Source organism: Paenibacillus oryzisoli, assembly GCF_001653565.1.
GTDB lineage: Bacteria > Bacillota > Bacilli > Paenibacillales > NBRC-103111 > Paenibacillus_E > Paenibacillus_E oryzisoli.
In genome coordinates, this window is sequence record NZ_LYPB01000090.1 from 1 (window position 1) to 57,671 (window position 57,671).

45 protein-coding genes (1 of these 45 running past the window's edge) are annotated in these 57,671 nt (G+C 45.0%); 34 read left to right on the forward strand and 11 right to left on the reverse strand.

The annotated features are described in order from the left end of the window. Positions 1-133 precede the first annotated feature (133 nt). On the reverse strand, positions 134-1,042 hold the full coding sequence (locus tag A8708_RS29345; RefSeq protein ID WP_068669698.1) for an AraC family transcriptional regulator: 909 nt from the start codon (positions 1,040-1,042) through the stop codon (positions 134-136). Positions 1,043-1,191: 149 nt separating this feature from the next. Here A8708_RS29345 and A8708_RS29350 point away from each other — a divergent pair, with 149 nt between their 5' ends. The 3 genes from A8708_RS29350 to A8708_RS29360 all read left to right on the forward strand — a co-directional run bounded on the left by A8708_RS29350 (position 1,192) and on the right by A8708_RS29360 (position 4,606). Continuing rightward, on the forward strand, positions 1,192-2,034 hold the full coding sequence (locus A8708_RS29350) for a sugar phosphate isomerase/epimerase family protein (RefSeq protein WP_068669700.1): 843 nt from the start codon (positions 1,192-1,194) through the stop codon (positions 2,032-2,034). Between the two features lie 2 nt (positions 2,035-2,036). Further along, positions 2,037-3,056 (forward strand): Gfo/Idh/MocA family protein, encoded by a 1,020-nt coding sequence (locus tag A8708_RS29355; RefSeq protein WP_068669702.1) that lies wholly within the window; start codon positions 2,037-2,039, stop codon positions 3,054-3,056. Positions 3,057-3,223: 167 nt separating this feature from the next. Further along, positions 3,224-4,606, forward strand: a complete 1,383-nt coding sequence (locus A8708_RS29360) for an MATE family efflux transporter (protein WP_068669704.1) — start codon at positions 3,224-3,226, stop codon at positions 4,604-4,606. A 164-nt stretch (positions 4,607-4,770) separates the two neighbouring features. On the opposite strand, the gene A8708_RS29365 is transcribed toward A8708_RS29360, so the two are convergent. Both A8708_RS29365 and A8708_RS29370 read right to left on the reverse strand, forming a co-directional pair. Further along, positions 4,771-5,532 carry a MerR family transcriptional regulator gene (locus A8708_RS29365; RefSeq protein ID WP_068669706.1) on the reverse strand — a complete coding sequence of 254 codons (762 nt, stop codon included), beginning with the start codon at positions 5,530-5,532 and terminating at the stop codon, positions 4,771-4,773. A gap of 79 nt (positions 5,533-5,611) precedes the next feature. Then, the gene (locus tag A8708_RS29370; RefSeq protein WP_068669708.1) at positions 5,612-5,911 is read right to left on the reverse strand and encodes a Rieske (2Fe-2S) protein; all 300 of its coding nucleotides are present in this window, start codon (positions 5,909-5,911) and stop codon (positions 5,612-5,614) included. 108 nt (positions 5,912-6,019) lie between these two features. On the opposite strand from A8708_RS29370, the gene A8708_RS29375 reads away from it, so the two are divergent. Next, complete coding sequence (locus A8708_RS29375) at positions 6,020-7,105, forward strand: threonine aldolase family protein (RefSeq protein WP_068669710.1); 1,086 nt, start codon at positions 6,020-6,022, stop codon at positions 7,103-7,105. Positions 7,106-7,296: 191 nt separating this feature from the next. On the opposite strand, the gene A8708_RS29380 is transcribed toward A8708_RS29375, so the two are convergent. Beyond that, positions 7,297-8,280 carry a 2-hydroxyacid dehydrogenase gene (locus tag A8708_RS29380; protein WP_068669712.1) on the reverse strand — a complete coding sequence of 328 codons (984 nt, stop codon included), beginning with the start codon at positions 8,278-8,280 and terminating at the stop codon, positions 7,297-7,299. A 253-nt stretch (positions 8,281-8,533) separates the two neighbouring features. Between A8708_RS29380 and A8708_RS29385 the strand changes: the two genes are divergently transcribed. Next, positions 8,534-9,223: a metal-dependent hydrolase gene (locus A8708_RS29385; RefSeq protein WP_068669714.1), complete on the forward strand. Its 690-nt coding sequence runs from the start codon at positions 8,534-8,536 to the stop codon at positions 9,221-9,223. Between the two features lie 25 nt (positions 9,224-9,248). Here the strand turns inward: A8708_RS29385 and A8708_RS29390 are convergent, their stop codons facing one another. Continuing rightward, entirely contained in the window at positions 9,249-9,638 is a 390-nt protein-coding gene (locus A8708_RS29390) for a helix-turn-helix domain-containing protein (protein WP_068669716.1), read from the reverse strand. A gap of 213 nt (positions 9,639-9,851) precedes the next feature. Between A8708_RS29390 and A8708_RS29395 the strand changes: the two genes are divergently transcribed. Next, positions 9,852-10,070, forward strand: a complete 219-nt coding sequence (locus A8708_RS29395) for a helix-turn-helix domain-containing protein (RefSeq protein ID WP_239696892.1) — start codon at positions 9,852-9,854, stop codon at positions 10,068-10,070. 80 nt (positions 10,071-10,150) lie between these two features. Here the strand turns inward: A8708_RS29395 and A8708_RS29400 are convergent, their stop codons facing one another. Continuing rightward, a complete protein-coding gene (locus A8708_RS29400) occupies positions 10,151-10,381 on the reverse strand; it encodes a cold-shock protein (protein ID WP_068669718.1) in 231 nt (76 codons plus the stop codon). Between the two features lie 66 nt (positions 10,382-10,447). Beyond that, positions 10,448-10,648, reverse strand: a complete 201-nt coding sequence (locus tag A8708_RS29405) for a cold-shock protein (protein WP_068669720.1) — start codon at positions 10,646-10,648, stop codon at positions 10,448-10,450. A gap of 317 nt (positions 10,649-10,965) precedes the next feature. Here A8708_RS29405 and desA point away from each other — a divergent pair, with 317 nt between their 5' ends. The 3 genes from desA (at position 10,966) to A8708_RS29420 (ending at position 13,838) form a co-directional block, all read left to right on the forward strand. Beyond that, a complete protein-coding gene (desA, locus tag A8708_RS29410; RefSeq protein ID WP_068669722.1) occupies positions 10,966-12,036 on the forward strand; it encodes a Delta(5) desaturase DesA in 1,071 nt (356 codons plus the stop codon). Between the two features lie 69 nt (positions 12,037-12,105). Beyond that, positions 12,106-13,242 (forward strand): sensor histidine kinase, encoded by a 1,137-nt coding sequence (locus A8708_RS29415; RefSeq protein WP_068669725.1) that lies wholly within the window; start codon positions 12,106-12,108, stop codon positions 13,240-13,242. Continuing rightward, on the forward strand, positions 13,239-13,838 hold the full coding sequence (locus A8708_RS29420) for a response regulator transcription factor (RefSeq protein WP_068669727.1): 600 nt from the start codon (positions 13,239-13,241) through the stop codon (positions 13,836-13,838). Before A8708_RS29415 ends, A8708_RS29420 begins: the two co-directional genes overlap by 4 nt. A gap of 105 nt (positions 13,839-13,943) precedes the next feature. On the opposite strand, the gene A8708_RS29425 is transcribed toward A8708_RS29420, so the two are convergent. The 3 genes from A8708_RS29425 to A8708_RS29435 all read right to left on the reverse strand — a co-directional run bounded on the left by A8708_RS29425 (position 13,944) and on the right by A8708_RS29435 (position 17,106). After that, positions 13,944-15,335, reverse strand: a complete 1,392-nt coding sequence (locus tag A8708_RS29425; RefSeq protein ID WP_068669729.1) for an ABC transporter substrate-binding protein — start codon at positions 15,333-15,335, stop codon at positions 13,944-13,946. Positions 15,336-15,424: 89 nt separating this feature from the next. After that, complete coding sequence (locus A8708_RS29430; RefSeq protein WP_068669731.1) at positions 15,425-16,246, reverse strand: carbohydrate ABC transporter permease; 822 nt, start codon at positions 16,244-16,246, stop codon at positions 15,425-15,427. Further along, on the reverse strand, positions 16,243-17,106 hold the full coding sequence (locus A8708_RS29435) for a carbohydrate ABC transporter permease (protein WP_239696902.1): 864 nt from the start codon (positions 17,104-17,106) through the stop codon (positions 16,243-16,245). Before A8708_RS29435 ends, A8708_RS29430 begins: the two co-directional genes overlap by 4 nt. A gap of 364 nt (positions 17,107-17,470) precedes the next feature. Between A8708_RS29435 and A8708_RS29440 the strand changes: the two genes are divergently transcribed. From A8708_RS29440 to A8708_RS29485, 10 genes are all read left to right on the forward strand, one after another. Further along, positions 17,471-17,953 (forward strand): DUF2975 domain-containing protein, encoded by a 483-nt coding sequence (locus A8708_RS29440; protein WP_068669735.1) that lies wholly within the window; start codon positions 17,471-17,473, stop codon positions 17,951-17,953. 10 nt (positions 17,954-17,963) lie between these two features. Beyond that, positions 17,964-18,179, forward strand: coding sequence for a helix-turn-helix domain-containing protein (locus tag A8708_RS29445; protein WP_068669737.1), 216 nt, complete (start codon positions 17,964-17,966; stop codon positions 18,177-18,179). Between the two features lie 15 nt (positions 18,180-18,194). Then, on the forward strand, positions 18,195-19,442 hold the full coding sequence (locus A8708_RS29450; protein ID WP_068669739.1) for a DUF4153 domain-containing protein: 1,248 nt from the start codon (positions 18,195-18,197) through the stop codon (positions 19,440-19,442). Positions 19,443-19,476: 34 nt separating this feature from the next. Next, entirely contained in the window at positions 19,477-20,943 is a 1,467-nt protein-coding gene (locus A8708_RS29455; protein ID WP_068669741.1) for an alpha/beta hydrolase, read from the forward strand. Between the two features lie 177 nt (positions 20,944-21,120). Next, complete coding sequence (locus tag A8708_RS29460) at positions 21,121-26,373, forward strand: S-layer homology domain-containing protein (protein ID WP_068669743.1); 5,253 nt, start codon at positions 21,121-21,123, stop codon at positions 26,371-26,373. A gap of 315 nt (positions 26,374-26,688) precedes the next feature. Continuing rightward, complete coding sequence (locus tag A8708_RS29465; protein ID WP_068669745.1) at positions 26,689-29,796, forward strand: efflux RND transporter permease subunit; 3,108 nt, start codon at positions 26,689-26,691, stop codon at positions 29,794-29,796. Between the two features lie 32 nt (positions 29,797-29,828). Then, the gene (locus A8708_RS29470; protein ID WP_068669747.1) at positions 29,829-31,082 is read left to right on the forward strand and encodes an efflux RND transporter periplasmic adaptor subunit; all 1,254 of its coding nucleotides are present in this window, start codon (positions 29,829-29,831) and stop codon (positions 31,080-31,082) included. 30 nt (positions 31,083-31,112) lie between these two features. Then, complete coding sequence (locus tag A8708_RS29475; RefSeq protein ID WP_082927889.1) at positions 31,113-32,870, forward strand: hypothetical protein; 1,758 nt, start codon at positions 31,113-31,115, stop codon at positions 32,868-32,870. 166 nt (positions 32,871-33,036) lie between these two features. Then, entirely contained in the window at positions 33,037-34,806 is a 1,770-nt protein-coding gene (locus tag A8708_RS29480) for a cache domain-containing sensor histidine kinase (RefSeq protein ID WP_204787669.1), read from the forward strand. Further along, complete coding sequence (locus tag A8708_RS29485) at positions 34,803-36,350, forward strand: response regulator transcription factor (RefSeq protein WP_068669751.1); 1,548 nt, start codon at positions 34,803-34,805, stop codon at positions 36,348-36,350. The genes A8708_RS29480 and A8708_RS29485 overlap by 4 nt, the downstream gene beginning before the upstream one ends. A 494-nt stretch (positions 36,351-36,844) precedes the next feature. Here A8708_RS29485 and A8708_RS29490 read toward each other — a convergent pair whose 3' ends face one another. Continuing rightward, the gene (locus A8708_RS29490; RefSeq protein ID WP_068669753.1) at positions 36,845-39,151 is read right to left on the reverse strand and encodes an FAD-dependent oxidoreductase; all 2,307 of its coding nucleotides are present in this window, start codon (positions 39,149-39,151) and stop codon (positions 36,845-36,847) included. Between the two features lie 128 nt (positions 39,152-39,279). Here A8708_RS29490 and A8708_RS29495 point away from each other — a divergent pair, with 128 nt between their 5' ends. From A8708_RS29495 to A8708_RS29565, 15 genes are all read left to right on the forward strand, one after another. Beyond that, on the forward strand, positions 39,280-40,269 hold the full coding sequence (locus A8708_RS29495; protein WP_068669755.1) for a LacI family DNA-binding transcriptional regulator: 990 nt from the start codon (positions 39,280-39,282) through the stop codon (positions 40,267-40,269). 147 nt (positions 40,270-40,416) lie between these two features. Beyond that, positions 40,417-42,282 carry a 3D-(3,5/4)-trihydroxycyclohexane-1,2-dione acylhydrolase (decyclizing) gene (gene iolD, locus A8708_RS29500; RefSeq protein ID WP_068669757.1) on the forward strand — a complete coding sequence of 622 codons (1,866 nt, stop codon included), beginning with the start codon at positions 40,417-40,419 and terminating at the stop codon, positions 42,280-42,282. A gap of 21 nt (positions 42,283-42,303) precedes the next feature. Next, positions 42,304-43,212, forward strand: a complete 909-nt coding sequence (gene iolE / locus A8708_RS29505; protein ID WP_068669759.1) for a myo-inosose-2 dehydratase — start codon at positions 42,304-42,306, stop codon at positions 43,210-43,212. Positions 43,213-43,219: 7 nt separating this feature from the next. Beyond that, complete coding sequence (iolC, locus tag A8708_RS29510; protein WP_068669761.1) at positions 43,220-44,230, forward strand: 5-dehydro-2-deoxygluconokinase; 1,011 nt, start codon at positions 43,220-43,222, stop codon at positions 44,228-44,230. A gap of 32 nt (positions 44,231-44,262) precedes the next feature. Next, on the forward strand, positions 44,263-45,708 hold the full coding sequence (locus A8708_RS29515; RefSeq protein WP_068669763.1) for a CoA-acylating methylmalonate-semialdehyde dehydrogenase: 1,446 nt from the start codon (positions 44,263-44,265) through the stop codon (positions 45,706-45,708). A gap of 32 nt (positions 45,709-45,740) precedes the next feature. Further along, positions 45,741-46,613 (forward strand): class II fructose-1,6-bisphosphate aldolase, encoded by an 873-nt coding sequence (gene fba, locus A8708_RS29520; RefSeq protein WP_068669764.1) that lies wholly within the window; start codon positions 45,741-45,743, stop codon positions 46,611-46,613. Between the two features lies 1 nt (position 46,614). After that, the gene (gene iolG / locus A8708_RS29525) at positions 46,615-47,655 is read left to right on the forward strand and encodes an inositol 2-dehydrogenase (RefSeq protein WP_068669766.1); all 1,041 of its coding nucleotides are present in this window, start codon (positions 46,615-46,617) and stop codon (positions 47,653-47,655) included. 19 nt (positions 47,656-47,674) lie between these two features. Further along, a complete protein-coding gene (iolB, locus tag A8708_RS29530; protein WP_068669768.1) occupies positions 47,675-48,493 on the forward strand; it encodes a 5-deoxy-glucuronate isomerase in 819 nt (272 codons plus the stop codon). Positions 48,494-48,568: 75 nt separating this feature from the next. Next, on the forward strand, positions 48,569-49,582 hold the full coding sequence (locus A8708_RS29535; protein WP_068669770.1) for a LacI family DNA-binding transcriptional regulator: 1,014 nt from the start codon (positions 48,569-48,571) through the stop codon (positions 49,580-49,582). 390 nt (positions 49,583-49,972) lie between these two features. Further along, positions 49,973-52,372, forward strand: coding sequence for a glycoside hydrolase family 95 protein (locus A8708_RS29540; RefSeq protein WP_068669772.1), 2,400 nt, complete (start codon positions 49,973-49,975; stop codon positions 52,370-52,372). A gap of 283 nt (positions 52,373-52,655) precedes the next feature. Then, on the forward strand, positions 52,656-53,585 hold the full coding sequence (locus A8708_RS29545) for an ABC transporter permease (protein ID WP_068670013.1): 930 nt from the start codon (positions 52,656-52,658) through the stop codon (positions 53,583-53,585). A gap of 45 nt (positions 53,586-53,630) precedes the next feature. Further along, positions 53,631-54,503 carry a carbohydrate ABC transporter permease gene (locus A8708_RS29550; protein ID WP_068669774.1) on the forward strand — a complete coding sequence of 291 codons (873 nt, stop codon included), beginning with the start codon at positions 53,631-53,633 and terminating at the stop codon, positions 54,501-54,503. A 62-nt stretch (positions 54,504-54,565) separates the two neighbouring features. Next, positions 54,566-56,242: a type 2 periplasmic-binding domain-containing protein gene (locus A8708_RS29555; RefSeq protein ID WP_068669776.1), complete on the forward strand. Its 1,677-nt coding sequence runs from the start codon at positions 54,566-54,568 to the stop codon at positions 56,240-56,242. 120 nt (positions 56,243-56,362) lie between these two features. Beyond that, complete coding sequence (locus tag A8708_RS29560; protein WP_068669778.1) at positions 56,363-57,442, forward strand: Gfo/Idh/MocA family protein; 1,080 nt, start codon at positions 56,363-56,365, stop codon at positions 57,440-57,442. A 27-nt stretch (positions 57,443-57,469) separates the two neighbouring features. After that, positions 57,470-57,671 carry the start of a Gfo/Idh/MocA family protein gene (locus A8708_RS29565; RefSeq protein ID WP_068669780.1) on the forward strand. It continues 818 nt past the right edge of the window, so only the first 202 of its 1,020 coding nucleotides appear in the window; the start codon lies at positions 57,470-57,472; the stop codon falls past the right edge of the window.

The window sequence follows — 57,671 nt, forward strand, 5'->3', positions numbered from 1 at the left end:
CTCATCTCCTTAAGATACAGAGATTCGACATTGGACATCTATTTTCATGCCTCGTTTAAAAATTGTTAGACAGTCTGACGTACGGTTTGATGAGGAGGGGCTGAAATATTTCAGCCCTTTACTCTAGAAATTGCTATTTGTGCACCCTTGCTTTCACGGATTTCGCATAATCCGATGGTGACATGCCGACGGTTTTCTTAAAATCCCTCGAAAAATAATGAATACTTGTATAGCCTAGTAAATTTGCAATTTCTGTTATGTTATAAGGGCCTTCGCGCATGTAGGTTTTGGCTTGTTCGATTTTGAGGTACTTGAAGGTCTCCATAATGCCCATTCCCTTCTGGGATTGAAAGAGCTCCTTCATTCGACTTTTGCCCAGGTGAAAGGTTTGGCAGAGGTCATCCAGGGTAAATGAATCGGCAAGATGATCACTCAGATACGTCATAATTTGAGCGACTAGCCCGACTGCAGCTTTTTCCTTTTGCAACGAGGATTGTTTCAACTTCTGAGCTTCCTGAACGGTTCCCCGAGCATCTAGTTTGCGTATAAGGGTGATCAGGAGGATTTCCAAATACGCTTTGATGAGCTGCTCGCTAGCAAATGAGGCATCTTCGTTTCTTTCTAACAAATGTACGGAAGGTGAGTCGAAAGGCGGGAGGAACGCGTGAAACCCTTCTTGTGTGATTATCGAGAGTATATTGCGTTCGCGATCGCCTAACGATATGACTTTATTAGCTAACTGAGACATAGCCTCAGAATGGCAAGCGAAGGCAATGACAATGAGATTGGGCGGCTTATGATCATGTCTGACATGAACCGTATGGAATTCCTCAGGCTTGTGGAAGATCATATTCCCCTGCTGAAGGGTATGAATGACATCATCGGCGCGAACTTCGACTTCGCCCTTGTCCACGTAGAGAATTTCCCAGAAGTCGTGCTGTTCACCGTCGAATACAAAGCCTTTGGCATATTCAAAATAGTGAAAGGAAATGAGTGCTTCGATCGAAAGTGATTCCTGTAAATAAATCCTTGGGAAATCCATGATGTCCGTCCTCTCTAGGGGATTTTCTTCCCGAATATAGTCATTTTACCACAACCGATTTCGCTTAAGTGCAAATAATTCGGCTTTATAGATAAATCCAATGCGACACGACTCTTTTATAATAGAGGAAAGAAGCGGAGGAGATAACGATGAAAAAAGGGATTAATATTTGGTCATTTCCAGGCTCCATGAGCGTGAAAGATTGCATTACGACTGCCAAAAAGGCCGGATTCGACGGCATTGAGTTAGCTTTGAACGAAACAGGAGAACTTAGTCTGGAAAGCACGGAAAGCGAAGTGCGTGCGTACCGCCAGCATGCTGACGAAACAGGGATTGAAGTAAGCAGTTTAGCAACAGGCTTATTCTGGTCCTATTCCTTGACAAGCAGTTCCCCGCTAACGCGTCAGAAAGCGAAAGACATTGTGAAGAAGCAGCTAGAGCATGCCGCGGTACTGGGTGTTGATACGATTTTGGTCGTACCTGGTGCGGTAGGTGTCGATTTCATCCCTGATTCTGAAGTGGTGCCGTATGACCAAGCCTATGACTACTCCCTTGAAGCGATTCAAGAGCTATCTAAAGTTGCCGAGTCGTTGAAGGTTTCGATTGGGATTGAAAATGTGTGGAACAAATTTTTGTTATCACCGCTGGAAATGCGGGATTTCATTGATAAAGTTAACTCCCCATATGTAGGTGCGTATTTCGATGTAGGAAACGTGATCTTCTCCGGGTACCCGGAGCACTGGATTTCTATTCTTAGCCATCGTATCAAAAAAGTGCATTTCAAAGACTATCGCCGCGCAGCTGGCGGATTACATGGTTTCGTTGACCTGCTTGCAGGCGATGTGAATTATCCAGAAGTGGTGAAAGCTCTGCAAACCATCGGGTATGAAGACTATGTGATCGCTGAAATGATCCCTGGCTATACGCATCACGGTGAGCAAATTGTTTACAACACATCTGGTGCGATGGATGCTATTCTGGGGAGGAAATAATGATGTTAAGAATTGGACTCGTTGGGTTAGGTTTCATGGGAAGAACACATCTCGAGAATTATGTACGACTGGAAGCAGAAGGTGTTGCGATTAAAGTTGTCGCGTTATGTGATATTGATCCAGTCAAACTGGAAGGCAATGCCGTTGCTGGTAATATTGATACAGGTGATTCAGCCATCGATTTCAATCTCTATGCGAAGTATGCAAGCGTGTCCGAGATGATTGAGAAGGAACAGTTGGATTACGTGGATCTCGCTCTTCCGACATACCTTCACCGTGATATTACGATAGAATGTTTAAATAAAGGTCTGCATGTCCTGTGTGAGAAGCCAATGGCTTCAAATCCACAAGAGTGTGCAGAGATGATTGAGGCTGCTGAAGCGAATGGTAAGCAGTTGATGATTGGACAGTGTTTGCGCTTTTGGCCGGCATATGTGTACTTGAAAGAAGCTGTTGAGAAGGGGACTTACGGGAACGTAACTAGCGGCTATTTTTACCGCGGCGGCGCTACGCCAACTTGGGGACCGTGGCTTATCGATAAAGAGAAGAGCGGCGGCGCTTTACTCGATATGCATGTGCATGATATTGATATGGTGAATTGGCTGTTCGGTAAACCAGGATCCGTTTCGTGCTTAGCACGAAATGTCGTTCCAGGCAGCGGTTATGATGTCGTGTCTACGAATTATTTGTACGGGGATGGCAAAGTGATTAACGCACAGGCCGACTGGACGCTGGAAGGTGACTATGGCTTTGATATGCAGTTCAGGGTTAATTTCGAGAAGGCGAACATTATTTTTGGTGCGAGCGGCTTGAAAGTTAACCTGAATGATGCGCCTGGATTCAGTCCAGAGCTATCGCCAGAGATGGGCTATTATCTGGAGTTGAAATATTTCATTGAGACGCTTCTCGCAGGAGAATCGGTTACAACTGCAAGTCCAGCCAGTACGCGGGAAACCATTGAAATTGCTGTTGCTGAGATCGCATCTGCAGACCAACACGGTGCTTGGGTAGAAGTGAAATAAAAGATTAGTAGACAAACCTTGGAAATCGTTCCTGATTTCCGAGGTTTTTTGGCGTAGCCCAACAGAACGATTCCGGTGCAAGTACGAGTGTTAATTATTTGCATTTGACTGCAATCGCTTTCGTATTCTATGCTAGTTGCATTTGCAATAACAAGAGGTGAAGACGAATGAGAGACACAGATTCAAAGGCATCGTGGCAAAAACTCCGTCTATTCGCAGTCACTTGGCCGATTTTTATTGACTCAGTATTACGTATGATGTTAGGTACTGCGGATGTCTTCATGTTGAGCCGCATCTCGGATGAAGTAACGGGAGCGGTGGGTTTAGCGAATGAAATCATCGTGTTCTGTATTCTGATGTTTGGTTTCGTAGGTATCGGGACGAGTGTGGCAGTCGCCCAGCATCTAGGAGCAGGCAAGGTGAAGGAAGCGAGTCGAATTTCAGCATTAGCCATTACGATTAATCTGATTTTCGGTATTCTAGTAAGTATCGCGTTAGTTGCATTTGGTGAGCCGTTAATGCATGTAATGCACTTAGATCCTCAACAAATCGCGATTGCGAAGAAATATTTAACGATTATCTCTGCTTTTATTTGGATTGAAGCGTTGTCTTATGCGATTTCTTCGGTCCTGCGCTCCAATGGACAGACCCGAGACGTCATGTTCGTTACGTTGGGGGTTAATGTGATTCACATTGTGGGCAACAGTCTCCTGATTTTCGGAACTCTGGGCTTCCCTGAATGGGGCGTTACTGGTGCGGCTGTTTCAACGGTTGTAAGTCGACTTCTAGGGCTTATTGTTCTTGTGATTATCCTATACCGTCGATTACAAGTTCCTATTCTTCTCAAGCATTACGTGACCTTCAAGTCGAAAATTGTGAAGCAGATCCTTAGTATTGGATTGCCTTCCGCAGGAGAACATATTTCATGGCAGTCTCAATATTTAATGATTTTCAGTTTTATTAATATTATCGGAGCAACCGCACTAAGTGCCCATGTGTACGTGATGAATGTGACCAATTACTTCATGGCTCTAGGTATGGCCATTGGGATGGGAACGGAAATTATTATTGGCCACATGGTAGGTGCAGGGGCTTTCCAGGCGGCATATCATAAATTGATTCGGAGTTTGAAGATTACTTTTGTTCTGACATTCGTTATCGTAGGGATTACATCGATATTCCGTAAAGAACTGCTCGGGTTATTTACCGATAATCCCGATATTATTGCTATGGGATCGACAATTCTACTGCTTTCTATCATTCTCGAACCAGGTAGAACATTTAATTTAGTTGTCATTAATTCGTTACGTGCTGCTGGTGATGCTAGATTCCCGGTGATGATGGGAGTTGTCTCCATGTGGGGGATCGCTGTTCCATTAGCCTACTATCTCGGGATTCATCTTGAGATGGGCTTACTCGGTGTATGGGTGGCTTTTACAGTCGATGAGTGGGTAAGAGGTTTGTTGATGTATCTGCGTTGGAGAAGCCGTGTATGGCAAAGTAAATCATTAGTTAAATCAAGCGGTGAGGCATTGGCTCAGTCGGCTTAATGGATGGATTTGAAGAAGCCTAGAACTCTTGATGAGAGAGTTCTAGGCTTCTTCTCGTATTATGAGAAAGATGACATGAGGGTTGTGGCTGGCGGCTGGTAATCATACTATATTCAATTTCTTGTAAAAGAATTGGATGTTTGCAGGAAATCATAGAAAACGTGCTAGTGTACCCCTGTATAGATGTGGATTGCGTCTCTGAGGAACTCTGCTGTTCCTGGCTGATTCACATCATAATAGGCTTTGAAACGTTCGTCATCCACATACATTTGGGCAAGCCCTGCATGCGCTTCTTTACTGTACGCACTCCAATAGAACATGAGCCATTGTTTGTGCAAATCAGCTGCTTTTTGTGCTAATTCACTTGCGGGATTTCCTTGCTTGAAAGCTTTTGCTAATGTTTCCGCAATTTCCTCCGCTAAGCGTGTCACCTCTTCGTGCTGCTCTTGCGTCATATTTTGTAGTTTCTGATTGCTCTTATTAATTTGGTCATCGCCGTATTTCTCGCGAATTTCTTTCCCATAGGTTTGCTCGTTATCATCAATTAGCTTTTTTTTGAAACCTTCAAACTTCTCTGCATTCGTCATGGTTAGTCTCCCTTCGTTGGAAGCAATGGTTTGTTCGACATTGGCAATGAGTATATCCAATTGTCTTCGCTTGTCGAGAAGCTGTTCGCGATGGTTCATCAGTGCACGGGTTCCATCATACGCAGGGGACGACATAATATCTTTGATTTGCTCCAGCGGAATGCCAAGCTCCCGATAAAATAAAATCTGCTGCAGTCGATCCACCTCATGTTGCCCATAAATCCGATATCCTGATGAGTTGATTCTTGCCGGCATAAGAAGTTCAATCTCATCATAATAGCGAAGTGTACGGGTGCTGATTCCAGCCAACTTCCCCAAGTGCTGTACTGTGTATTCCATCCCTTCACCTCCTGACACCTTTACTTTAAGGGTTTACGTAACGTGAATGTCAATACCTTTCTCATATGTTAGTATAGAGCTATGCCATGACGATTTGAGCGAACAACATGCCTTCCCTATCTATCACTTCAAAGCATTGAAGCTTCGCATTCGGAACATTATGACACCGACCTGTATGCACCTCGAAAGTCCAACCGTGCAAGGGGCATTCAAGTTCGCCGTTCTCAAGTTCAACCCCATAGCCTGCATGAGGGCAACGACTAGAAAGCAGCGAGTAGACACCATCCTTTTCTGTTAGGAAAAATCGGGCCCCATTTAATTCTACTTCACACGGATTTGCAGTAAACTGATCCTTAGATCCCAGGAGAATTTCATTCATAGGGAAGCTCCTCTGTATAATAATTTTCTTATGGCAACATAATCTCATTATAATTCAAATTACACCAAAGATCTCTATTTCAATGGCAATCAAAGGAGCGCGATCCACATGTCTACATTATCACCATTAGCAGCAGCCTTTCGCAAAACTTCGTATATAGTAGGTGGGCACGGCCGCAAAAACATTCAAATTCTAAAAGATGCCTTAGATGGGATCGATGGCAAGCTTGAGAATGATATGTATGGAAATGGCGAAAGCATAGAGAGCTTTCAGGCAGAAATGGCCGCATATCTGGGCAAAGAAAAGGCTGTATTCTTCCCCAGTGGAACGATGGCACAGCAGATCGCCCTGCGCATTTGGTGTGATGAGAAGGGAATTCGAAAGGTTGCGTATCATCCATTAAGCCATTTGGAAATCCATGAAGAGGACGGATTGAAAGAGCTGCACCACATTGAAACGGTTCTGCTCGGCGAGAAGAATCACTTGATTCGATTGAGCGAGATTCTTGAGCTAAGGGAAGAAATCGCATGTCTCTTGATCGAGTTGCCGCAGCGTGAAATTGGTGGTGAGTTACCACCGTTCGAGGAGCTCGTTGCGATTTCGGAGCATTGTCGAGCCAAGGGGATTAAGCTGCATCTGGACGGGGCAAGGTTGTACGAAGTGCTGCCGTACTATCAGAAGTCGGCGGCAGAGCTGTGTGCGCTATTTGATAGTGTGTATATCTCCTTCTACAAAGGGATTGGCGGTGTTGCCGGTGCGATTCTGGCGGGCGATGAGGCGTTTACGGTGAAATCGAAGGTATGGAAAAGGCGGCATGGCGGCGATCTAATAAGCCTGTATCCTTATTACCTTAGCGCAAGCTACTATTTCAAGCAACGTGAGCCGAAAATGGGCAAATACTATGAAGAGGCAGTGGAGCTTGCTTCGCTGTATAATCGCTGCCATCTCGTGACTACCTTGCCGCGGGTACCGGTAACGAATATGTTTCACGTTCATATTGCAATGCCCAAGGAGAAGCTTGAGCCGATTCTAGTTGGCTTATATGCGGAGACGGATGTTGGCTTGATCCATTATCTGCGTGAATCCAGTGAAGGGGTTTGTTCGTTCGAAGTAAGTATTGGCGATGCTTTCGCGCAAATTCCGAAGGACAAGTTGAAGTTGACGTTTGAGCGGTTGGCAGCGATGCTGAAGTGAATGTGTATATGTATATGTAATAAAAGGATCCTCATGCCTTCATTCAGGCGGTGGGGATCCTTTTTAAAATATCGGCATTTATAAGTTTTACTTACTAATTATGCTGAATTTCTAGATAAACCCTCCTGACCTTAAAAGGACGGCGTAGCCGTTTAATTTGTATCGATTCGGAGTGGTGGGAATGCTATATATTAATTAAGAACTAAATCCTTGAGTTCTTGTACGACATAAGCTTGACCGCCGTTCAAGGCTTCCACAAGATTCTTCGCTGCCAGCTCAGCCATATCATTGCGCGTTCTTGCAGTCGCTGACCCGATATGAGGTAAAGTGACCACATTCGGCATCGCTAACAATGGGTTATCGGCAGGCGTTGGCTCGACATCGAAGACATCCAAACCAGCTCCTCGAATTTTCCCTTGCTGAAGCGCTCTAATCAATGCTTGCTCGTCTACCGTTGCCCCTCGGGAAGCATTAATGAAGATAGCCGATGACTTCATCCGATTAAAGTGCTCCTCACCAATCATGTGCTTCGTCTCAGGAGTTAAAGGCGTCATCACAACGATGTAGTCGGCTTCACTTAGCAACCCATCCAGCTCGCAGTAGCGGGCATTGAATCGCTCATCTACTTCCGGTTTGGGACCGCGGCTATGATAGAGGAGTTTCATGTCGAAGCCAAACACAGCACGCTGGGCAATCGCTTCCCCAATCCGGCCCATCCCAATAATGCCGAGCGTCGAATGATGAACATCTACGCCGAATAATTCCGTACCGCTCGTCCCCTTCTGCCAGTTCCCCTGTTTCACATAAGCGTCCAGTTCTGCGATTCTGCGCCCTGCACTGAGCATCAAACCCAGAACCAGATCGGCGACGGTGCCGTCCAATACATAAGGCGTATGTGTACCAATGACACCATGGGATCGCATTGCATCTATATCAAAATGATTGTACCCGACGGAAGAAGTACTCGCTACACGCAGCTTCGGTGCGCAACTTAACAGCTCCTTGTCAATGGTTCCTCCAAGGATTCCTTCTGCCTCAGAAACTTTGTCCAAGATGACACTCCGAGGCATACTGCCTTCCTGATTCCAGAACGTACAATCTCCATGGAGATTCAAATAATCTTGAATGCTTTCCGGTAATTTGTGGGTTACGAGTATTTTTGGCTTGGTCGACATGAGTATTCCTCCTTGAGGTTCTTAATGGATTATGAAGTGCTGGGATTATGTGTCCGACAGTCCAAGCAGACTTTATTGCAGTCTGTTACATTATAGCTAAACTTATCGGATTAATATATTTAAATCTACTAGTCCACGAGAGATGCATGACCCTCTTAGGGGAGAATGGGGATGGGAATGGGCATGGAACAATTTTAATTTGCGAAGGTACCTATGATAAAATGGACATATTAACCTAGAGGAGTTGAATGTTGTGAACATTATTTTCCATGGACAAAGCTGCGTCGAAATTCAGTTGAAGGAACATACCTTGATTATCGACCCATTCTTAACGGGGAATCCGCAAGCAACGGTCAAAGCAGAAGATATTAAGGCTGATTACATCCTTGTTACCCATGGACATGGGGATCATGTTGGAGACACGTTATCCATCGCAGAGCGCAATAATGCTACTGTAATTGCTCCTAATGACTTGGCTAGATATCTAGGATTCGAAGGGGCTAAGACGCACGGGATGGGAATCGGCGGGGCATTTGAGTTTCCTTTTGGTAAAGTAAAATTAACCTTAGCCTTACACGATTCCTCGTATAATCCGCCAGGCACTAAGGACAATATCTATACAGGGTTGGCGAGTGGATTCTTACTCATGGTAGAGGGGAAAACCATTTATCATGCTGGGGATACGGGGTTATTCAAAGATATGAAGCTGATTGGCAAAATGAACGAGATTGATCTGGCCTTTCTGCCGATCGGGGATAACTACACGATGGGGCCGGAAGATGCCGTCATTGCTGCGAAATATGTGAAAGCCGAAACGGTTGTCCCGATGCACTATAATACGTTCCCGTTGATTGCACAAGATCCGGATGCCTTTGTCGCAAGCCTGGAAGAAGAAGGAATTAAAGGCATCGTGATGACGCCCGGGCAACAAATTACGCTGTAATCGAGTAGGCGCATATAGCATAGATTTAACTTTCGGATTCTTTATGGGTTTGACGCTCCTTCCAGAATAAGACGGTGAGCATCCGCTCCACCCATTCCTTATCTTCTGGCGTTAAAATGAATCCGTCGAACATCAGCTCATTTTCACGAAGAAAACGTCTGAGATTAACAGGATTACTTTCGAACTGCTGGTTGGCTTGCGAGGTCTCGAGATAACCGGCAATATCCATCAGCTCCGAGTAAGACGTGTTAAGTCCTTCAGACAATTTCATCAAGACGTCGGGAGAAGGAATTCCGCGGTTGCCATTCTCCAGTTGTGAGATGTATGCCGCGGATACTCCTGAGCGATCAGCTAGCTCGCGGATGGTGAAGCCTTTCATTTTGCGCATATCTCGTAATTTATCATAAAAGTACATGACTGCTCATCCTCACTTCGTAAAGTAAACATTAGTAAACGTTATAATACTATCAGTTTACTATAGTAATTACAATCATGGAGTTTCGGAACGTATAAATTTGTGCTCGCTCGTTTGATTACTAATGTAAACTTTTATTGTTGCATTAGTGAATAAATGAGGTATACTCTTATATAGGACGAAGTGAGGATGGGGGACTGACTTTCAACGCTGATGCATATACAAATTAAAGCCAAGACAGATGCATTCATAAGGGCAAGAGTCTTGAAAGGTTATTCGCAACGGGAGTTAGCGCGGCATACAGGTGTGAGCCACGCGTACATAAGTTTACTTGAACGTTCGATTAAATCAGTGGGTCCATCAACAGCGAAGCGATTAAGTGAAGTCTTAGAGATGGAGATAGAGGAGTTATTTCATATCCATATTGCCTGAAAATGAGAAAACCGATGTTCCCGTAATTGGGAGCATCGGTTTTCTCATGTATGGATAGGGGAGACATGAATCCTCAATGACTATGAGATCAGTCTGCCTTTATGAAGAGACTTCAAATTCTTATTGGAGTTAGAAATGATAGGGAGCATTTTCAAGCTGCTAATCATTGGAGAAAGGCATTGATGACAAGTTGGTACATATTCAAAGGAGAAATTGTCCCGAATCCAACCCTTACAATCTTCATTATTGCATGCCCAGACTTTCGTATCTTCCTGAATCAGATCCTCAATCGATTTTTTTCGAAAATACATGATCTACACTCCTCCTACTCATAAAAAAACTGCCCTTAACTCGTGTTAAGGGCAGTTCATTGCGATTTACAGTTTTACAACATTTTCGGCTTGAGGACCACGGTTGCCTTGAGTAACATTAAATTCTACGCGTTGTCCTTCGTCCAATGATTTGAAGCCATCTCCTTGAATTGCGGAGAAATGAACGAATACGTCATTTCCGCCTTCCACTTCAATAAATCCAAAACCTTTCTCTGCGTTAAACCATTTCACTGTTCCTGTTTCCATAATAAATTACCTCCAAATTGTTATTAACATGCTCTTTTAAACAAAAAAAATCACACATTGAAAAAGCTACCATTACACAAATGATCACTTTTTCAATATGTGAGTTTATGTCAAAGCCGTTTATTGACCAATCATAGCACACAAAATTTTGATAAGCAAATTAATAATGGTTCTCTCTTTCCTATATGACATATGTCATACCGTCTACATGATGTTTATGACTGCAACGATTTGAAAGCGATATCTATAATGAAGATAGGAAAGAACAACTGATATTCTTACATGTCCTGCGCACCATATCGAGGAGGAACTAGAAAATGACACAATCCACACTAACTCACTTAAAAAAACAGGTTGCCCCTTATGAAGTATCCAATACGAAGGTTAGTATTAAGCAGCTAATTAACACCCTAGGACCTCTCCTGGTACTGTGGTTAGTTGCGTACCTAAGCCTATCTATTTCATATTGGATTACGTTGCCGATTACAATCATCGCGTCCGGTTTCGTGATACGTACGTTTATTATTTTTCATGATTGTTGTCACCAATCGTTCTTCAAGAGCAGTAAAGCCAACGAAATTATCGGTACGATTACAGGGGTACTTACCTTATTTCCCTATCAGCAATGGAAGAATAGTCATTCAATCCATCATGCAACGAGCAGTAACCTCGAGAAACGCGGCGTAGGTGATATGTGGGTACTTACCGTCGACGAATACACGGCGTCTTCTATATGGGTTCGAATAGCTTATCGGTTATATCGGAATCCGTTTATAATGTTCGGACTGGGTCCTATCTTCTTGTTTCTAATTACGAACCGCTTTAATACGAAAGGTGCAAGACGCAAGGAAAGAATCAGCACGTATTTGACCAATGTCTCCATTCTTGCGCTGTATGGGGGACTGATTTGGTTAGTCGGCTGGCAGTCCTTTGTTCTGATCCAAGGGCCAATTATGTTTGTAGCAGGCTTGCTAGGAATCTGGCTTTTTTATGTGCAGCATCAGTTTGAAGATTCCTACTTCGAGAATGAAGATGAGTGGAGTTATGTCAAAGCCGCGGTAGATGGAAGCTCCTATTATAAATTGCCGAAACTATTGCAATGGATTACCGGCAACATCGGGTTTCATCATGTCCATCATTTGAGTCCGAAAGTGCCCAATTATAACTTGGAGAAGGCGCATGATGCAACGCCGCCGCTTCAGAAAGCAACGACCATAACCATTAGTACCAGCTTGAAATCGCTTCGGTTCCGTCTGTGGGATGAGCGTAACAAAACGTTTGTCGGATATAAAAATAGTAAACAGTTGCACCGTAACACAGATGAACATGATCCTTTGACTAACCAATTAAAAGTCAAAGTGCGTAAATCGAGCTTACAAGGGCAATAAATACATCGCTGCGTGTTTGTGATAAAATATAAGTAAATCTATGTTGAAGAAAAAGAGGCTAAACGGACTATGCAAAAGTGGTATCAAATCTTTCACAAAAACACCGGTCTTAGTCCGTATGTGTGGGTTGTCTTCTATATCCTTCCTTTTTATTTCATATTTCGTTCTTCGACGACCTACCACATTGTATTAGGCATAATCATGATTATGGTTTTCTTTAGTTGCTATGTGTTGTCCTTTGTTTCCAAAGGTTGGATCGTCTACTTCTGGACTAGTGTGCAAATTATTATATCGATTATCATGGCTGTCGTCTTCAGCTATGTGTATTTCTCTCTCTTTTTATCATTTTTTATTGGCACCATGAAAAGTAAGGCAGGATTTATTACGTTGTACTGTATTCATCTAGTAACAACGATTGTCACGATTAACTACGGCTTGGTTGCTCAGAACCCTGTGTATTTTGACCAATTGCCTTTTATTATCATAAGTGTAATTGCCGTTATTCTCATTCCAGTTACTACGTTCAACCGAAATCGGAGTGAGCAGCTTCAGGGGCAACTAGAAGATGCTAATAAGCGGATTTCGGAGTTGGTCAAACTTGAAGAGCGTCAAAGAATTGCTCGTGATTTACACGATACATTAGGGCAGAAGCTGTCCTTGATTGGTTTGAAGAGTGATTTGGCTGGGAAGTTAATTAGCAAGAATCCGGCACAAGCGCAAATCGAAATCAATGATGTTCGGCAGACAGCTAGAACTGCGTTAAAAGAAGTTCGCGAAATCGTCACGCAAATGCGTGGAACGAGACTCGTGGAAGAGATTTTTCGGATCAAACAGATTTTAAACGCGGCAGAGATTGACCTCGTTCTTGAGGGAGATCCAAAGTTAACCAATACATCATTGATCAATGAAAGTGTACTGAGCATGTGTTTGAAGGAATCGGTTACGAATATTATCAAACATAGCGCTGCAACGACGTGTTCGATCTCTATTGAGCCCTCGCCAAGCGATCTCATCATCAAGGTCGGGGATAACGGAATTGGCATGTCGAGAGAATGTCTTGTGTTGCTTGGCAATGGATTACGAGGCATGAAAGAGCGACTTGAGTTCGTAAACGGTTCTATGGAAATCGTCTCCGACAATGGAACCATCATTGTTATCAAAGTGCCGAATGCCATCATACCACCAGAACGGGAGATGAAGCTATGATTCGAATTGTGATCGCCGAAGATCAACGCATGCTGCTAGGCGCACTTGCATCCCTACTTGATTTGGAAGAGGATATGCAGGTCGTTGGGAAAGCAAGCAATGGCGAGGATGCTGTGAAGTTAGTTAAACTGCATAAGCCAGATATTTGCGTCATGGATATCGAGATGCCGATCATGGACGGTTTGGATGCAGCAGAGGAACTGAAGGGTTTGGGTTGCAAAGTCATTATATTGACGACGTTTGCTCGTTACGGGTATTTTGAAAGAGCCGTGAAAGCAGGGGCCAACGGATATTTGCTGAAAGACAGTCCAAGCGAGGAATTGGCAACTTCGATTCGGAGTGTGATGGCAGGCAGGCGTATCTATGCCTCAGAGCTGGTAGACGAGACTTACAAGGAAGAGAATCCGTTGACCGAAAGGGAAAAGGAAGTGCTGAACCTGATCGCCGATGGTAAAAATACAAAGGAAATCGCGGATCATATGTTCATAACAAGAGGCACTGTTCGCAACTACATCTCCGTTATTCTCGATAAGCTCAATGTCAGTAACCGAATTGAGGCTATAATGCGTTTCAAAGAGAAGGGATGGTTCAAATGACTGGCCACAAAAAGGTAAAAGGGATACCCATAGACTGGACACTTAAGTAAAAGGTGTTCAGTCTATGGGTATTTTGTAGTAGCCAACTTTATTTTACTGAATGATTTACTTTACAGTTTTGTTATAAGCACCAATTTTCTCTGTAATACTCTTAGCTGCGCTATCCAGAGCCTCTTTTGGTGCTTTCTTGCCAGTAAGCGCCTCTTCAATGGCTGTTTCGACGATTTGACGAGCTTCTGGGAAGACACCCATAACCGCACCTTGTGTTGCTGTGTTTGCTTTCGTTTTGTGCAATTGATCAATCGCTGTTTGGAATTGCGGGTATTTCGCTAGGTTATCTTTGATAATGGTTTCGTCATATGCTTTCTTCGTAATTGGGAAGTAGCCCGTATTCACGTTCCACCATGCTTGTGTTTGTGGTGTAGTTAGGAATTTAATGAACTCCCAAGCACCTTGTTGTTCAGCTTCTGACTTGTTATTCAAGATATAAAGACTCGCACCGCCTACGACAACACCGCCTTCTTTGGCATCGGATGGTTTAGGAAGCGGGCCTGTACCTACTTGGAATTTCCCTTCAGCGCCGCTTACGATACCGCGAAGTGAAGCTGTCGAATCCAATGTCATTGCGATTTGGCCTGCTAAGAAAGCTTTTTTCGTGTCATCGGTTTTACGGCCGAGGTTGGCAGAGGTTTTGCTGTCGACCATGTCTTTCCACCACGAGAGTGTTTTGACGCCAGCTTCATTGTTGACCATGGATTCCGTGGCAGAAGCGGTACGACCATTCCCATTATTAAGGTATTCTACACCTTGGTTAGCGAAGAATTGCTCCATAAACCAGCCGTAGATGGCAAAGGATGAACCGGATTTCCCGTCTTTACTAAGAGCTTGTGAAGCTTTCGTGATTTCCTCATACGTAGTTGGTGGTTTTTCAGGATCGAGTCCTGCAGCTTTGAACATATCTTTGTTGTAATACAAGATGGGGTTAGACGTATTGAATGGCATGGAATTTAGTTTGCCATCAACTTTATAATAATTCAGAATGTTCTCTTCCAGCTGGGAAAGATCGAATTTATCCGCATCAACGAATTTTTGAACAGGTGTAATAGCTTTGGAATCAATCATGAAGCGGGAGCCGATTTCGTACACCTGAATAAGGGAAGGGCCGCTTTTGGTATCCATGGATGCTTTCATCTTATTGATACTTTCATCGTAGGTACCTTGGAATACCGCCTCGACTTGAACATTCTTCTGTGAGCTATTGAAATCTGCCACTAATTTATCTACGGCTTTGCCTAACTCGCCACTCATGGAGTGCCACCAGATGACTTTCACGGGTTCTGTTCCTTTTTTGACATCCGCCGCTGCCGTACTTGTTGCAGGTTTACTTTCTGTCGTAGTACCTGAAGTCGTTGTTTCGGCTTTGCCGCATGCACTAGTTAACAATACTACAAGAGCGGTCATAGCAAGGATGGAACTTCTTGTTTTCAATGATTTCATCTTCTATTTCTCTCCCTTATCTCTTCTCTCAAATATATGGAAACCTGCTTCAGCATGGTAACTGAACAGAGTGGCCATCAAGCAATGGACTAACCTTTCACCGCACCCGCCGTAAGGCCACGAACGAGCTGCTTTAAACCGAGGATGAGCAACAAGAGGGAAGGCAGTATAACGATGCTGACACCTGCTAGAACCAAGTTCCATACGGTTAATTCTTCGAATTGCAGCATCGCGATGCCAATTTGCACGGTTCTCTTGGCTTCGCTGTTCGTAATGAGCAGTGGCCATAGATACATGTTCCATGCGTTCAAGAAGGCATAAACAGCTAGTGTTGCCAAGGCGGGACGTCCGAGCGGAAGCACAATTCGGAGGAACATCCTAAAGTGACCGCATCCATCGATGCGAGCTGCTTCAAACAGCTCTCTAGGCAGCTGTAAGAAGAATTGCCGCAGGAGGAAGGTTCCGAATGCGGTCGCCAGAAAGGGAACGGTTAGTCCCTGCATGCTATCGAGCCAGTCCCATTTTTTAACCGTCAAATAGTTGGGAATAATGGTGACCTCCCAGGGAATCATCATCGTAGCCATGAAGAGTGCAAAGATGAAGGCTTTGCCCATGAAGCGAATATTCGTAAAGGCATAGGCGGCCATGCTCGATGTAATCAGTTGTCCCAGGGTAATAATGATAGACACGAGAAGACTATTGGTAATAAATTTGGTGATAGGTACAAGCTTGAAGACGGCGACGATACTGCCCAGATACAAGCTGCTAGGCAAGAAGTGAGGCGGATAAGCCGATGCTTCCTCTGGTGTCATCAAGGCAGATGAGAACGTATAGAAGATAGGATAAAGCACAAGTGCGGCGCAGATGATCAATAGGCTGTAGACGAAAGTTTGTTGCAAACGACTGGTCATTGATAGTGCACCTTCCTTTCAAACACTTTGAACTGAATGACCGTGAAAATAAGGATGATGGTGAAAAGGACAAGGGCTTGCGCGCTGCCTGTTCCGAATCGAAAGTTAATAAAAGCATCTTGATACAGGGAGTAGACAAGTACATCTGTGGAGTTGACGGGTCCCCCTTTGGTTAGAATATGAATTTGTCCAAAAGACTGGAAAGCGCCGATGATGGACACGATCGTAACGAAGAATATCGTAGGTGAGAGTAATGGCAGCACGATTTGTACGAAGGTACGAACGGGACCGGATCCATCGATTTTGGCGCTATCATAGATTTCATCTGGAACACCTTGTAACCCGCTTAAGAGGACAATATAGGTGAAGCCGAGATTCATCCAGACCGTCATCATGGAAACAGAAAGCAGTGCCCAACGGGGATCAGTCAGCCAGGCAATAGGCTCTACTCCCACTAATTGAAGCAAGTAATTCAACATGCCGACACTTGGGTGAAACAACATCATCCAGATCACGGCTGAAGTTCCAACAGATAGAACAACCGGCAGCGAGAAAATAAATTGAAAGATTCGCATACCTTTGAGAGGATTGTGCGTAAATGCGGCTAGGAGGAGGGCAATTACGATCACAGTAGGTACAGTAAGCAGTGTAAAAAGTCCAGTGACGCCTAAACTCTGATAGAACCGCTCAGAAGTGAAGATCGCAGTGAAATTATCGAGTCCAACGAAGGACGCAACTCGGCCTCGCGGATCCGTTTCGTGTAAACTGAGATAGAAAGTTTGTATCAAGGGATAGAACAGAAAGACAGCAAACAGCACAAGTGACGGAGCTAAGAATACATAGCCAAGAAGGGTCTCCATCAACTTAGGACCGAGTAATGCTTTGCGTGGGTTGGCCGTATGTGCATTGGCGTGTAGGTTTTTTACGTGTGGCAAATCTCTTTCCATAGCATTCATTTCATGCTCCTCCATGACCATTATTGAACAAGTACTACGCTACTTAGATTAACGTTGATTTATTTGACCTATGTTAAATTCAAGTGAAGAATTTGTATATCTTTCTTGTTCTTTACAAAATAGATAGACTTGAAGACGTTGGAGAATATTTCATGCTTTTGGATTTTAACAATAACAATATGTTATTTATCATGATTTATTTATTGCAAAACGATAAATTTTGTGATAAATTCAAATCAAATTCAAATGATAAGTGAGGGACTTTTTTATGGAACGTGGATCAACACTCTTTCTGAAGGTAGCTGTCATACTTATGGGAATCCCGGTGCTTGCATTGTGTATATTTGCAGTGCCTGAGATCGCGAATTATGCAGTAGAATTATATCCAGATCATTCGTATTTGAAATATCTCTTTATGATTGATTTGTATGCCTCGGCGATACCCTTTTACATTGCTCTGTATCAGACTTTTAAACTGCTTGGCTATATCGACAAGAACAAAGCTTTCTCGGAATTGTCTGTCAGTGTCTTAAAGATAATTAAACGCTGTGCAATTACGATCAGCGGCTTGTATGTGTTAGGGATGCCGCTTTTTTATCTCTTTGCGGAGAGAGACGATGCCCCCGGTGTCATTGTGATTGGCATGGTCATGATTTTTGCATCAATGGTGATTGCTGTATTTGCTGCTGTTCTCCAAAAGCTTTTAAAAGAGGCAATTGATATAAAATCTGAAAATGATTTGACAGTCTGAGGTGAATAACATGGCGATAATTATTAATATTGATGTGATGTTGGCGAAGCGGAAGATGAGCGTAACCGAGCTTGCAGAGCGAGTAGGAATCACAATGGCTAATCTTTCAATTCTGAAGAATGGGAAGGCCAAAGCCATTCGATTATCAACGCTAGAGGCGATATGTAAAGCTTTAGATTGCCAACCTGGCGATATTTTGGAATACAGAGAGGAAAGTCAGCGTTAGAGGGGAGGTATAACCATGAACAGTAACAATCCCATTATTGACAATATTGCGAACCCCCACGAGCTGGAGAGAATGTATAGAGAAGAACCGGATGCATTTAAAAAGTCATTCACATATGCGTGGGAACAGAACTCTAATTCACCGGTGCTAGGCGTGTGGTATCAAAGGTTGTATTTTCAGGATAAGATACGTACCGAGAAGGCCCCCTTGTTGCAAAAAGATTTCATAACCATGGGTATCTTAGCCATTCTGGCAGGGATCACTACAAGAATCTTATTTCATTATGTCGACGATAATACAATAGCCCCCATAAATATTGTGTTTGGTATACTTCTCTTCATGGCTATCTATTTTGTAACCAATCATGTGCCGAATAAAAAGGTTTTGTACACCCTTGCATCGTCTTTCCTTATTTCGGGGATATTCTTAAATCTCTTGCCTGTCGAGTTGACTGACAGTATTATTCTAGTATATATACATCTTCCCATATTCTTATGGGTCGTTGTTGGGCTTGCATTTACAGGAAATGAGCATGGCAGAGGCAGCACACGATTAGCCTATCTGAAATTTAATGGCGAATTCGCTATACTCTACGCCTGCATGGCCATTAGCGGAATGTTGTTAACAGGTTTAACGATGCAGTTATTTAAATTTGTAGGCATGGATATATCGGAATTTTACTTTGAAAATGTCGTTATATTTGGAGCAGCAGCGCTCGCGCTTGTGGCCGTATACCTCGTATCTAGAAATCTTAAACTTGCTAAGAATATAGCTCCTTATATTGCCAAAATTTTTAGCCCACTTGTTCTGGTAACTTTGTTGGTTTATCTCATCACGGTAATGGTGGTCGGTAAAAATCCATTCTTAGACCGAGACTTTCTTCTATCTTTTAACGGTGTATTACTCGCTGTTTTGGCTGTTACCATATTCTCGATTACTGAAAGCGGCAAAGATGAGAAGAAGACCATTTCGGATTATATGAATGTTGCGCTCATTATTCTTGCTCTGATTATTGATAGTGTGGCGTTATCTGCCATTGTGTTCAGACTTTCTTCATATGGAATTTCTCCAAATAGGCTGGCGGTTCTAGGCGTAAACATCCTGATCTGGGCCAATCTTGTTGTGATTATGCTGTCTTACCTGCGGTTTTTACAAAACAAAACCGGACCCTTGGCTATCCAAGATGCCGTTACGAAGTATTTGCCAGTCTACGGACTATGGGCAGCTTTCGTCACATTTACGTTTCCATTGTTTTTTAATTGATGAACCAGAAGAATTAGCTAAGAGGTGAACGGAAGTGCCATTCGTACCGACTGATCAAGATACTTTGTATTATGAATTTCATCAAGAGAGCGGCCGCGATCAGCCGGTAGAAACGATTGTTATGATTCACAGCTTGGGAACGAATCTTAGTATTTGGAGCTGGATGATTCCTTATCTCCAATCCCGCTATGATATTCTCGTTTATGATGTAAGAGGTCACGGAAGAAGCCGACAGATGGGTGAAGAAGACGTCACATGGCGATTGCTTTGCGACGATTTAGCCGGCCTTCTTACTTATAAACAAATTGATCGTTGTCATCTCGTCGGTCACGGAATGGGTGGTTACATAGGTCTGGAATTCGTTCGGGAATATCCAGCTAGGGTGTTATCGCTTTGTTTGCTTTCCGTACCGCTCTATTATCCGGTTAGGGTAATGCCGATTCTATCAGGCGATCGACAGCAAGTCATTCGAGAGAGCAACTCGATTATGCCTGTCGCTGAACGCTTGCTTAGTGCGGCTTGCCATCAGGTTACACCGAGCAAAGAAGCGTTATTATATGAAGCTTATAGCCAAGTTTCTTTTCACCACTATATTCAAATTAGAGATAGAATTACAGCCTATATCTCTGCCCAAGAGATTAGAGGTGTTGAACTTCCTGTGCTATTTCTTGGCGGGGAATACGATAGGCTTTTCCCTCCGAGTGTGCTCGCGTTAGGGACTATTTTGCTTCAAAACTATCGTTTCTTGGTCGTATCCGATGCAGCTAACGCGGTTCAATTGGATCAGCCGGCTATCGTGGCGAACTGGATCGACGAGCATATTCAGAAGGTAGGCGATTCTCCTGACGTTCGAGTCGTAGATAAGTTGTCTGCTCATATGCAAAATCAGATCAAAGATTTCGTGGAACAGGTTCGCCAACAGCATGAAACGTCCACTGCTTTGGAAGTTGAAGTTATGGGCACGTTCCGTGTAACTGTCAACCGACAGCTCGTCCTAGGACAGTGGAATCAGCGATACGCCAAAAGATTGCTTGTCTATTTGCTGTTCCACCCTTCCGTCACACGCGAGCAGCTATGCGACGCTTTATGGCCCGGGGCGGATCTGGCCAACGCGAAAAACAGGCTGCGCGTATCGCTCAGCTATGTGAAAAACTTGCTAGATCAATATGTGGACGAAGCTAGTCCTCTCCTCGTTGCGGATCGTGAGTACGTCTATTTACGCGGCAACATAAAGTGCGATTTGCTCGATCTGCTAGAGAAGCTGCAAACGACGTTAGACGAACCGGATAGGGAGCGGAAAGCGCTGCTTAGCCGGGAAATTCTAGAGAAAACGGTGTACCCATTCACCATGGGTATATTCGACAATTGGTTGCTTACCTATGTTGAGAAGGTAGAGCATAAACTGGAGGAGCTTGCTCGTTGGACGGCAGACTATTATCGACAAAATAACGATTTACGGCAAGCAGAGCGGTATATGAAATTCGTTGAACGGTTTATTTAAGTTATATTCGTAAATATTCAAGCCAGTTGCCCTCGATTTCAAGTGAAATCGGGGGCTTTTCGTTGTTCGAACATCACTCATCTAGATTAATGATAGCGTAACGGTCGTTTTGATAGAATGTTTGGAGTTAATAGGAGATTAGGAGATTGCTAGGGTAAGAAGGAGATGGGTTAGATTATGCAAAGAATAAGACAAAATCGGAACAAAAAAACAGCAAATGGTATCTTGATGAAAAGTATATTGGTGATTGCGATAGTCTTACAGTTGTTTGGCTTGACAGGCAATCAATCGGCTCAAGCGAGTAGTATATGGTCGAGTCTGGGAACAGGACTCAGCGGCACCTATGCTCGCACGATGGCAGTATCAGGTACAGACCTATATGTTGGTGGGAGTTTCACTACGGCGGGCGGTACTCCGGCAAGTCATATAGCGAAATGGGACGGGAGCCAGTGGTCCAGCCTTGGTACTGGCCTTAATAGCTATGTCTTTGCTATAGCTGCTTCGGGAGCAGATGTATATGCAGGCGGAATTTTCTCCACAGCAGGCGGCACCCCAGTTGGTAGCATAGCGAAATGGAACGGAAGTAATTGGTCCAACCTCGGTACAGGTACTAACGGTTCGGTCTATGCGATAGCTGTGTCGGGTACGGATGTTTATGCAGCTGGGAATTTCTCTACAGCGGGCGGTGTTCCAGCTACCAATATAGCGAAATGGAATGGGACAAGCTGGTCAAGTTTGGGTACGGGTCTTAACAATACTGTGTATGCTTTAGCTGTATCTGGCTCGAATGTGTACGCAGCTGGAAGTTTCAGCACAGCAGGGGGGACAGCAGCAGTTCGTATAGCCAAATGGGATGGGACCAGTTGGTCTAGTCTTGGAGCAGGTTTGAATGGTGATGCGTTTGCTCTAGCTTTATCGGGCACCGATGTATATGTGGGTGGCAATTTCACCACAGCAGGCGGGAGTTCTGCTAATCGTTTAGCGAAATGGAACGGAAGCACTTGGTCAAGTTTGGGAACTGGTTTGGACAACACAGTTAGTGCAATAGCTGTATCGGGGAATAATATCTATGCAGGTGGTGGGTTCACCACAGCAGGCGGCGGTTCGGCAAATCGAATAGCGAAATGGGATGGCAGCAGTTGGTCGAGCTTGGGTTCGGGTGTTAACAATAGTGTAAATGCAATAACCGTATGGGAAAGCGCCATCTATACAGGAGGATTTTTCACGACAGCAGGTGGCAACACGGCTGACCTTATCGCCAAATGGGGAGATTCAGCTCCGACCATCACTTTTAATAGCAATGGCGGGTCAGCTGTGAGCAGTCAAAGTGTGGTTTCAGGTGGTATCGCAACGGAGCCGACTCCTCCGCCAACGAAAGTTGGACACACGTTTGCCGGTTGGTACAGCGAGAGCGGATTAAGCACGATATACAATTTTGCATCACCTGTTGTAGCGGATTTGACGCTTCACGCGAAGTGGACGGTCATCACAGCAACACCCGTGATCACTGGCACGGTACGTGCGGGTGATACAAGCGTAACGGGTACGGCAGCAGCAGGAGCAACGATCATCCTTAGCGTTAACGGAACACCGTCCACACCGGTAACCGCATCTGGCGGCAACTGGACTGTGTCCGGTTTAACGCTGGCCTCAGGCGATACGATCAGCGTAACCGCACAGTCTGCAGGAGAGACTGAAAGTGCAGCGACCACGGCAACCGTAGTACCTGCGGCTAAGAACATCACGGCATTCGATGCGATTGGAGATGTAGCTGCTGGAACAGCTGGAGCTGCAACCTATGCGAATGCTGGTGAAGTAACGGCTGCGTTGTTAGCAAGTCATGCGGCTGTAACGGCGGATAGTGGTACGATTGCGGTGCCGGTGACGGCGTGGGTAGACACGGATAGCTACAACGCATCCGTAGCAGGTAGTTATACATTTACGGCAACGTTGGGAAGTTTGCCGGCGAATACAACGAATACTGGCGGGTTTACAGCGACAGTTGAGGTAGTTGTTGCACCAGTGATTACGAATATTACGGCATTCGATGCGATTAGTGATGTAGCAGCTGGGACGGCAGGTTCGGCAGCCTATGTGAATGCGGGCGAAGTGACGGCTGCGTTGTTAGCCAGCCATGCGAATGTAATGGCGGATGGAGGCACGATTGCGGTGCCGGTGACGGCTTGGGTAGACACGGATGGCTACAACGCATCCGTAGCAGGTAGTTATTCGTTTACGGCGACGCTAGGAAGTTTGCCGGTGAATACAACGAATACAAACGGATTAACAGCGACAGTTGAAGTAGTTGTGTCGCCAGTGATTACCAATATCACCGCATTCGATGCGATAGGAGATGTAGCGGCTGGGACCGCTGGGGCAGCAACCTATGGGAATGCAGGTGAAGTAGCAGCGGCGTTGTTAGCCAGCCATGCGAGTGTAATGGCGGATGGAGGCACGATTGCGGTGCCGGTAACGTCGTGGGTAGATACGGATGGCTACAATGCATCCATAGCAGGTAGTTATACGTTTACGGCGACGCTAGGAAGTTTGCCGGTGAATACAACGAATACAAGCGGAGTGACAGCGACTATTAAAGTAGTTGTATCGCCAGTGATTACGAACATCACCGCATTCGATGCGATAGGAGATGTAGCGGCTGGGACCGCTGGAGTGGCAGCCTATGCGAATGCTGGTGAAGTAGCAGCGGCGTTGTTAGCCAGCCATGCGAATGTAATGGCGGATGGAGGCACGATTGCGGTGCCGGTAACGTCGTGGGTAGATACGGATGGTTACAATGCGTCCGTAGCAGGTAGTTATTCGTTTACGGCGACGCTAGGAAGTTTGCCGGCGAATACAACGAATACAAACGGATTAACAGCGACTATTGAAGTAGTTGTATCGCCAGTGATTACAAACATCACCGCATTTGATGCGATCACCGATGTAGCTGCTGGTACGGCGGGGGCGGCAGCTTATGCGAATGCGGGCGAAGTGAAGGCGGCATTATTGGCAAGCCATGCGAGTGTAACAGCGGATGGTAGTACGATTGCGGTGCCAGTAACGGCGTGGGTAGATACGGATGGCTACAATGCATCTGTAGCTGGTAGCTATACATTTACGGCAACATTGGGAAGTTTGCCGGTTAATACGACTAATACAAATGGCGTTACAGCGACAGTTGAAGTCGTTGTGTCGCCGGTGATTACAAACATCACCGCATTTGATGCGATCACCGATGTAGCTGCTGGTACGGCGGGGGCGGCAACTTATGCAAATGCGGGAGAAGTGACGGCTGCATTTTTGGCAAGTCATGCGAATGTAATGGCGAATGGCGGTACGATTGCGGTGCCAGTGACGTCGTGGGTAGATACGGATGGCTACAATGCATCAGTGGCTGGTAGTTATACCTTTACGGCAACGTTGGGCAGCTTGCCGGTGAATACGACTAATACAAATGGCGTTACAGCGACAATTGAAGTCGTTGTAACGCCAGTGATTACAAATATCACCGCATTTGATGCCATTGGTGATTTAGCGGCTGGGACAGCCGGGGCGGCGGCTTATGCAAATGCGGGAGAAGTGGCGGCTGGATTGTTAGCCAGCCATGCAACTGTAACGGCGGATGGAGGTACGATTGCGGTGCCAGTAACCGCATGGACAGATACGGACAGCTATAAAGCGTCCGTAGCGGGCAGCTATACGTTTACGGCAACGTTGGGAAGCTTGCCGACAAACACAATCAATACAAACAGTTTAACTGCGACAGTCGAGGTTGTAGTGTCTCCAATAATTACGAACATCATCGCATTCGATGCGATTGGTGATGTAGCCGCTGGGACAGCTGGTTCAGCAACTTATGCAAATGCGGGAGAAGTAACAGCAGCGCTATTAACTAGCCATGCTAGTGTTACGGCAAACGGCACCACAATCACCGTGCCAGTAACCGCATGGACAGATACGGACAGCTATAACGCCTCCGTTGCCGGTAGCTACACCTTTACGGCAATGCTAGGCAGCTTGCCTGCTAACACAACCAATACAAGCGGATTAACAGCGACAGTTAAAGTTGTTATATCACCTGTGATTACAAGCATCACAGCATTCGACGCCATTGGGGATATTTCAGCCGGAACTGTAGGCTCAGCAACCTACGCAAATGCGGTAGCAGTAACAACTGCATTGTTAGCAAGCCATGCAACAGTAACGGCAAACGGCACCACAATCACCGTGCCAGTAACCGCATGGCTAGATACGGATAGCTACAACGCATCCATAGCCGGTAGCTACACCTTCACGGCAACGCTAGGCAGCTTGCCTGCTAACACAACTAATACAAGCGGTCTTACAGCGACAGTCGAAGTTGTCATAGCATCTCAACTTCCTTCAACGGGTGGCAGTGAGGGTGGTGGGAATTCAACCTCGCCTATAACCACTGACAACCCAGTAACCTCAACAGATGGCACATTAACGCTTCCTGTTGGCAGACGAGGTATAGTTAGCTTGGAAAATGAGGTGATTGTCTCAATTCCAGCCGATTCTACAGACAAATTGCTGCAATTAACAATAACCAAAGTGTTAGAAACGCAGCAGTTGTTGACGAATAAAAATACACTAGCTAGTCCAATTTTTGAGATTTTGAAAAACTTCGCGGAGAACTTCAACAAACAGGTTACCTTAACGTTTGCTTTTGATAGAGCCAAATTGGGTGGGAATCAAACAGTAGCTGTACGCTACTTTGACGAAGTGAAGAAGGAATGGGTGGAGGTTCCTGGTGGCAAGATCAATGAAGATCGCATTGCTGTAGAAGTGGATCACTTCACGAAATATGGCGTATTCATTGTTACCCAAGAGGCAACTGGGCTAGGGACAGACACGAATTCAACCAAGAACTTAACGGATATTGCTGGACACTGGGCAGAAGCAAATATTAAGCAAGCGATACGTGGAGGAATTGTCGTTGGGTATCCGAATGGAACGTTTGCGCCGAATCAAACAGTAACGCGTGAGGAATTTGCTGTGATGGCGGTGAATGCCTTACAAAAGCAAGGCGAAGGCGTAACACTCCCTTTCACAGATACAGCGAATATTGGTAATTGGGCACTGCAAGCAGTTGCACAAGCTGTACAATCAGGTTTGATTCAAGGCTATGAAGATGATACTTTCCGTCCAAACGCACAGATTGCGCGCAGTGAGATGGCAGTTATAATTGCGAAAGCCATGGGGCAGTCTATTCCGTCAACCATCACGATCACGACTGGCTTCGCCGATGACAAGAATATTCCTACATGGGCCATAGCAAGCGTAGCTTACTTGAAGCAAACAGGTGTTATGCAAGGAGGAAACGATCATCTATTCGCTCCTCAAGCCTATGCAACAAGAGCAGAGGCGGTAACAGTGCTGCTGAATATGCTAGCGTATAAGAGCAAGTAAACATAACAAGAGTTTGAACATCAGGAAACCGGTGCCCTCCTATTGGGGAGCATCGGTTTCTTTACTTCTGCTTTGATTTATTGATTGGAATCACAGGAAGTCACAAGCGTTTAAATTTTTTATATTACCATAATATGACTATCATATGACTTTGCTCACCTGTTTTTATGAAGATGAAAAGCTATAATAAATCCTGATCAAGAAAACATGAAATTGTCAATTTCAGGCTAATAATTGTTAATTAATTCCAAGTGCAATGAAAGAGTGAGTAGTAAGAATGTAAGCAATAAAGCTAGTGACAGGGGAGAAGTGAGCATGTCCAAATTAACTGAGTTTTCAATGAAAAATGTGGCAGCGATTTTCATCGTCATGCTGCTGTTGGTTGTAGGAGGAACCTATTCTACTACCACATTAAAGGTAGAAAGTATGCCTGACATTACATTTCCGGTTGTCATTATCAGCACGACTTACGTAGCACCTCCAAAGGATGTCCTTGATGAAATTACAAAGCCACTCGAGAAGGCTGTTGCAGGGTTGGACGGACTCAAGACCTTAAGTTCCGGGTCACAAGACAATTACTCTCAGATTATCCTGGAGCTCGACCAAGATAAGAAGCCGGAAGATGTGAAGAAAGATGTGGAGAGCTTGATTTCGAATGTTAAGCTGCCACAAGGCTCTGAGAAGCCTAAAGTATTAACAGCGGGCTTTGCTTCTGAACCTGTCTATTATTTGGCAGTTTACGGTGAAGCAGGGATGAACCAAACAGAGCTGGATAAAGCTTACAAAGATACGATTCTTCCCGGCTTTAATGGGCTCAAGGGTATCGACCATGTAGACTCCGTAGGGAATCAGGATGCAGTACTTACCATTAAGCTTGATGCACCTGCGATCAATAATTATGGTTTGACACCATCAGACGTTTCAAGTTTGATCAAAGCCTCATTGGTATCTAGCCCAGCAGGTACGGTAGATTTCAATGGAAATACTCAGATGGTTCGTGTCAAAGGTGAGCTTGATACCATTTATAACTTAGATAATTTAAAAATTACGACGAATACAGGCGACACATTGCTTCTCAAACAAATTGCCAAAGTTGAAGCGATCAGCGAGTCCAAGTTCATTGCAAGATTAGATGATCTGCCAGCCATTGGCGTATTGCTTTACAAAACGAAAGCCGCGAACGCTGTTGAATTTGCAGATAGTGCGGATAAGTTGATGACAGACTGGGGCCAAACGCTACCTGGCGTGAAATTCCACAAAATCTATAATTCGGCCAACGATATTAAAGATTCCATCCACGGAATGGTGCAAGAGGGCGGATTGGGTGCCATACTTGCTTCCTTAATGATTTTGCTTTTCCTACGTAATGCTCGTATGACAATCATTGTACTCGTATCAATTCCTCTCTCGATTCTTGTTACCTTATTATTTATGGGCCCACTAGGCATTTCCTTAAACATCATGACATTAGGCGGAATGGCCATTGCAGTCGGGCGTGTCGTGGACGACAGTATCGTCGTTATTGAGAATATATATAGTCAGCTTCAGAAAGCCCAAGATCGCAATGAATCCGTCATTAAATTAGCAACGAAACAAGTTTCAAGCGCAATTACCTCTTCTACCATTACAACAGTCGGTGTATTCGGTCCTATCGGATTCGTAAGCGGCGTCGTTGGAGAAGTATTCCGTCCTTTTGCAATAACACTAGTCGTAGCTTTAATGTCCTCATTACTCGTTGCCCTAACCGTCATTCCAATGCTAGCGAAGATTATGGTGCTCAAAAGCAAGAAACTTGCAGGTCACGACGAGAATCACGTTGGGCCTATGGGAGTGAAATATAAGAAGGCACTGATCTGGTCGTTGAACAACCGCATTAAGACATTGTTGCTGGCTGGCGTTGCCCTTGTGATCTCAATCATCATTACTGTTCCTAATTTAGCAGTAGCTTTCATGCCGGATAGTGAAGCGGTCAAACAAGGTGTTATTGAGATTAAAATGCCGCGCGAAACATCCATTGAAATGATGAATGAGAAGTCCAAAGAACTGGAGAAAGCGTTAAAGGTACATACAGACGAAGCTGGCAAACCTGCATTCAAGTACATTGAATCATTGGTTGGCTATAACCAAAGCAGCGATCGATTTGCTTATCGAGCCATGATGTTCTTCGAACTAACAGCTGAAACGAATGCGAATGAGGATGTCAAAACGTATAAGGAAGACATGTTGAAACTCATGCCAGATGGATCAGATGTGAATATTACACTGTTTACTGGCGGACCTCCCACCGCAACAGGAGCTGACTTCTCATACTCTCTAAAAGGGGATGACCAGCTCTACCTGAAGCAAGCATCTCAGTTGGTCAAAGACAAAATGAAGGAATTCGCTGAGCTGAATGACATTAAAGACAGCTTGAGTGATTCCAAAACGGAAGTCGAGATTGTCGTTAATCAAAATAAAGCACGATTGTATGGTCTCTCAAGTGCTCAAATTTTGCAATCAGTCAACGCTTGGATAGCAGAAGAGAAGTTAGGAGATTTGAAATTTAATAACATTACTTACGCCACGAAAGTTATGTTGAATCCGATGTACAAAAATTCGGTGGATAAATTGGGTACTTTCTTAATCAAGACGCCTACTGGCCAAACCATACAGTTAAATGAAGTCGCACGTGTTGAACAGATTGAAGCACCTAACAGCATTAGCCGCGAGGATCAAGAGCAAATCGTGAGTGTAAGTGCCAAAATCAATGCTACAGATAAAGGTGGCGTCAGCAAGAAAATCACGGAAGAACTGGCTAAGTTAGAACTTCCTTCTGGAGTCACTCGTGAAGTAAAGGGTGTATCCGACGATATTCAAAAGAGTTTCATGCAAATGTTTATGGCCATCATTGCTTCGATTTTCATTGTTTACATGGTAATGGTTATCGCTTTTGGAAACGCAAGGGCACCACTTGCTATTCTGTTTTCACTGCCATTAGCAGCAATTGGGGGCCTTCTAGGACTACTGTTAACGGGCGAATCGATTAATGTAACGTCACTAATCGGTTTCCTGATGCTGATCGGTATCGTTGTCACCAATGCAATTGTACTTGTTGACCGCGTTCAACAGCTAAGAGAGCAAGATTATTCGATTCGTGACTCACTAATTGAAGCTGGGATTACGAGATTGAGACCTATTATCATGACAGCAGGCGCAACGATACTGGCACTTATGCCGTTAGGACTTGGATTATCCAAAGGAACGATTATTTCCAAAGGTTTAGCTGTAGTCGTTATTGGCGGTCTTACAACTTCAACACTGTTAACGCTCGTCATCGTACCTATTATGTATGAGATCCTATTTAAGAAAAGAGAAGGCGGCTTCTTCAAGAGAAATCGTAAACCGAATGCCATTCAATCCGAACAAGCAGCATCTGTACGATAACTATCTAAATAGGGGAAAAGGGGAAAAGGAATATGAAACGTCAGTTGTTTATGATCAAACAAAGTACCAAGATATTCGGCGTCCTTGCGCTTAGCGCGGCGATAGCCGTGGGATGTTCCGCATCGCCAGCTGTAAGTCCTGCAGCAACAACAGCCACTGAACAAGGCGCGAAAGTAGTGAAAACAGCCCCAGTCGCGAAGCAAAAGATTGGTGAACCGATTGAACAAGTGGGTGATGTCGTATCATCCGTTCAATTAGACATTATCGCCAAGTCAGGTGGCGAAGTCATAGAAATTTTGAAGAAACGTGGAGATATCGTGGAGAAGGGGGAAGTGCTTGTCCGATTAGATCCGACAGATGTGTTGATACAGAAGGATTTGAATACAGTAAGTATCAAGGGAGCACAAGCTGGACTTACAGAGGCAAAACAGAAGACTTCGAACGGGATTGAAGATGCTAAAGATGGTGTTTCTAAATTAGAAACCGCCGTTAGTGATCTAGAGAAAGCCTACAATACAGCTCGTAATGAATATGATCTAGGAACAGCTACCAAATCGCAATTAGAGAAGGCGGAAACGGCGCTTAGTAATACAAAGAAAGATTTAGCCAGCGCACGTCGATCACTAAAGACATTACAGGAGACGAATTCGTTGGCACAAGTAGAGTCAAGTTTGGAAACAGCGCAAGTTAATGGCAAGAATATCGATAGAGCTCTTAGCAATCTAGAGGTGAAAGCACCAGCTTCCGGCAAGTTGACGGATCTGAATGTTACGGTAGGTCAGACGTTAGCCCCAGGTGGTCGTGTAGGGGAAGTGCAACAAACGAATCCTGTTAAAATTAAATCTCAATTAAGTGAAGAGGCAGCTAACCTTGTTAGAGGGAAGAGTGAACTGACTTTCTACATTCCAGGTGTAACGACGAAAGCAGGAGCCAAGGTAACCTACTTATCCGATGTTATTAACGGTCAATCCAAAGCCTATGATCTGGAGCTAGAAGTTCCGAATCCGGATGGTAAATTGAAACCAGGATCTAAGGCACAAGTAGAACTAACCAAAGATGATGATCAAAACGTACCTGTCATACCAAGTTTAAGCATCGTTCGTGAAGGTGGGAATAACTTTGTCTTTGTCTTAATTGGCGAAACGGTGCAAAAGCGTAAACTTGAACTTGGTCGATTGAATGAGACGAATCAGGAAGTTATTTCTGGGGTTAAAGAAGGAGAGATTCTGGTCATCTCCGGACAACATCAACTGAAAGATCAAGACAAAGTTAAAGTAGGGAACTAACAACATCAAACGTTTGAGGAGGAGCAATAAGTGAATAAGAAGATGAAGATGAGAAGATCTCTAGCTACGCTTGTTCTATCAGCTGCCCTATTATCAGCAGCATCTTTACCTGCAATGGCTGCAGATAGTGAGAACTTAGCAGCAGTTACTTCAGCAAGTTCGAATGCTAGCTATTCGCTTTCAAATAAAATCGAGGTAGAAGTCAAAAGCATTTTAAATGAGCACCAATCGGATCAGACGAAGCTCGGTACCGTCATCCGCATAAAAAATACGAGTGATCGAATTACACGTGTTCCTGACTTTGAATTACGCGGCCTCATGTCAGATGGCGTCTCATATGCACTGCAACCTAGTGCCAAGAATCCGAAATCGCTTCAACCCAAGAGCCAGGTGGAACTTAGCTACTTGTCGAATGTTGAGCGAAGTGACGAAGTTGCGCTTACGAGCCTCAACTTTATCGATGTGGATATGGACGTGTATCCAAAGGCGGAAACCACGCTGCTTACAATACCTGTAGATGCTGGTGACGTATGGAGTGGCAGTGATGGTATCATAACGAATTCATCTGCGATTCTGAAATGGGGAGAAGCTTTCACGCTACCTTTGTTGCGCTCACCTCTTGGATTCACTCCCGTAGACATACATAAGGAAATTACGGTCAAAGGCGTGTCTACTGTTGTTCAAATTAGAGTCAGCAATCCAACCAATGAGCGTCAAACTGTACCTAATTTTGGAATCGATGGAAAGTCAGAATCGAAAGTTTATGCTGGAAATCGTGCTGAAGCTGCAGTCATCCTAGATCCGGGTGAGAAGAAATATATCCACATCGTCATCCCAACGGAGCTGGATACGGAATTTACAAGTTTGAATGTCGTTACACCAGAGAGTTTTGCTGTGTCGTTGGGTGAAGGCAAGTCCTTGGAAGACACCTACCGGGTAGGACGTGTCAATATTCTTCTCCCTACAGGTGCTGCGACACAAGGAGTCACCACGTTGCCCACATATACATTAGGCACGCCAGTTAAACTCGACTCAACGAATAAATTCGTTCCTTCGAATGTCGATCTTTCGTTGGTTGAATTACATGTAACAAGCAATGAAGACGATGGCTTCAATACGGCCGTCGCCAAGTTTAAATTGACGAACAACAGTGAGCGTCCGATCCCGATTCCAGCGATACAGACGGAGCTTGTTAGTGCAGATGGTTATGCGTATGGAGGAAAAAGACAGGGAGCTACAGCACTGACCGTTGTTCCTAATGCTTCATATGTCGTTAGTTATTCTTATGCACTCCCAGTATCAGAGACGGGGGAAGGTCTTAAAATGAACCTTTACAGCCAACAATCGAATGGTGAGGTAACGTACAAATCACTCCTTGCTTCGGCTAAGGTACCCGTTCAGAAGAACGATGCGACGGGGAAAACGCTTAACGTGTATCCGTATGAAATTACGATTAAAGATTGGTCAATTACAGCGATTTTCCAAGCTACGATGATTTATGACTATAAGTTGAAGTTAGATCTGAATATTAAGCCAGATAAAAATGTTACGGTTGATAAGTTTACTAGTATGCTCTCATTCGAATTATTTGATAATGTTGGCAATCCGATTGGAAAATCAGTTCAACCCTTGTCGGGTGAAGGTCGTTTGTACAGCGGTACCAACACGATAGATTTAAATGCGAGATCCAACCAATTGGATTTCCCGATTCAGGTCAAAGTATTTGAGACTTTCACCAACGAAAATGGTGAATCCGTTAAACGGTTGTTGACCACGTTCAAACAATAGATATAACTAAGTAAACCGATGTCTCCTCAACAAGGAACATCGGTTTTGTTTATTTTGGTGAAAAAATAGCGGGAAAATGAATAATGTTGTTATAATATCGTTTAAGGCTAGGTCACTTGCAAACAAAGGGGTAAATGAGATGCTATCCTGGATTCGAAATATAATCATGATCAATCGCAGCTTCAGGGTGAAACTTATTCTCAGTTTATCCATTATTATTTTATTGGCATTTTGTTTGACCGGATATTTAACGTATCGCTATAACTTAACCCTGTTCGAGGAAGAGATTAGCAAGCAATTTACCAGCACGAATGAAGAGGCGTTAGCGAAGTTGGATCTTAAGGTGCAAGAAGTGGTTCGTATTTCGCAAACGGTTGTGTTTAATCCATCCATCGAGAAGTTAATTTCGCGCATTAATTTAAATGAGAGCTCCGACGCATTTGATCGCTATTATGATAAAAAGCAAATCGAGGATCAGATTTATCAGCTCAAATCCGATGCACCCTATATTACCGGTATGTATTTATATGATTTAAACGGAAATCCTTCCTATTTCAGTTATACGACATCTGCGATTAATGCTCCAGACGAATATGTATTCAAAGTGATTCGTTCCAAAATTAATGACACCTCTGGTGACCTCATATGGATTAGCCTTCCGATGGCCTCATCTATTGAGCCTAGTGGGTATAGAAACACGATTATTGTCGCTAGGTTTATGAAAAATAGTAGTTTAACGACATACGGCGTACTTGTTATGGCTTTCGACGAATCCTTCTTCTCAGGTTCACTTAAGGAGTTGACGAAGGCAGGCCAAGGTCAAGTTTATTTGTTTAATAAGAATAAAGAATTGTTATTTACGAATTCGCCTGTTCCTAGTGGACAATTAGAGTTACTTCAGAATATGGATCAAACACAGCTGATGGAACATCATTTATACGTGCAAGGCGAATCGGAAGTAACCAATTTCAAGCTTGTGAGTAGTACTTCATTAACAGAGATTCAATCTAAAAGTCGCGATTTGTTCAAAATGATCGTGTACTCTGGATTGGTTAGTATTCTACTTGCCAGTGTGCTGATTGTTCTTTCCACGGGTAATTTACTCCGTCCGCTCAAAGATTTAATGCTTGGACTTCGTAAAGTTCGCTCTGGAGATTTCAATGCACGCATTGAAATACGAACCCGCGACGAGTTAGCTTATATGGGAGAAAGCTTTAATGCAATGGCCGAACAGGTCGGACGATTAATTAAAGAAGTGTATCTTACACAATTAAGTGAGAAAGAAGCTGAGCTTAAAGCGTTACAGGCGCAATTGAATCCTCATTTTCTGCACAACATGTTCAATGAAATTTATTGGAAGCTATATCTGCAAGATGAAACCGAGACGGCCGACTTGATCGCTGCCATTTCGGAGATGCTCAAATACTCCTTGATGCCTGTTCGAACGCTGACGACGGTGAGGGAAGAATTCCAGCAGATTCGCAACTATTTGAAGATACAGAAAGAACTATTTGAGACGGATCTGGAAACTATCATTCAAGTGGATGAGGATATCATGGATGTACAAGTGATGCGTTCGCTGCTTCAACCATTGGTTGAAAATGTATTCATGCATGCTTTTCGCAACATGGTTTCACATAAAGTATTAATCATCAAGGCTAGCAGCCGCGACGACTTCCTTGAGATTGATGTTACCGATAACGGGTGTGGCATGGATGAGAAGTCTATTGCGCAAATATTAGGGGTTCAGGGCTCAGCGTTGCCTTATCGGACGGATGGAAGAGAAAGTCTAGGTGTACGAAGCGTTGTTAGAAGGATTGAGTTGGTGTATGGGCCTCCATTCCGAATGGAAATCGCAAGCGTCCTAGGAAGTGGAACGAACATGAGACTTGTTCTGCCTCTTCTAGCCCATGATGAAAGGAGATCACTCGAATGAGAAGCGGAAGAGTGTTGATTGTCGAAGACCAGCCCAATTTTAGAAAAGGGTTAGTTAAGATGCTGCATAGTGGAGATTTGGGTTGGCAAGTAGTCGGCGAAGCGGGTAATGGCCAAGATGCCTTGGCTCTGCTTGAAGAATTGCAACCGGATTTGGTTCTGACGGATATTCGGATGCCCATCATGGATGGTATCGAGTTCGTAGGACATCTGCGGAAAAATTATCCCGATATGATTGTCATTATTTTGACTGGATTCAAGAATTTCGAATACGCACAAGCCGCAGTGAGACTGGGAGCTCTAGATATTCTAATCAAGCCGTGCACGGAAGATGACGTTCGCCAAATTATGAACAAAGCGTCCGAGCGGTTCTATGAGAAGTATGCGCAGCAGCAGAAACAACTTTTGCAAAAACAGCTGCAACAAGATCAAGAGCTTCGCGCGGTATTACTGGATCTTCCGTATGAAATGAGCATATTGCCTGGATTGAATCAAGCATTGTCTGGTAAAGAATTGTGGTTTATGCACATGAATAATGAAGATTTAGCGAATAAATCGAATGGTAAAAGAGACATGAGCTTGTTGCAATTTGCCTTCTCCAACATTGTAGAAGAGCTAGTGAAAGGTGCGGGTCTGGAAGCCCGCCTCTTATTAGTGGAGCATGATACGTTCCTCTTAGTGGCTGAATGGCATCAGGTGGACGAAACGTTACAAGACGGGATACCAACGGCCTCATTTGAATATTTGAAGATTCGTACAAGCCTGGTATCCATGGGGCTGGCACCTCCCGTAATTGACTTGGCGCAACTGTATCTGTTAACGAAAGAAGCGATCTCCGATCCGATTAGACTTCCTACGTTAAGAGGAAATGAAGTGGGATCCGGGATCATGCTCTCGCTTAATCAAGCGAAGGTCAGAGAGATGGAAGTCCAGCTCATGTCGGCCATTCTTGTGGGGCAAGAGGACAGCTTGCTGGTACTGTTGAATCGCGTGATTCATGAGCTAAGTCTCACATCGCCAGAAGAGATGCGACTTGGCGCTTTGTCACTTTCAATCGCCTTGCACGGAACCATTCAGAAGCAATTCGATCCTGATGATCAGAATTCGCTGGCTAGGCTGCCTAATGAAATGCCGCAGAACCAGTGGACCCCGAAGGAGGTCTTGGATTGGGCACAGGAGCAAGTGAAACATTTCCTACTTCAATTCAATCAATGGCAGGCGTCCAAGAGTGATAATGTGGTTGAGCGGGCCATTAAATATATCGAAGAGCACTACAATGAGGAATGCCGATTGACGGATGTGGCGGCTCACATTCATTTAAATCCAAGTTACTTCAGTGTTGTTTTCAAAAAAGCCACAGGAGAAAGTTTTACACGCTTCGTTACTCGCGTTCGTATGGATAAAGCGGCATTACTTCTAAGAAATACGGATATGAAAATATTTGAAATTGCGTGTGCGATTGGGTTTGATGAGCCGAATTATTTTACGAATGTATTCAAGCAACAGTTTCAAATGTCACCGAAGGAATACAGAAGCAGTAAGTGATTTAAAAAAACTTGCTCATATTGAGCAAGTTTTTTTGTTGGGCGAAATAATCGACTTAAAGGCCTGGCAAAAGGCGAATGGAGACCTGTAAGTCGAAATAATCGACTTACAGGTCCGGCAAGAGGCAGATTGAGTTCTGTAAGTCGAAATAATCGACTTACAGGCCTGGCAAGAGGCGAATGGAGTTCTCTAAGTCGAAATAATCGACTTATAGGCGCGCCAAGAGGCGATTTGAGTTCTGTAAGTCGAAATAATCGACTTGCAGGCGCGCCAAGAAGCGAATGGAGTTCTGCTAGTCGGAAAAGTCGAGTTAAAGGTCCGCCAAGAGGCGAATGGAGATCTGTAAGTCGAAATAATCGAGTTACAGGCGCGCCAAGAGGCAAATGGAGATCTGTAAGTCGAAATAATCGAGTTACAGGCGCGCCAAGAAGCGAATGGAGTTCTGTAAGTCGAAAAAGTCGACTATCACGGTCAGAACCTGCGCCTGGCAGCCATCACCCATAGCACCGAATCTCATAAACGGCTGCTGAGGAATCTCCATTCGTCGCCGTGACTGTCAAACGAATACGATCACTCTGTATCGGTTGATCCAACGTATGTTTAACTAATCGTTGGTAGTTTCCTTCAACTTTTACAATGGCAACCCATTGCTCTTGGATATACGCCTCTATCGTATAGTATTTGGGACATTGCGGATCCCGATAGAATGGCTCATAGCGATGATATTCTTGCAGCAAATGCCCTGGGAAAGTTGCATGAATTTCACGAATACTTTGTGAATCAGTCCACTGCAACTGGACATATTGTGGCAGCGGCTGAGCAGGATCGGACATCCACATATTGGTGAATTGGTGAGGCCGGGTTACGCCGCTAATGACATTGTCTGCACCGTAGCTTTGTTGAGCTGGCGTGATCCGGTAACTGAGCGTGCCGCCATCATTCAGATAGCGACTCATTTTCCCGCTGCCCATATCAAAAGCGGAGATATGGCCTGGAAGGATATGGTTGGCCGAATGCCATTCTACCGATGGATTAACACCGAGTTGGAGTTGAATATAACGACTGCCAATCGCAGGATCATGCCAATTTAGCGGCCATTCCACCCATATACGCTGTCCAACGGGCACCGTTAAGGTCGTTTCTGCATAAACGACGCCTGTGTCTGTTCGATAATCCCAAATATGATCGACCAGAATTATTTTGGCAGAGAGATGTTGAGGGTGATCGGAATTATTGCTTAAGCACACAGCGATGTTATCAATGCGTCCATTTTCAATAGCAATCCATTGCTCGCGCTTGAAAGTTAGCGGCTCAGCTTTATGTTTTCTAGCTTCCTGCTCAGCTCTTGAACGGAAGCCGAATGTGAAATCGCGGCTTTCAGGTCCGACACCATGGATTGTGGCTGTACTACTGGCACTAGCCGTTGCTTGTTTGGCCAGATCCTCAGCATCTTCATTCTTATAATTTGGAAGGAAGCAGCCGTCGCGGAGCAGGGTTTGTTGGACATGGACGATATGTTCCCCTGACATGTCAGACAGGTTTACTTGATTTCTCAGCGCATAAGCAGCACCTGTACCTGCCGCTTGCCCCATCAGGGCTGTCGTTGACATCACTCGGACAGTACCGAGAGCCGCGTGGGTAACGCTGACATTACGACCCGCCATCATTAAGTTACTGATATCTTTGCTGACCATGATACGGAAGGGAATTCCGTAAGGCCCGCAGTAACTTTTTTGGGCATACTCGCTCGTTTCGTTATAGCCTTCAGCACTTGCTGGTTCTGCGGTTGGAGCCAGAAGTCCGCCAGGCGTGTGAAGATCGACGAACCAGCCGCCATAGGCGATTTCATCTTCGAATACGGTGCGCTTTTGAATGTCGTGCTCGGTCATGAAGTAGCGGCCCATAATTCGACGTCTCTCTCGCTTGCCTGGAACTTGACCGATCCAATCTAGTGCAAGATTAGCTGTTTGTTCTTTCAGGAGCGGGTCGCGATTCTTCATCCAATCCCAAATACCAAGAGTATGTCGCGTCAGCTCGTGACGGATCTGTTCATTATCATAAACGGTGTTATAAGGAACACCGATCTCAATCCACCAATATCCGGATTCTGTGTCGTAGAAAGTGCGGCCTTGTTTATAGAAATAGTCCGCATCTTCGTGTTGAATGGCCCAGTCAGGTGCTTTGAAAGGCACGGGACGTCCCATATCTTTGGCCCGGAAATGGATGGAGTTGCCCATCGTATCGGAGCTGGCAACAAGTGGAGCATGAGGTTCGTTGAACTCATCGCGACCTTCGGAACCCCAGCGCCATTCGCAGCCTGCCATGTCGGCTATGACTCCATCACCTGTACAGTCGATGAAGACATCTCCTTTGATTTCAAGCTCTGTTTCCGCATTTGCGATTAAAGCTCTAATTGACATGAGTTTACCGTCGGTGACTTTGGCGCTGTTGACACTGGTATTCAAATGGAAACTTAGATTCGGCGTTTTGACGGCCTTGTCGTACATAACCATATCCCAAACGCTATTCGTCCAACCGTTTTCGCGAATTTTCTCATGATTGAGGGCACGTTCTTCAATAAGAAGCTCCGAGATTATACCAGTTTCTCTGCCATAAGCATGAAAAGCAGCGGCACCATAGGGGGTTACACGGATTTCTGATGAGCTGTTGCCGCCAAAAACAGGTCTATCTTGAATCAGACAAGTCTTCGCTCCTTGTCTTGCCGAAGCGACAGCAGCACAAAAACCGGCGAGTCCGCCGCCGCAAACGACAACGTCAAACGCTTGTTGAATAGATTTCATTGTAGTAGTCTCCTTTAATTTACTTGGGTAAATTTCCTTCTTGAGCACTTTTTAGCATCCCCTTCATTGCTTGCCAAGTGTTTATTGCGTATAATTTACACGAGTAGAGATTCGGAGGGGAACATGGAATGGCTAGTCGTCAAGAAGTAGCAGAACGTGCAGGAGTCTCTGTAGCGGTCGTATCATACGTGTTAAACGGCAAGAGCAACGTAAAGATGGAAACGCGAGTGAGAGTTCTGGCAGCCATGAAAGAATTAGGATATGAACCTAATCTTTTGGCACGAAGTTTAAAAACGAAGAAGACGGGACAATTGGCAGTACTGGTTAACTATCTGGGGAATCCATTCGAGGCGGGCTTATTATTACATATCGAATCTGCTGCGAGAGAAGAGTCGTTTCTAGTTTTCTTCCAGAGCTATACACCGGAAACCGAGGAGCAGTTAATTTCGTCATTGCGAGGGCGGGTGGATGGTATTATCCTGCTTGGACAACAGCTGAAGGCGGAGACATACGACCGGATTCTGGAGTGGGAAGTGCCTATTTTATCTGTGACACAAAACCCGTACGCCCAAGAACAGGGAATCCCCTTTGTGGATGTAGACTGGTCTGATCTTTATAGACAGGCTATTCAACATTTGAAGGACAAGGGGCATACAAGAATTGGGTACATGACGGATACCGCATCATCCACTTATCATGTGAATAGACTGCGCTATTTCAAGGAGGCCATGTTAGCAGAAGGGTTGGAGCTGCAAGAAGAGGCTTTGCTTAGCGGGCGCGGACGATTAGAGAGCGCATCGGAGATCTTCCAGAAATATGTGGACAACCACCCGACAGGGTTGCCATTCAGCGCAATAATCTGCTCCAATGATTTGATGGCAGCAGGTATTCTAGATACATGTAAGAAGAATGGTATTCTAATTCCGGATCAACTAGCTATTCTTGGTTCAGAGAATATTCTAATGACGTCGCTGACCGAGCCCAAATTGAGCGTTATCCATTATCCCAGGGACGAGGTAGGGAAACATACGATGGAAATGATGAAGGAATTAATGGCGAAGCGGCAGGTCGCTTCGCGAACACTTACTGGACACCTTAGAATTCGGAGCTCGAGTTAAGCTCACTGAATACACGGGGTAAAAAAAAAGGATTGCGAGTGAATTGGAAATATTGTATGATCGGATTAAGCGCTTAACCCATTCAGGGGCGAGCGCTTAACATTTAACAGATTAAGCGCTTAACCTCTGAACGGAAGGGAGATTTACATGCGTACAATTCGACTTACAATGGCACAAGCTTTGCTTCGCTTTCTAGACCAGCAATACATTTCTATCGATGGACAGGAGACTAAATTTGTTCAAGGTGTCATGGGGATATTCGGCCATGGCAATGTAACTGGAATTGGAGAAGCGTTGGAGTACAGCGCGGGTGACCTTACGTATATACAAGGCAAGAATGAGCAAGGGATGGTCCACGCTGCAACCGCTTACGCGAAACAGAAGAATCGCAAGCAAATCTATGCCTGTACGACATCAATTGGGCCTGGCGCTCTGAATATGGTAACGGCCGCGGCAACGGCAACTGTTAACCGCATTCCGGTGCTATTGCTGCCGGGAGATAATTTTGCTTCGAGACAGCCTGATCCCGTACTGCAGCAGCTAGAGATGACTAGCGATTACACCGTATCTTCAACAGACGCTTTCAAGTCGGTGAGCAAATATTGGGATCGAATCGTTCGACCGGAGCAGTTGATCAGCGCAGCAACTCAAGCAATGCGCGTGTTAACAGATCCGGCCGAGACAGGAGCGGTGACCTTAGCGCTTCCCCAAGATGTGCAGGCGGAGGCTTATGATTATCCGGAAGCTTTTTTCGATAAGAAGGTTCATTATATCGATCGCCGCCCAGCGGCGCAGGAAGCTGTTGGGCGAGCAGCAGCCGTAATCTTAGGCAAGAAACGCCCGTTACTTATTGCTGGCGGCGGTGTACTTTATGCGGAAGCGACGAAGGAACTTGCAGCGTTCGCGGAAGCGTTCGGCATTCCCGTTGCAGAAACGCAAGCAGGGAAAAGCTCGATGGCTTGGAACCATCCACAGTATGTCGGCGCGATTGGTGTAACAGGTGCACTCGCTGCGAACAAGTTGGCGAAACAGGCTGATTTGATTATCGGTGTAGGCACGCGGTATTCGGATTTCACCACAGCATCTAAATCGGCATTTGCCAATGACGAAGTGCAATTCATTAATATCAATATTAGCGGTTTTGATTCCTCGAAGCTTGGTGGTATTTCGATTACAGCTGATGCGAAGGAAGCGCTTCACTCTCTGCGCGAAACACTGTCTTTCCTTGATTATTCATGCGAATACGAAACGGGCTACATAGCAACATTGAAAGACGAATGGGATCGTGAAGTGGATCGCTTGTACAAGGCAGCGTGTGACGAAGGCTTTGCTCAGACGAACGCACTTGGTGTTATTAACGAGACGATTGATCCTTCCTCTGTGGTCCTATGTGCGGCGGGAAGTCTCCCAGGTGATATGCATCGCCTTTGGAGATCAACAGAACCCAGAACATACCATATGGAATACGGCTTCTCTTGTATGGGGTATGAAGTCAGCGGAGCCTTCGGGGCAGCGTTGGCAGAACAGGAGCGCGAGGTATATGCGATTGTCGGAGATGGCAGCTATTTAATGCTTCACTCGGAACTAGTGACAAGCCTTCAAGAAGGTCAGAAATTCACGATTTTGCTATTTGATAATCATGGCTTCCAATGCATTCATAATCTACAACGCAGTCAAGGAAGTGAAGGTTTCGGCAATGAATTCCGTTATCGGGAAGCTGGGACACGTAGGCTGACAGGAAGCTATATGCCAATTGATTTCGCTGCGCATGCCCGCAGCCTGGGAGCGAAGTCTTACAAGGCAACCAATCCCGAAGAGCTTAAGGCAGCATTGCTTCAAGCGAAGCAAGAAACAGTGACAACCTTGATTGAAATTCCAGTTGTGCCTGGCACGAACACAGGCGGCTATGAGTCATGGTGGAACGTCGGCGTGCCTGAGGTTTCGGAGAGTGCCAAAGTGGTAGCAGCTCATGAAGAAATGAAGAAAAACATACAAGCGGCTAAACTCATATAAATTAGAAGAGGTGACCTAACGATGGAAGAACTACCGTTTAAGCTAGGTATTCATCCGATTAATTGGGTGGGTGAGGACGTCAAGGAACATGGCGCTGATACCTCATTCGAACAGATCGTAGATGAGATTCAGAAGTTAGGATTGACGGGTACGGAGATGGGACGCAAATATCCAACGGATATCAACGTGCTCAAGAAAGAACTGGCGGACCGAGGCATCTCTCTCGTATCCCAGTGGAAATCCGTTCTGTTCTCGGATCCCGCTTATCGCGAAGAAGAATTGGAAGCGTATCGCAAACATGTGCAATTTCTGAAAGAAATGGGCAGTACGGTTATTTCTACAGCAGAAGTTGGCGGCTCGCTCCATTTTGACCCGCGCCGTACGCCCAACGAGAAGGAAGTGCTTCGCCTTGATGAAGCAGGCTGGCAGAGCTTAGCGGAAGGTCTTAACCGTGCGGGAGCTATTGCAGCTGAGCATGGGTTGAAGCTGACCTATCACCATCACGGTGGAACGGTCGTTGAGTCACCAGAAGAGATCGATCGATTAATGGAGCTAACGGATCCATCCTTGGTCTACTTGCTGTTTGATACGGGGCACACCTACTACGGTGGTGGAGATCCGTTGACGGTATTGCGCAAACATTATAACCGCATTGCTTATATTCATTTGAAAGATATTCGTCAGGATGTACTAGATGAAGCGCGCGCTGAGCAGGTAGATTTCGTAACTTGTATCCGCAAAGGTGTGTTTACCGTACCAGGGGATGGCTGCCTTGATTTTGCTCCGATTTTCAAAGAATTATTGGATCGTGACTACAGAGGATGGGCGATGCTCGAAGGCGAACAAGACCCTGCCACTCATAATGCGTACGAATATGCGTCCAACGCGCTGAACTATATCCATTCTTTATTAATCAAAGAAAGCAGGTAACGAGGCCATGACATATGTGACATTTCCAGAAGCGAAAGAGCTTGATTTTGTAGCCATCGGCAGATTATGTATCGACTTAAATGCGAACGAAATTCACCGGCCCATGGAAGAAACGATGACGTTCACGAAGTATGTCGGCGGGTCGCCAGCAAATATTACGATCGGCATGTCCCGCTTAGGGATGAAAACAGCTTTTATCGGCAAAATCGCAAATGACCAAATGGGCCGGTTCATCGCTTCCTATCTAGAGCGCAACGCGATTGATACCAGCAATGTCGTGACGGATCGCACGGGCTCTGTAACGGGGTTAGCTTTTACAGAAATCAAGAGCCCGACGGACTGCAGCATTCTGATGTATCGCGATAATGTGGCAGATTTGAAACTTACGCCGGATGAGGTTCAGGAATCCCTGATCGCAGGAGCGAAAGTCTTGCTGATTTCCGGGACAGCTCTGGCACAAAGTCCATCACGCGAGGCGGTGTTTCAAGCACTGAACTATGCGAAGAAGCACGGCGCTATCATCGTTTTTGATCTCGATTATCGTCCCTACACATGGACATCTCCTGAGGAGACGGCTGTGTACTATAATCTTGCTGCTGAGAAGTGCGATATTATCCTCGGTACGCGCGAAGAATTCGATATGATGGAGAAATTCGAGCATAATCCGGAAAAGGATGACCACATCACCGCTGCCAAATGGTTCGACTATTCAGCGAAGATTGTCATCATCAAACATGGTAAAGAAGGTTCTATCGCCTATACACCTGATGGAGTAGGGCATCGCGCGAAGAGTTTCCCAGCGAAAGTGGTAAAGACATTTGGAGCTGGTGATTCGTATGCTGCAGGCTTTATCTATGGCGTTATGCAAGGTTGGACGCTAAAAAAAAGTATGGAATACGGAAGCGCAGCTGCTTGTATCGTCATTTCCAGCCATAGCTGTTCGGATGCCATGCCAACTGCTGCAGCTGTGGATGATTACATCGAACGTTGCAATCGTGGAGAAATTACGGCCTCATAATATTGAATCAACCCTAAAGGAGCGAAATCGTTATGACACATACATTGAAAAACTGGATTGGCGGCGAATGGGTCGCATCATCCGCAACACAAACAGAACCCGTATATAATCCTGCAACAGAAGAGATTCTTGCCTATATTCCAATTTCGACCAAAGAAGAAGTCGATCAAGCCGTTCGCAACTCCCAAGAAGCTTTCCAATCATGGAGCCGCACACCAGTACCGAAGAGAGCAAGAGTCTTATTCAAATACCAACAGCTTCTCGTTGATCACTGGGAAGAGCTTGCCCGCATCGTGACTCTAGAGAATGGTAAAAGCTACTCCGAAGCTTATGGCGAAGTACTTCGCGGCATCGAATGCGTGGAATTCGCCGCTGGCGCACCGACCCTGATGATGGGTAAACAGCTGCCAGACATTGCTTCTAATCTGGAGTCGGGTATGTACCGTTACCCTATCGGAGTTATTGGCGGCATCACGCCGTTCAACTTCCCGATGATGGTACCTTGCTGGATGTTCCCACTCGCGATTGCTTGTGGTAACACGTTCGTATTGAAGCCATCGGAGCGTACGCCTCACCTGGCTAATCGCCTTGCAGAATTGTTCCACGAAGCTGGATTGCCAGCAGGTGTGCTGAACATCGTTCATGGGGCGCATGATGTGGTGAATGGTCTACTTGAGCACAAAGATATTAAAGCCATTTCGTTCGTTGGCTCTCAACCGGTAGCTGAATATGTATACAAAACGGCTGCCGCCAACGGGAAACGCGTTCAAGCTCTTGCAGGTGCGAAGAATCACTCCATCGTTATGCCGGATGCGAATTTGTCCATTGCGGTGAAAGAAATCACGAATGCGGCTTTCGGTTCTGCGGGCGAGCGCTGTATGGCATGTTCCGTCGTGGTAGCTGTAGGCGATGTAGCGGATACATTAGTTAGCAAACTTTTAGAAGCAGCAGATGCCATTACGATTGGCAACGGCAATGATGAAGGTGTGTTCTTAGGTCCAGTCATTCGTGGCTCGCATAAGGAACGTACATTGAAATATATCGAAATTGGTGAAAATGAAGGTGCCATTATGGTGCGCGATGGTCGTAAAGACGCTGCTGCTGGGCAAGCGGGCTACTTCGTAGGACCGACGATTTTCGATGGCGTACAATGTGAGATGAAAATTTGGGAAGATGAAATTTTTGCTCCTGTGCTATCCATCGTTCGCGTTGAAACGCTCGAAGAAGCAATTGAGCTTTCCAACCGTTCCGAATTCGCGAATGGCGCTTGTCTCTTCACGCAAGATGGCAGCAATGTGCGCCAATTCCGTGAAACAATTGATGCGGGGATGCTTGGTGTCAATTTAGGCGTACCTGCCCCAATGGCATTCTTCCCGTTCTCGGGTTGGAAGAAATCCTTCTATGGGGATTTGCATGCCAACGGTACGGATGGCGTGGAATTCTATACGCGTAAAAAGATGGTAACCGCTCGCTGGTAACAGCGAGTTTCGCCAGAAAAGGAGCGATTGGTATGGCACTCGTCTCGATGAAAGAGATGCTGCAAACAGCGTTAGAAGGTAAATATGCCGTTGGGCAATTTAATTTGAATAATCTTGAATTCACACAGGCGATCTTGCAAGCGGCTCAGCTCGAACAGGCGCCAGTTATTCTTGGTGTAAGCGAGGCTTACATTCCTTATATGGGCGGATTGCCCTGTATCGCTGGCATGGTGAAAGCTTTGATCGAGCACTATGGCATTACAGTGCCCGTTGCTCTTCATTTGGACCATGGAAGCTCCTATGAAGTATGTATCAAAGCGATCCACGCTGGATTTACCTCGGTGATGATCGATGCTTCCCATCATTCGCTCCAACATAACATCGAAGTTACGCGTCAAGTGACGCAAGCTGCGCATGTGCTTGGTGTATCTGTGGAGTCTGAGCTAGGTCGAATCACAGGACGTGAGGATGATCTAGTAGTAGATGATGCTGACGGGATGTATGCGGTGGCTGAGGATTGCGTGACAATGGTTCAGGAAACAGGCATCGATTGCTTGGCACCTGCGCTGGGATCGGTACATGGTCCTTATCGCGGACAACCAAAGCTTGGTTTTGAACGAATGGCTGAAATTAAGGAACTGACAGGTGTACCCCTCGTGCTTCATGGGGGAAGCGGATTGCCAGATGACGAAATTCGTCAAGCCATTGCTTGCGGTACAGCCAAAATCAATGTGAATACAGATAATCAGATCGCTTGTACCGCGACGATTCGTACCTATTTGAATGATCATCCAGATGCCTACGATCCTCGGAACTATTTAATTCCAGCAAGAGAAGCGATTATCGCATCGGTACGGTCCAAGATTCAGTTATTCGGCAGTTCAGGGAAAGCAGGAGGTCAATAGGATGAAAAAAGTAAGAATTGGCATTATCGGCGCTGGCAGGATTGGTAAAATTCACGCGGACAATTTATTGCGGAACCCGCAAGTTGAGATTGTGGCAGTAAGTGATCTGTATGCAGGTCCAGAGTTAGAATCATGGGCTGCAGCGCGTAACATTTCATTGGTAACAAAGGATAGCAACGAACTAATCCATCATTCCGATATTGATGCCATTTTCATTTGTTCCTCGACAGATACGCATGTACCTTTGATTAGTCAAGCCGCACGTGCGGGTAAACATATTTTCTGCGAAAAACCGATTTCCATGGAGATTACGCAAACGCAGTCAGCCATTGATGAAGTGAATAAAGCAGGTGTGAAGCTGCAAATTGGCTTTAACCGTCGCTTTGATCATAATTTCAAACGTGTTCAAGAAGTCGTGCAAAGTGGGGGGATCGGCGATCCGCATATCATTAAAATTACGTCCCGTGACCCGAACCCACCTCCGATTGAGTATGTCAAAGTTTCTGGCGGTATCTTCATGGATATGATGATTCATGATTTCGATATGGCACGATTCGTTTCTGGCAGCGAGGTTGAAGAAGTGTATGCGGTAGGGAATGTCCTAATCAACCCGGATTTTGCCCAGCATTGCGATGTGGATACAGCGGTTGTTACGCTTCGTTTCGCGAATGGTGCATTAGGAGTAATCGATAACAGTCGACAAGCTGTCTATGGTTACGATCAACGGGTAGAAGTGTTCGGTAACAAAGGCAGTGTTGTCGTTGCGAATGATCATCCGAACACGGCTGTCATCTCCACCGCGGATTCCATTGTGAGTGATAAACCGCTTCATTTCTTCCTCGAGCGTTATCAAGCTGCTTACGTTGAAGAAACGCACATGTTTATTGATGCAATTTTGAACGATAAGGCTGTTCCTGTAAGCGGAGATGACGGCGTACAAGCCGAGCGTATTGCATTAGCTGCGAAGTTATCTTCCCGTTTGGGTCGGCCTGTGAAGGTGAGCGAAGCGTTGGAACTGCTCACACAAACTTCATTATCCTAATAAGAGGAGAGATAGGAAGATGTCCAACTTAATTGTATCACCTGCATCATCTCCGAATGAAGAAGGCAGCTTATTACAAATAACACCGGAATCGGCCCACTGGCAGTATGTTGGCTTCGAGGTTGTCCAGTTGGCAGCTGGCGAAACGTTGCGACGAGAAACTGCCGATCAGGAAGTATGCCTCGTATTGTTGAGCGGCAAAGCCGATGTGCGTACGAAGGAAGAACAATGGCTCGGAATTGGTCAGCGTATGAGCGTGTTTGAGCAAATTCCTCCGTATTCCGTTTATGTGGCTAGCCAAGATAGTTATGAAGTAACGGCGTTAACCTCATTAGAACTTGCTGTTTGTTCAGCTCCTGGAGCGGGGAATCATCGTTCGCGATTGATTGCTCCTGCGCAAGTAGGCGTTGAGACGCGTGGGTATGGGAATATCGAGCGTTATATTCATAATATTTTACCTGAAAACGAGCCGGCAGATAGTTTGCTCGTTGTTGAAGTATTTACACCGAATGGCCATTGGTCCAGTTATCCGCCGCACAAGCATGATCGTGATGCGCTTCCTGAAGAGTCCTTTTTGGAAGAAACGTATTATTTCCGTGTTCAGCCGGAACAAGGCTTTGCGGTTCAGCGGGTATATACGGATGATCGTTCACTCGATGAGACGTTAGTTGTTAAAAATGGAGAAGCGGTGCTAGTTCCGCGTGGTTATCACCCCGTGTCGGCGCCTCCTGGCTATGATGTGTACTATTTGAATGTCATGGCTGGACCTACGCGGATATGGAAATTTCACAATGACCCCGACCATGCTTGGATCATGACGAAGCCGAGCGAGTCGTAAGACGGTTGCAAGTTCTGGGAAGCCCCGTCATAATGGGGGAATAACTGTATTCTTCAAGAAAAATGGGGTAGTACGATGAAGGCGACCATTTACGATGTGGCTCGGGAAGCCGGTGTATCGATTGCAGCGGTATCGCAAGTCATGAACGGTAAAGGTAAAATAAGCGAAGAACGGCGCACTGAAATTCTGAAAGTAATGGAAAAGCTCAATTACCAGCCGAGTGTCATCGCATCAGCACTTACTGGGAAGAAGACCTATACGTTAGGCTTGCTTGTCCCTGATATCTCCAATCCCTTTTTTGCAGAAATTGCTAGGGCTGTGGAGGATCAAGGTCATAATTTAGGATACAGTCTCGTCATCTGCTCTACTGATAATAAAGATGAACGTGTAGAACGATATCTGAACTTACTTCAGCAAAAAAGTGTAGATGGGATGATTATCGGGACTGGGATGGATAATAAGGAAATGCTTACACCACTCATGGAACGCTCGATTCCGGTTGTCATGATTGCGCGGGAGATGTCGGATTTGGCTGTACATACCGTTGTTGTTGACGATTTCGTTGGTGGCACGTTATCTGCTCAGCATCTTTTGGAGCTTGGGCATACTCGCATGGCGATACTTGCCGAACACACCAAAGTTACGAGTAGTCGTGAACGGGTCAAAGGTTTCATGACCACGCTTGCGGAAGCCGGTATCGAGATCCCTGAAGGGAGTGTTCGTAATTGTAGGTATACTGTCGAAGACGGCAAACGCGAAGCGATTGAACTTCTAGAGAAAGCTGCCGGCGAGAGACCGACTGCGCTTTTCTGCTGTAATGATATGCTTGCGATTGGCGCTTTGCAGGCTGCGAAGCAACTAAAGCTTCGTGTTCCTGAGGATATCTCTGTCATTGGTTTCGATAATACGATCCTAGCTTCGGTAACGGATCCGCCACTAACTACGATTGCGCAGCCGATTGAGCCGATGGGCAAGCAAGTCGTCGATCTGCTGATTCTCGAACTGCAGAAGAAATCACAAGCCAAGCAACGCATCGTTATGCGTCCAGAACTCATTATCAGGCAATCCACGACAGCTCCGGCAAAGTAATTGTATATGGAAGCGAAAACTGCTTTCCCTTAGGGGGAGGCAGTTTTTCATATAAATATCAGAAATTATAAGTTTTACTTACTAATTATGATGAATTTCTAGATAAACGCTCCTGTCCTTCAAAGGACGGCGTAGCCGTTTATTTTGCTTAGTTCAGCGCATGGTGAGTAACTAGGTAATAATCTGAGGGAGATCAAAGATGTTGCTAATTTTCATCATAAAAATACCTTAATTTTGTGCAAATACATCGTATTAATATACATATTCATTCACATTTCCTCATTTTACAATGGGAGTGTAAATCATATATGTCATACGGTGAAAATACCGATGAATCCAACTTTGAACAGTAATATAGTAGTTAAAAAGTAATTGAAGGGTTGATGAGAAATGAGGCTTTTATTTCAAAGTCCCGCTAAAGAATGGACTGAAGCGCTGCCAATTGGTAACGGTCGAATGGGCGCCATGATTTTCGGTGGAATCGAGGTAGAAAAGATTCAATTAAACGAAGACACACTCTGGTCGGGTGGGCCAAAAGACTGGAATAACCCGCGTGCCAAGGAAGTGCTGCCGGAGGTACGTCGTCTCTTGGCGGAAGGTAGATATGCAGATGCTGACCAAATGTGTAAGGAGATGTTAGGGCCGTACACGCAATCCTATTTGCCATTTGGCGATCTTACACTTGTATTTGAACATGGAGATATCGCGCAATCGTATAAACGTGAGCTGGATTTGCAGGAAGGCGTATCTCGGGTCGAGTACCAGATCGGTCATGTAATGTACACACGAGAGATGTTTGCTTCCAACCCCAGTCAGGTTATTGCCCTTCGTCTGCAGTCCAGCCAAGCCGGTTCGCTGCATTTTACCGCGCGTCTGGATAGCCTATTGCGTGCTAGTATGATCCAGGAGAATGGTCAATGGATCATTCGTGGGAAGGCACCGGTGCAGGTGGCGCCAAGCTATTATCCTGTTGATCAACCAATTGTATACGAAGATCAAGAGGATGGAGAGGCGATGTCTTTCGTAGGTCGACTCGCGATTGTTATGGATGATGGGTACATCCATGCAGACCAAGCTGGTTTGCATGTTCGAGGAGCCACGAGTGTCACGCTTTACTTCAGTGCGGCAACAAGTTTTAATGGCTTTAATCGCTCTCCGGGCAGAGAAGGTAGAGATCCACTAGCTATTACAGAAACATATTTGACGGAAGCGATGCAGCATTCTTATATGGAGCTTCGCAATAAGCATGTCCACGATTATCGCAGCTTGTTTGATAGAGTTAACATTCAACTTGGGAAGACGATCAGTCCTGCCGATATGCCAACAGACCAACGAATTTCTGAGTTTGGGGCTCAGGATCCGGGCTTAGTAGAATTATTATTTCAGTATGGCCGATATTTGATGATCGCCAGTTCACGCGAGGGGACGCAGCCTGCTAACCTGCAGGGGATTTGGAATAAGGAGACAAGACCGCCGTGGAGCAGCAATTATACATTGAACATCAATACGGAGATGAACTATTGGCTCGCAGAAACTTGCAACCTACCTGAATGCCATGGCCCGCTGCTCGACTTTATTGGGAATTTATCGGTTAACGGGAAGAGCACCGCAGAGATCAATTACGGTGTCCGTGGTTGGACAGCGCATCACAATTCAGACATTTGGGCTCAGAGTGCACCCGTAGGCGATTATGGACATGGCGATCCGGTTTGGGCATATTGGCCAATGGGCGGTGTCTGGCTTAGTCAGCATCTCTGGGAACATTTCGCCTTTGGCAGAGACAAGGTGTACCTAAGTGAGAGAGCATATCCAATCATGAAGGAAGCTGCATTGTTTTGTTTGGATTGGCTCATTAAGGATCAGGAAGGATATCTTGTCACAGCTCCTTCCACGTCGCCGGAGCATAAATTTGTTAGTTGTGACGGTGAGAAAGCAGCTGTAAGCGTAGCTTCGACGATGGACTTATCATTGATCTGGGATTTGTTTTCGAATTGCTTGGAAGCTGCTGAAGTACTGCATGTCGATGAGGATTTCAGATCCGAGCTCTCGATGGCGAGAAGTAAGCTATTCCCACTGAAAATTGGACAGTTTGGACAACTTCAGGAATGGTCTAGCGATTTCGAGGAAGAGGACATGAATCACCGTCATGTCTCACATTTGTTCGGCGTATACCCTGGACGCCAAATTAATGGAGAGGTTACGCCCGATTTGTATGAGGCGGCGCGTACATCATTAAATAGACGCGGAGACGAGGGGACTGGTTGGAGTCTCGGTTGGAAAATAGGCTTATGGGCCCGTTTCCAAGATGGTAATCGCGCGGAACGGCTTATCTATAATATGTTGCAGCTCGTGAAGCCGGACAAGTGGGTCTCACAGAGGGGCGGGGTTTATGCCAACATGTTTGGAGCGCACCCGCCATTTCAAATCGATGGCAATTTTGCTGCTACAGCTGGCATATCGGAATTGTTGCTGCAGTCTCATAAAGGTTTTCTTCACTTGCTTCCAGCGCTTCCCGATACTTGGGTCTCCGGTTCTATTAACGGTTTGCGGGCGCGTGGAGGGTTCACGGTCAATTTACGCTGGGAAAGCAGTAGTCTGAGCGAAGCGACGATCGAATCTTTGAATGGCGAACCGTGTACGATTCATTCTCGCATACCGGTACTGGTATTGGATGAAGAGGGGCGACAAGTTACTTTTCAATCATTGGAACATTCAGGTTGTATTACATTTACTACATGTACTGGATCTAAGTACAAGATCGTACCGCAATGGTCAGGTTCCAACAATTGAGAGTAAATTATTGAAGCAGACTGTCTGTGGTATACATGCTTGAAGCAAAGGCGAACTCCCCTAAGAGGTAAGGGGGAGCTCGCCTTTTGTACATACGATAGTCCCGTAAAGAAAGAAGAAAATCCTGAGTAATCTGGCAGATAATGACCCAATGAATTTATAGTTTCTTCTATAATATTTTAAGGGTTTTTCCTATAAAAACTTATATCATAGGGTTATAAGATTAAAGTAAAGGAGTGAGGCAAACATGAATGGGAATATAATTAAAACTCCTGACATCCAGATGACTCAAAGTGAGCGAAGTGCTTTCCGACTAAAACGACGAAGAAGGCTGAAGCAGAACATTCCTTTGTTTATCATGCTGGTTCCTGTTATTGCTTACTATATTTTATTCAAATATTGGCCTATGGGCGGACTTGTTATCGCTTTCAAGAATTATAACTTTGCTGATGGTATTTTAGGAAGTCCATGGGTAGGACTGAAGAATTTCCACATTCTCTTCTCAAGCTCGAATACGCTCCAAATTTTGTGGAATACGTTTTGGTTGAGTTTTCTGAGTTTGGTATTTGGGTTCCCAATGCCGATATTCCTTGCAATCTTGCTGAATGAGGTGAGGAAATCTTGGTTCAAACGATGGGTGCAAACCATTGTCTATCTACCGCATTTCTTCTCATGGGTTATTGTTTCCGGTATCGTATTAGAACTATTCGCAACTGATTACGGCTCAATCAATAAGGTGCTCGGCCTCTTTGGAATTGAACCGATTACTTTCCTGTATGAGTCCAAATCTTGGTTAGCCATTTTTGTTGGATCAGGGGTTTGGAAGGAAATGGGTTTCAGTACCATCATTTATCTAGCTGCACTTACGACTATTGATCCCTCTCTCTATGAATCAGCTGCCATGGATGGGGCTACAAAGTGGCGGCAAATGTGGCACGTAACAATTCCTGGTATTCGTCACACAATTATCTTATTACTTATATTAGCAATGGGCAAGATTATGGAAGTAGGATTTGACCAAGTCTATAACTTACAGAATGCTGGAGTTTCGGATGTGTCAGAAGTTATAAGTACGTATATTTATAAAATTGGCTTAGGAAATGCACAGTTTAGTTTAACGACAGCCATGGGATTTTTTGAATCCATCATTAGTTGCAGTCTTGTACTTATAGCAAATCGAATTGCTAGAAAATTTGATCAAGCACTCTTCTAGCATCACCTATACATCAGGTTCGACATTCGTGGAAGGAGGATTAGTATGAAAGCGACAAACGGCGAAAAAATATTTTATGCCATCAATTATCTAGTGCTCGCATTAATCGCCCTAACGTGTATTCTCCCATTTATTCATATCATAGCGCTATCTCTAAGTGAGCGTTCGGCCGTTGAATCTGGTCATGTCTTCTTCTGGCCTGTCGGTATAGAGTTAACAGCCTATAAAATATTCTTCCTCGCCAGCCCTGCTGTGAGTGCTTTTAAAAATAGTATTATTATTACTGTGATTGGTGTGGCATTGAGTTTGTTGGGTACGATACTAGCAGCGTATCCGTTGTCAAGATCATATCTGATGGGGAGACGGTATCTGGTTCTAGGTATGGTGTTTACTATGCTGTTCTCGGGAGGGTTGATTCCTACCTATCTCGTGATTAAGAGTATGCACCTTATTGACTCCTATTGGGCATTGTGGCTTTCAGGCTTCATCAGTACGTACAATATGCTTCTTATGAAAAGTTATTTCGAGAATATTCCCTATGAAGTGCAGGAAGCTGCACGAATTGATGGGTGTAACGATACTTCCTTACTTATTCGGATCATCTTGCCGCTCTCACTTCCCATGCTGGCAACCCTTGCGTTATTCTATGGCATTGGCTTCTGGAATTCGTTTATGAACGTTCTCATGTACATCAATAAAGGTGAATTGATGAATTTAACCGTAGTTGTCCAAGGGATGCTGCAAAAAAATGACTTGCTGAACTCTCCTTCGCTTAATATTCAGGAACAGCAAACCGTTGCTACGGAGATGGTGAAAGCTGTCGGTGTCGTCGTTATGGTTGTACCGATGCTGGTCGTATATCCATTCTTGCAAAAGTATTTTGTCAAGGGTGTTATGCTTGGATCGGTTAAGGGTTAATGAAACAGGTGTTCCCGTTTCTCAAAACGTTATAATAAAAAATTTGTAGGGGGAAAATGCACATGGAAAACAAGAAGTTATTGCTTGGCGTATCAGTAGGGGTTGTGGCACTAGGGGCGACATTAGTAGGTTGCAGCAGTGATAAAAAAGCAGAAGAAGCGTCAAAAGCACCAACGTCTTCAAGCGCAACTACTGCGGCAACACCAGCTAAACGTGGGGATGTATCGGTGACGATTTATGATCGTGGAAGCGTACCAGCTTCCGAAGGTACTTACGAAGATAATCGTTGGACCAAGTTCATTAACCAAAATGGACCTGCCAATGTAAAGCAAGTTCCAATTCTACGCAGCGATTCTACGAAAAAGTTAAATGTTCTTTTCGCTTCCGGTTCTGCTCCCGATATCATCAATGAGTACAATACACCGTTCAGAGGCAGTTTGTATGATCAAAAACAATTGATGCCAATTGACAATATTTTACAATACATGCCTGAATACTCGAAATTACTTGCCCAATATCCACAATTGAAAAAAGCAGGGACAAAACCTGACGGTAAATTGTACGAGATCGGTAAAGTAAAAGAAGCGACAGCTGCTCACATTCTTTACATCCGTACCGACTGGTTGAAGAAGCTGAATCTTTCTATGCCGACAACAACGGAAGAATTATATAACGTTGCGAAAGCGTTTGTTGAGCAAGATCCAGACGGCAATGGCAAGAAAGATACGTACGGCATGAACATGAGTACGTATTCGGAGCAAGCGCTCAATGAGATTTTCGGTGAAAGTTCTTCAGCAACATTGCTTGCTTGGGATATTAAAGATGGCAAAGTTGTTCGTGCATGGGACAAAGAACAAGCTTCCCTTACGTTTAAGAAGAGTCTCTATGATGCTGGCATCGTAGACAAAGACTATATTAATGATAAAGACGGCAACAAGGCCAAACAAGACTTCCTAAATGGTAAAATGGGAATTTTTGTTAGATTCTCTGCGGACCTTGAATTATCTACTTTCAAAAAGAACAATCCTAATGGTGAAGTGGCGCCACTCGGCTACCCGAAATCACCGATGGGAACATTCACGGGAGCAATCGATAATCCTATTCAAATGACAACCGTTGTGAATGCCAAGGCAAAGGACCCAGAAGCGGTAGGCCGCTATCTTGACTTCATGATGAAGCCGGAAACTGCGCGTAAGATAATCTATGGCGACGAAGGCACGCACTGGAAGAAAGGCGTAAACGGCTGTCCGCAAATTCTTGATCCGGAGAAGCACAAAAATGAGGTTTTATACGCTTTGGATTACGCGATGTTCTTCTCATCAGGTGTTGATAAATGTAACTATGCATTGGCTCCTCTATCCAATCCTGATTTGTTACCTGAACAAAAAGCTCAATTGGAATTGTTCAAAGCTGCTCAGAAGATTTACTTCGATCCAGCAAGAGAGTATCCAGGTATTACACTAGGAGATCATATGCCAGTATATCCTGCTGATCTTCAAGTTATTAATACAACCATTCTTAAAGAGAAAAACGATCTATTCGTTAAAGCGATCCTTAGCGGTTCCAAATATTCCGCAGATCAAGCGATTAGCGATGCAAAAGCAGCTTGGGATAAAGCAGGCGGCAAACAGCTTGAAGATTTCATGAACAAATGGTATGCAGAGAATAAAGATACAGCATTCCTAGCTAAAGATGCGAAAGAAATCATCAAACAACAAATGGAATTTGTAAACAAGTAATCGTACCTTAGAGGAGCTGGATTTCGATACGGAGTGCCTGCACATGCAGGTCTCTCATCGAAGTCCAGCATCTTCTTTAAATAGGCAGATAATAGTTGTACATCGTGGGGGGAACCAACAGTGAATAAAGTGAAAGTAGCGATCATTGGTTGTGGTGGTATTGCAACGGGGAAGCATTTACCTAGCTTGAGCAAAATTGAAGAGGTTGAAATTACGGGGTTCTTCGATATTCGTCGGGAGAGTGCAAGCAAGGCGGCTGAGAAATTTGGCGCACCTGGAGCCATCGTCTACGATGATTTCCGCGAATTACTCGCAGATCCAACGATTGACGTCGTTCATATTTGTACACCGAATGACACACATGCTGAAATCTCGATTGCTGCAATGGAAGCAGGCAAGCATGTCATGTGCGAGAAGCCGATGGCGAAAACAGCAGCAGATGCGCGTCGTATGGTGGAAGCTGCTAAACGTACAGGTAAGAAATTAACAATTGGTTATAACAATCGCTTTCGCGCTGACAGCCAACATTTGAAACGAGTGATTGAGGATGGGGATTTGGGTGAGATTTATTATGCCAAAGCTCATGCCATTCGCCGACGTGGCGTTCCCACTTGGGGTGTATTCTTGGATGAAGAGAAGCAAGGCGGCGGGCCGCTGATTGATATTGGTACACATGCACTCGATTTAACGCTGTGGCTAATGAATAACTATGAACCTAAGGTGGTGCTGGGCACCGCTTATCATAAACTTTCACGTAAGGAACATGCGGCCAATTCTTGGGGACCTTGGGATCCAGCGAAGTTCAAGGTTGAGGATTCGGCTTTTGCCATGATCGTTATGAAGAATGGTGCAACGATTATGGTGGAAGCGAGCTGGGCGCTGAATACACTCGATACGAAGGAAGCGAAAACTACCCTTTGCGGAACAGAGGGCGGCGCTGATATGCAAGATGGCTTACGTATTAATGGTGAAAAGCATAGCCGACTTTATGTAAACCACATGCAATTCGTAGCGAAAGGCGCAGATTTCTATGAAGGTAAGAAAGAAACAATGCAGGATAAAGAAATTCGCTTATGGATTCATGCCATTATCAATGATACAGAACCAGTCGTAACACCTGAACAATCCTGTGTTGTGTCTGAGATTCTTGAAGCGATCTATGAATCGAATCGAACGGGGAAAGCTGTCTATTTTGATTGAAAAATAAGAAAAGAGGGCAGTCGAACGATGATAAAAGTGGCGATGTTGAGCTTCTGGCACGTCCATGCCAAAGATTATGCACGTCTTGCTGGCGAACATGTGGATACCGAAATTGTAGCGGTTTGGGACGAAATTGAGGTGCGAGGCCGAGAAAAAGCGGCGGAACTCCGTGTTCCTTTTTACGGAAACTTAGATGAGCTTCTGAGAAATCCTGAAATTGACGCAGTCA

What these genes read in the sequence shown, in the direction of transcription:
- A8708_RS29435 (WP_239696902.1), bottom strand. Translation starts at nt 17,106, where the DNA reads ATGGAGACCCTTCTTGGCTATGTATTCTTAGCTCCGTCACTTGTGCTG.
- A8708_RS29420 (WP_068669727.1), top strand. Translation starts at nt 13,239, where the DNA reads ATGATTCGAATTGTGATCGCCGAAGATCAACGCATGCTGCTAGGCGCA.
- iolC (WP_068669761.1), top strand. Translation starts at nt 43,220, where the DNA reads ATGACATATGTGACATTTCCAGAAGCGAAAGAGCTTGATTTTGTAGCC.
- A8708_RS29425 (WP_068669729.1), bottom strand. Translation starts at nt 15,335, where the DNA reads ATGAAATCATTGAAAACAAGAAGTTCCATCCTTGCTATGACCGCTCTT.
- iolD (WP_068669757.1), top strand. Translation starts at nt 40,417, where the DNA reads ATGCGTACAATTCGACTTACAATGGCACAAGCTTTGCTTCGCTTTCTA.
- iolB (WP_068669768.1), top strand. Translation starts at nt 47,675, where the DNA reads ATGTCCAACTTAATTGTATCACCTGCATCATCTCCGAATGAAGAAGGC.
- A8708_RS29400 (WP_068669718.1), bottom strand. Translation starts at nt 10,381, where the DNA reads ATGTATTTTCGAAAAAAATCGATTGAGGATCTGATTCAGGAAGATACG.
- A8708_RS29355 (WP_068669702.1), top strand. Translation starts at nt 2,037, where the DNA reads ATGTTAAGAATTGGACTCGTTGGGTTAGGTTTCATGGGAAGAACACAT.
- A8708_RS29545 (WP_068670013.1), top strand. Translation starts at nt 52,656, where the DNA reads ATGACTCAAAGTGAGCGAAGTGCTTTCCGACTAAAACGACGAAGAAGG.
- A8708_RS29380 (WP_068669712.1), bottom strand. Translation starts at nt 8,280, where the DNA reads ATGTCGACCAAGCCAAAAATACTCGTAACCCACAAATTACCGGAAAGC.
- desA (WP_068669722.1), top strand. Translation starts at nt 10,966, where the DNA reads ATGACACAATCCACACTAACTCACTTAAAAAAACAGGTTGCCCCTTAT.
- A8708_RS29535 (WP_068669770.1), top strand. Translation starts at nt 48,569, where the DNA reads ATGAAGGCGACCATTTACGATGTGGCTCGGGAAGCCGGTGTATCGATT.
- A8708_RS29445 (WP_068669737.1), top strand. Translation starts at nt 17,964, where the DNA reads ATGGCGATAATTATTAATATTGATGTGATGTTGGCGAAGCGGAAGATG.
- A8708_RS29360 (WP_068669704.1), top strand. Translation starts at nt 3,224, where the DNA reads ATGAGAGACACAGATTCAAAGGCATCGTGGCAAAAACTCCGTCTATTC.
- A8708_RS29480 (WP_204787669.1), top strand. Translation starts at nt 33,037, where the DNA reads ATGATCAATCGCAGCTTCAGGGTGAAACTTATTCTCAGTTTATCCATT.
- A8708_RS29345 (WP_068669698.1), bottom strand. Translation starts at nt 1,042, where the DNA reads ATGGATTTCCCAAGGATTTATTTACAGGAATCACTTTCGATCGAAGCA.
- A8708_RS29430 (WP_068669731.1), bottom strand. Translation starts at nt 16,246, where the DNA reads ATGACCAGTCGTTTGCAACAAACTTTCGTCTACAGCCTATTGATCATC.
- A8708_RS29450 (WP_068669739.1), top strand. Translation starts at nt 18,195, where the DNA reads ATGAACAGTAACAATCCCATTATTGACAATATTGCGAACCCCCACGAG.
- A8708_RS29495 (WP_068669755.1), top strand. Translation starts at nt 39,280, where the DNA reads ATGGCTAGTCGTCAAGAAGTAGCAGAACGTGCAGGAGTCTCTGTAGCG.
- A8708_RS29390 (WP_068669716.1), bottom strand. Translation starts at nt 9,638, where the DNA reads ATGTACTTTTATGATAAATTACGAGATATGCGCAAAATGAAAGGCTTC.
- A8708_RS29490 (WP_068669753.1), bottom strand. Translation starts at nt 39,151, where the DNA reads ATGAAATCTATTCAACAAGCGTTTGACGTTGTCGTTTGCGGCGGCGGA.
- iolE (WP_068669759.1), top strand. Translation starts at nt 42,304, where the DNA reads ATGGAAGAACTACCGTTTAAGCTAGGTATTCATCCGATTAATTGGGTG.
- iolG (WP_068669766.1), top strand. Translation starts at nt 46,615, where the DNA reads ATGAAAAAAGTAAGAATTGGCATTATCGGCGCTGGCAGGATTGGTAAA.
- A8708_RS29540 (WP_068669772.1), top strand. Translation starts at nt 49,973, where the DNA reads ATGAGGCTTTTATTTCAAAGTCCCGCTAAAGAATGGACTGAAGCGCTG.
- A8708_RS29405 (WP_068669720.1), bottom strand. Translation starts at nt 10,648, where the DNA reads ATGGAAACAGGAACAGTGAAATGGTTTAACGCAGAGAAAGGTTTTGGA.
- fba (WP_068669764.1), top strand. Translation starts at nt 45,741, where the DNA reads ATGGCACTCGTCTCGATGAAAGAGATGCTGCAAACAGCGTTAGAAGGT.
- A8708_RS29350 (WP_068669700.1), top strand. Translation starts at nt 1,192, where the DNA reads ATGAAAAAAGGGATTAATATTTGGTCATTTCCAGGCTCCATGAGCGTG.
- A8708_RS29550 (WP_068669774.1), top strand. Translation starts at nt 53,631, where the DNA reads ATGAAAGCGACAAACGGCGAAAAAATATTTTATGCCATCAATTATCTA.
- A8708_RS29365 (WP_068669706.1), bottom strand. Translation starts at nt 5,532, where the DNA reads ATGGAATACACAGTACAGCACTTGGGGAAGTTGGCTGGAATCAGCACC.
- A8708_RS29515 (WP_068669763.1), top strand. Translation starts at nt 44,263, where the DNA reads ATGACACATACATTGAAAAACTGGATTGGCGGCGAATGGGTCGCATCA.
- A8708_RS29485 (WP_068669751.1), top strand. Translation starts at nt 34,803, where the DNA reads ATGAGAAGCGGAAGAGTGTTGATTGTCGAAGACCAGCCCAATTTTAGA.
- A8708_RS29395 (WP_239696892.1), top strand. Translation starts at nt 9,852, where the DNA reads ATGCATATACAAATTAAAGCCAAGACAGATGCATTCATAAGGGCAAGA.
- A8708_RS29415 (WP_068669725.1), top strand. Translation starts at nt 12,106, where the DNA reads ATGCAAAAGTGGTATCAAATCTTTCACAAAAACACCGGTCTTAGTCCG.
- A8708_RS29370 (WP_068669708.1), bottom strand. Translation starts at nt 5,911, where the DNA reads ATGAATGAAATTCTCCTGGGATCTAAGGATCAGTTTACTGCAAATCCG.
- A8708_RS29440 (WP_068669735.1), top strand. Translation starts at nt 17,471, where the DNA reads ATGGAACGTGGATCAACACTCTTTCTGAAGGTAGCTGTCATACTTATG.
- A8708_RS29555 (WP_068669776.1), top strand. Translation starts at nt 54,566, where the DNA reads ATGGAAAACAAGAAGTTATTGCTTGGCGTATCAGTAGGGGTTGTGGCA.
- A8708_RS29375 (WP_068669710.1), top strand. Translation starts at nt 6,020, where the DNA reads ATGTCTACATTATCACCATTAGCAGCAGCCTTTCGCAAAACTTCGTAT.
- A8708_RS29460 (WP_068669743.1), top strand. Translation starts at nt 21,121, where the DNA reads ATGCAAAGAATAAGACAAAATCGGAACAAAAAAACAGCAAATGGTATC.
- A8708_RS29470 (WP_068669747.1), top strand. Translation starts at nt 29,829, where the DNA reads ATGAAACGTCAGTTGTTTATGATCAAACAAAGTACCAAGATATTCGGC.
- A8708_RS29465 (WP_068669745.1), top strand. Translation starts at nt 26,689, where the DNA reads ATGTCCAAATTAACTGAGTTTTCAATGAAAAATGTGGCAGCGATTTTC.